55 protein-coding genes and 1 riboswitch (1 of these 56 cut by a window edge) are annotated in these 56,261 nt (G+C 70.9%); of the genes, 24 read left to right on the top strand and 31 right to left on the bottom strand.

What is annotated here, in order from left to right:
• A protein-coding gene (locus JK364_RS12190) for a substrate-binding domain-containing protein (protein WP_230991780.1) crosses the window boundary here: on the bottom strand, positions 1-337 show its 5' end (the start). 755 nt of this gene lie to the left of the window's left edge; 337 of the gene's 1,092 nt are visible here — the first part of the coding sequence; its start codon is at positions 335-337; its stop codon lies beyond the left edge, outside the window.
• A 384-nt stretch (positions 338-721) separates the two neighbouring features.
• Between JK364_RS12190 and JK364_RS12185 the strand changes: the two genes are divergently transcribed.
• Both JK364_RS12185 and JK364_RS12180 read left to right on the top strand, forming a co-directional pair.
• On the top strand, positions 722-1,255 hold the full coding sequence (locus JK364_RS12185) for an ATP-binding protein (protein WP_201850548.1): 534 nt from the start codon (positions 722-724) through the stop codon (positions 1,253-1,255).
• A gap of 40 nt (positions 1,256-1,295) precedes the next feature.
• On the top strand, positions 1,296-2,087 hold the full coding sequence (locus JK364_RS12180; protein WP_201850546.1) for an IclR family transcriptional regulator: 792 nt from the start codon (positions 1,296-1,298) through the stop codon (positions 2,085-2,087).
• A gap of 77 nt (positions 2,088-2,164) precedes the next feature.
• Here JK364_RS12180 and JK364_RS12175 read toward each other — a convergent pair whose 3' ends face one another.
• Both JK364_RS12175 and JK364_RS12170 read right to left on the bottom strand, forming a co-directional pair.
• Positions 2,165-3,160 (bottom strand): transketolase family protein, encoded by a 996-nt coding sequence (locus JK364_RS12175; RefSeq protein ID WP_201850544.1) that lies wholly within the window; start codon positions 3,158-3,160, stop codon positions 2,165-2,167.
• Positions 3,157-4,017 carry a transketolase gene (locus tag JK364_RS12170; RefSeq protein WP_201850542.1) on the bottom strand — a complete coding sequence of 287 codons (861 nt, stop codon included), beginning with the start codon at positions 4,015-4,017 and terminating at the stop codon, positions 3,157-3,159. Before JK364_RS12170 ends, JK364_RS12175 begins: the two co-directional genes overlap by 4 nt.
• Before the next feature lie 143 nt (positions 4,018-4,160).
• Here JK364_RS12170 and JK364_RS12165 point away from each other — a divergent pair, with 143 nt between their 5' ends.
• Positions 4,161-4,925, top strand: a complete 765-nt coding sequence (locus tag JK364_RS12165; RefSeq protein WP_201850540.1) for an SDR family NAD(P)-dependent oxidoreductase — start codon at positions 4,161-4,163, stop codon at positions 4,923-4,925.
• Positions 4,926-5,053: 128 nt separating this feature from the next.
• Here JK364_RS12165 and JK364_RS12160 read toward each other — a convergent pair whose 3' ends face one another.
• The 3 genes from JK364_RS12160 to JK364_RS12150 all read right to left on the bottom strand — a co-directional run bounded on the left by JK364_RS12160 (position 5,054) and on the right by JK364_RS12150 (position 7,922).
• Positions 5,054-6,073 carry a zinc-dependent alcohol dehydrogenase family protein gene (locus tag JK364_RS12160; protein WP_201850538.1) on the bottom strand — a complete coding sequence of 340 codons (1,020 nt, stop codon included), beginning with the start codon at positions 6,071-6,073 and terminating at the stop codon, positions 5,054-5,056.
• Positions 6,074-6,144: 71 nt separating this feature from the next.
• A complete protein-coding gene (locus tag JK364_RS12155) occupies positions 6,145-7,209 on the bottom strand; it encodes a zinc-dependent alcohol dehydrogenase (RefSeq protein WP_230991778.1) in 1,065 nt (354 codons plus the stop codon).
• Entirely contained in the window at positions 7,206-7,922 is a 717-nt protein-coding gene (locus tag JK364_RS12150; protein WP_201850536.1) for an SDR family NAD(P)-dependent oxidoreductase, read from the bottom strand. The genes JK364_RS12155 and JK364_RS12150 overlap by 4 nt, the downstream gene beginning before the upstream one ends.
• Positions 7,923-8,025: 103 nt before the next feature.
• On the opposite strand from JK364_RS12150, the gene JK364_RS12145 reads away from it, so the two are divergent.
• From JK364_RS12145 to JK364_RS12120, 6 genes are all read left to right on the top strand, one after another.
• Complete coding sequence (locus tag JK364_RS12145; protein ID WP_307841238.1) at positions 8,026-8,814, top strand: GntR family transcriptional regulator; 789 nt, start codon at positions 8,026-8,028, stop codon at positions 8,812-8,814.
• A 180-nt stretch (positions 8,815-8,994) separates the two neighbouring features.
• Complete coding sequence (xylB, locus tag JK364_RS12140; RefSeq protein ID WP_201850532.1) at positions 8,995-10,494, top strand: xylulokinase; 1,500 nt, start codon at positions 8,995-8,997, stop codon at positions 10,492-10,494.
• Between the two features lie 70 nt (positions 10,495-10,564).
• Positions 10,565-11,536 (top strand): SMP-30/gluconolactonase/LRE family protein, encoded by a 972-nt coding sequence (locus JK364_RS12135; RefSeq protein WP_201850529.1) that lies wholly within the window; start codon positions 10,565-10,567, stop codon positions 11,534-11,536.
• Complete coding sequence (locus tag JK364_RS12130) at positions 11,533-12,588, top strand: alcohol dehydrogenase catalytic domain-containing protein (RefSeq protein WP_201850527.1); 1,056 nt, start codon at positions 11,533-11,535, stop codon at positions 12,586-12,588. The genes JK364_RS12135 and JK364_RS12130 overlap by 4 nt, the downstream gene beginning before the upstream one ends.
• Before the next feature lie 2 nt (positions 12,589-12,590).
• Positions 12,591-13,655, top strand: a complete 1,065-nt coding sequence (locus tag JK364_RS12125; protein ID WP_201850525.1) for an aldose epimerase family protein — start codon at positions 12,591-12,593, stop codon at positions 13,653-13,655.
• Positions 13,652-14,437: an SDR family NAD(P)-dependent oxidoreductase gene (locus JK364_RS12120; RefSeq protein ID WP_201850524.1), complete on the top strand. Its 786-nt coding sequence runs from the start codon at positions 13,652-13,654 to the stop codon at positions 14,435-14,437. Before JK364_RS12125 ends, JK364_RS12120 begins: the two co-directional genes overlap by 4 nt.
• A 72-nt stretch (positions 14,438-14,509) precedes the next feature.
• Here the strand turns inward: JK364_RS12120 and JK364_RS12115 are convergent, their stop codons facing one another.
• The 7 genes from JK364_RS12115 to JK364_RS12085 form a co-directional block, all read right to left on the bottom strand.
• Positions 14,510-15,520, bottom strand: a complete 1,011-nt coding sequence (locus JK364_RS12115; protein WP_201850522.1) for a sugar ABC transporter substrate-binding protein — start codon at positions 15,518-15,520, stop codon at positions 14,510-14,512.
• Positions 15,521-15,556: 36 nt separating this feature from the next.
• Entirely contained in the window at positions 15,557-16,594 is a 1,038-nt protein-coding gene (locus tag JK364_RS12110; RefSeq protein ID WP_201850520.1) for an ABC transporter permease, read from the bottom strand.
• Positions 16,591-18,141: a sugar ABC transporter ATP-binding protein gene (locus tag JK364_RS12105; RefSeq protein WP_230991849.1), complete on the bottom strand. Its 1,551-nt coding sequence runs from the start codon at positions 18,139-18,141 to the stop codon at positions 16,591-16,593. Before JK364_RS12105 ends, JK364_RS12110 begins: the two co-directional genes overlap by 4 nt.
• A gap of 156 nt (positions 18,142-18,297) precedes the next feature.
• Positions 18,298-19,311 carry an LLM class oxidoreductase gene (locus JK364_RS12100; RefSeq protein ID WP_201850515.1) on the bottom strand — a complete coding sequence of 338 codons (1,014 nt, stop codon included), beginning with the start codon at positions 19,309-19,311 and terminating at the stop codon, positions 18,298-18,300.
• A 110-nt stretch (positions 19,312-19,421) separates the two neighbouring features.
• Positions 19,422-20,246, bottom strand: coding sequence for an aldo/keto reductase (locus JK364_RS12095; RefSeq protein WP_201850511.1), 825 nt, complete (start codon positions 20,244-20,246; stop codon positions 19,422-19,424).
• Between the two features lie 49 nt (positions 20,247-20,295).
• Positions 20,296-20,721, bottom strand: coding sequence for a GlcG/HbpS family heme-binding protein (locus JK364_RS12090; RefSeq protein ID WP_201850509.1), 426 nt, complete (start codon positions 20,719-20,721; stop codon positions 20,296-20,298).
• 161 nt (positions 20,722-20,882) lie between these two features.
• Complete coding sequence (locus JK364_RS12085; RefSeq protein ID WP_201850507.1) at positions 20,883-22,088, bottom strand: MFS transporter; 1,206 nt, start codon at positions 22,086-22,088, stop codon at positions 20,883-20,885.
• Positions 22,089-22,267: 179 nt separating this feature from the next.
• Between JK364_RS12085 and JK364_RS12080 the strand changes: the two genes are divergently transcribed.
• Complete coding sequence (locus JK364_RS12080) at positions 22,268-22,771, top strand: MarR family winged helix-turn-helix transcriptional regulator (RefSeq protein ID WP_201850748.1); 504 nt, start codon at positions 22,268-22,270, stop codon at positions 22,769-22,771.
• Positions 22,772-22,773: 2 nt separating this feature from the next.
• Here JK364_RS12080 and JK364_RS12075 read toward each other — a convergent pair whose 3' ends face one another.
• On the bottom strand, positions 22,774-23,712 hold the full coding sequence (locus tag JK364_RS12075; RefSeq protein ID WP_201850505.1) for a LysR substrate-binding domain-containing protein: 939 nt from the start codon (positions 23,710-23,712) through the stop codon (positions 22,774-22,776).
• A 143-nt stretch (positions 23,713-23,855) separates the two neighbouring features.
• Here JK364_RS12075 and JK364_RS12070 point away from each other — a divergent pair, with 143 nt between their 5' ends.
• A complete protein-coding gene (locus tag JK364_RS12070) occupies positions 23,856-24,866 on the top strand; it encodes an aldo/keto reductase (RefSeq protein ID WP_201850503.1) in 1,011 nt (336 codons plus the stop codon).
• A gap of 40 nt (positions 24,867-24,906) precedes the next feature.
• Complete coding sequence (locus tag JK364_RS12065; RefSeq protein WP_201850501.1) at positions 24,907-25,335, top strand: SRPBCC family protein; 429 nt, start codon at positions 24,907-24,909, stop codon at positions 25,333-25,335.
• A gap of 52 nt (positions 25,336-25,387) precedes the next feature.
• Here the strand turns inward: JK364_RS12065 and JK364_RS12060 are convergent, their stop codons facing one another.
• Complete coding sequence (locus JK364_RS12060) at positions 25,388-26,389, bottom strand: LacI family DNA-binding transcriptional regulator (RefSeq protein WP_201850499.1); 1,002 nt, start codon at positions 26,387-26,389, stop codon at positions 25,388-25,390.
• 312 nt (positions 26,390-26,701) lie between these two features.
• Positions 26,702-27,832 carry an RNA-guided endonuclease InsQ/TnpB family protein gene (locus tag JK364_RS12055; protein WP_201850746.1) on the bottom strand — a complete coding sequence of 377 codons (1,131 nt, stop codon included), beginning with the start codon at positions 27,830-27,832 and terminating at the stop codon, positions 26,702-26,704.
• Positions 27,833-27,882: 50 nt separating this feature from the next.
• Between JK364_RS12055 and tnpA the strand changes: the two genes are divergently transcribed.
• The 5 genes from tnpA to JK364_RS12030 all read left to right on the top strand — a co-directional run bounded on the left by tnpA (position 27,883) and on the right by JK364_RS12030 (position 33,933).
• The gene (gene tnpA, locus JK364_RS12050; RefSeq protein ID WP_201850498.1) at positions 27,883-28,311 is read left to right on the top strand and encodes an IS200/IS605 family transposase; all 429 of its coding nucleotides are present in this window, start codon (positions 27,883-27,885) and stop codon (positions 28,309-28,311) included.
• Positions 28,312-28,410: 99 nt separating this feature from the next.
• Entirely contained in the window at positions 28,411-29,070 is a 660-nt protein-coding gene (locus JK364_RS12045) for an MFS transporter (protein WP_201850497.1), read from the top strand.
• A gap of 471 nt (positions 29,071-29,541) precedes the next feature.
• Complete coding sequence (locus JK364_RS12040) at positions 29,542-31,578, top strand: flavin monoamine oxidase family protein (protein ID WP_201850496.1); 2,037 nt, start codon at positions 29,542-29,544, stop codon at positions 31,576-31,578.
• Positions 31,575-33,422 (top strand): thiamine pyrophosphate-binding protein, encoded by a 1,848-nt coding sequence (locus JK364_RS12035; RefSeq protein ID WP_201850491.1) that lies wholly within the window; start codon positions 31,575-31,577, stop codon positions 33,420-33,422. Before JK364_RS12040 ends, JK364_RS12035 begins: the two co-directional genes overlap by 4 nt.
• Before the next feature lie 4 nt (positions 33,423-33,426).
• Positions 33,427-33,933 carry an inclusion body family protein gene (locus JK364_RS12030; RefSeq protein ID WP_201850489.1) on the top strand — a complete coding sequence of 169 codons (507 nt, stop codon included), beginning with the start codon at positions 33,427-33,429 and terminating at the stop codon, positions 33,931-33,933.
• 85 nt (positions 33,934-34,018) lie between these two features.
• Here JK364_RS12030 and JK364_RS12025 read toward each other — a convergent pair whose 3' ends face one another.
• The 3 genes from JK364_RS12025 to JK364_RS12015 form a co-directional block, all read right to left on the bottom strand.
• Positions 34,019-34,810 carry a heparin lyase I family protein gene (locus JK364_RS12025; RefSeq protein ID WP_201850488.1) on the bottom strand — a complete coding sequence of 264 codons (792 nt, stop codon included), beginning with the start codon at positions 34,808-34,810 and terminating at the stop codon, positions 34,019-34,021.
• A 121-nt stretch (positions 34,811-34,931) separates the two neighbouring features.
• A complete protein-coding gene (locus JK364_RS12020; protein ID WP_201850487.1) occupies positions 34,932-35,783 on the bottom strand; it encodes a PaaX family transcriptional regulator in 852 nt (283 codons plus the stop codon).
• Between the two features lie 80 nt (positions 35,784-35,863).
• On the bottom strand, positions 35,864-36,283 hold the full coding sequence (locus JK364_RS12015; RefSeq protein WP_201850486.1) for a RidA family protein: 420 nt from the start codon (positions 36,281-36,283) through the stop codon (positions 35,864-35,866).
• 124 nt (positions 36,284-36,407) lie between these two features.
• Here JK364_RS12015 and JK364_RS12010 point away from each other — a divergent pair, with 124 nt between their 5' ends.
• Genes JK364_RS12010 through JK364_RS11995 form a run of 4 tightly spaced genes read left to right on the top strand, consistent with a single transcriptional unit; the run spans position 36,408 to position 41,917 of the window.
• Positions 36,408-36,893, top strand: a complete 486-nt coding sequence (locus tag JK364_RS12010) for a cupin domain-containing protein (protein WP_138912206.1) — start codon at positions 36,408-36,410, stop codon at positions 36,891-36,893.
• A complete protein-coding gene (locus tag JK364_RS12005) occupies positions 36,890-37,792 on the top strand; it encodes an acyl-CoA thioesterase (protein WP_201850485.1) in 903 nt (300 codons plus the stop codon). The genes JK364_RS12010 and JK364_RS12005 overlap by 4 nt, the downstream gene beginning before the upstream one ends.
• 40 nt (positions 37,793-37,832) lie before the next feature.
• Positions 37,833-39,524: an AMP-binding protein gene (locus JK364_RS12000; RefSeq protein WP_201850484.1), complete on the top strand. Its 1,692-nt coding sequence runs from the start codon at positions 37,833-37,835 to the stop codon at positions 39,522-39,524.
• A gap of 11 nt (positions 39,525-39,535) precedes the next feature.
• Positions 39,536-41,917 carry a bifunctional salicylyl-CoA 5-hydroxylase/oxidoreductase gene (locus tag JK364_RS11995; protein WP_201850483.1) on the top strand — a complete coding sequence of 794 codons (2,382 nt, stop codon included), beginning with the start codon at positions 39,536-39,538 and terminating at the stop codon, positions 41,915-41,917.
• A 28-nt stretch (positions 41,918-41,945) separates the two neighbouring features.
• Here the strand turns inward: JK364_RS11995 and JK364_RS11990 are convergent, their stop codons facing one another.
• The 9 genes from JK364_RS11990 to JK364_RS11950 form a co-directional block, all read right to left on the bottom strand.
• On the bottom strand, positions 41,946-43,121 hold the full coding sequence (locus JK364_RS11990) for an epoxide hydrolase family protein (RefSeq protein ID WP_201850482.1): 1,176 nt from the start codon (positions 43,119-43,121) through the stop codon (positions 41,946-41,948).
• Positions 43,122-43,334: 213 nt separating this feature from the next.
• Complete coding sequence (locus JK364_RS11985; protein ID WP_201850480.1) at positions 43,335-43,919, bottom strand: CGNR zinc finger domain-containing protein; 585 nt, start codon at positions 43,917-43,919, stop codon at positions 43,335-43,337.
• The gene (locus JK364_RS11980) at positions 43,903-44,295 is read right to left on the bottom strand and encodes a nuclear transport factor 2 family protein (protein WP_201850479.1); all 393 of its coding nucleotides are present in this window, start codon (positions 44,293-44,295) and stop codon (positions 43,903-43,905) included. The genes JK364_RS11985 and JK364_RS11980 overlap by 17 nt, the downstream gene beginning before the upstream one ends.
• Before the next feature lie 2 nt (positions 44,296-44,297).
• A complete protein-coding gene (locus JK364_RS11975; protein WP_201850478.1) occupies positions 44,298-44,783 on the bottom strand; it encodes a hypothetical protein in 486 nt (161 codons plus the stop codon).
• Between the two features lie 99 nt (positions 44,784-44,882).
• Positions 44,883-45,713 (bottom strand): ABC transporter ATP-binding protein, encoded by an 831-nt coding sequence (locus JK364_RS11970; protein ID WP_201850477.1) that lies wholly within the window; start codon positions 45,711-45,713, stop codon positions 44,883-44,885.
• Positions 45,710-46,723: a FecCD family ABC transporter permease gene (locus JK364_RS11965; RefSeq protein WP_201850744.1), complete on the bottom strand. Its 1,014-nt coding sequence runs from the start codon at positions 46,721-46,723 to the stop codon at positions 45,710-45,712. The genes JK364_RS11970 and JK364_RS11965 overlap by 4 nt, the downstream gene beginning before the upstream one ends.
• A 71-nt stretch (positions 46,724-46,794) precedes the next feature.
• Complete coding sequence (locus tag JK364_RS11960) at positions 46,795-47,835, bottom strand: ABC transporter substrate-binding protein (protein ID WP_372461940.1); 1,041 nt, start codon at positions 47,833-47,835, stop codon at positions 46,795-46,797.
• 60 nt (positions 47,836-47,895) lie between these two features.
• A riboswitch (cobalamin riboswitch) is annotated at positions 47,896-48,109 on the bottom strand.
• Between the two features lie 27 nt (positions 48,110-48,136).
• Entirely contained in the window at positions 48,137-49,060 is a 924-nt protein-coding gene (locus JK364_RS11955) for an RNA polymerase sigma-70 factor (RefSeq protein ID WP_201850476.1), read from the bottom strand.
• Between the two features lie 38 nt (positions 49,061-49,098).
• Entirely contained in the window at positions 49,099-49,572 is a 474-nt protein-coding gene (locus tag JK364_RS11950; protein WP_201850475.1) for a carboxymuconolactone decarboxylase family protein, read from the bottom strand.
• Positions 49,573-49,742: 170 nt separating this feature from the next.
• On the opposite strand from JK364_RS11950, the gene JK364_RS11945 reads away from it, so the two are divergent.
• From JK364_RS11945 to JK364_RS11935, 3 genes are all read left to right on the top strand, one after another.
• Entirely contained in the window at positions 49,743-50,303 is a 561-nt protein-coding gene (locus tag JK364_RS11945) for a DUF2165 domain-containing protein (protein ID WP_372461942.1), read from the top strand.
• 192 nt (positions 50,304-50,495) lie between these two features.
• On the top strand, positions 50,496-51,440 hold the full coding sequence (locus tag JK364_RS11940; RefSeq protein WP_201850473.1) for a DUF1996 domain-containing protein: 945 nt from the start codon (positions 50,496-50,498) through the stop codon (positions 51,438-51,440).
• Between the two features lie 113 nt (positions 51,441-51,553).
• On the top strand, positions 51,554-52,174 hold the full coding sequence (locus JK364_RS11935; protein WP_201850472.1) for a DUF305 domain-containing protein: 621 nt from the start codon (positions 51,554-51,556) through the stop codon (positions 52,172-52,174).
• A gap of 45 nt (positions 52,175-52,219) precedes the next feature.
• Here JK364_RS11935 and JK364_RS11930 read toward each other — a convergent pair whose 3' ends face one another.
• From JK364_RS11930 to JK364_RS11920, 3 genes are all read right to left on the bottom strand, one after another.
• The gene (locus JK364_RS11930) at positions 52,220-54,088 is read right to left on the bottom strand and encodes a serine/threonine-protein kinase (protein WP_201850471.1); all 1,869 of its coding nucleotides are present in this window, start codon (positions 54,086-54,088) and stop codon (positions 52,220-52,222) included.
• A 378-nt stretch (positions 54,089-54,466) separates the two neighbouring features.
• On the bottom strand, positions 54,467-55,249 hold the full coding sequence (locus tag JK364_RS11925) for a polysaccharide lyase family 7 protein (protein ID WP_230991777.1): 783 nt from the start codon (positions 55,247-55,249) through the stop codon (positions 54,467-54,469).
• A gap of 124 nt (positions 55,250-55,373) precedes the next feature.
• On the bottom strand, positions 55,374-56,168 hold the full coding sequence (locus JK364_RS11920) for an FHA domain-containing protein (RefSeq protein WP_201850470.1): 795 nt from the start codon (positions 56,166-56,168) through the stop codon (positions 55,374-55,376).
• Positions 56,169-56,261: the final 93 nt, after the last annotated feature.

Raw genomic sequence — 56,261 nt, 5'->3', positions numbered from 1 at the left:
GGATGATCGCGCCGGAGTCGGCCGGGGTGATCAGAATGCCCTTGGCGCCCGCCGCCACCAGGTTCTCGATGGCCTTGACCTGTGAGTCGTTGTCGGCCTGGCCCTTGCCGGCGAAGGTCCTCAGGTCCACGCCGAGTTGGCGGGCCTTCTTCTGGGCGCCTTCGCGCATCTTCACATAGAAGGGATTGTCGTTGGTCTTGGTGACGAGGCCGACGATGGTCTTGTCGTCACCGTGACCGCTGATGCCGCTCCCGCATGAGGTGAGCAGCAAGGTGAGACCGATTCCCGCGGACAAGGCCGCGAGCGCTCTGGGGCGCGGCATGACGCGATCTGCCATGAGATTGCCTTTTCTCGACGTGCGGGGGGTGGCTGGGGGCGAGTGCGCCGCCCGCCGGGTGCCGGTTCGCGGCAGCGGGGACTGTCGGTGCCGACGCGTTCATCGGTCGGCTCGGCCCTGATCGGGCTGGGGGATGGCCGGTGGGGCGTGCTCAGCGGCTCGATCCACAACGTCGCAGAGGTTTCGAGCACTGTCAATGCATCTCGAAGAAATTTCCACGACACACGCTCGACATGAACCGCGTCCGGAAGTCGGCGTGGAAATTTCTTCGAATGATCTTGACTATGGCAGAAATCACTACGAGGCTGGGAGGTGGCCCCCTTCCCGACGGAGTCGGCCACAACCCCCTTCCGGACCGCACAGCGCCCGGAAAGGAGTACGGAAATGACAGTGAACCCAGCGGGCGCGGTCGCCACCGTGCCCCCCTCACCGCCCAACGGCCCGCCGCCGCGCCGGCGGACGGGCCCGCCCGATGTCCACACCACCCCCCGGGGGCTGGCCCTGCGGCTGCCCTCCGACCCGGCCGCCGTGAGCCGGGCCCGCCATACCGCGGCGGGCGCGCTGCGCTGCTGGGGGGTGCCCGACACCGCCGCCGACGACATCGTTCTCATGGTGGACGAGCTGGTGACCAACGCGATCGAGCACGCCGACGGGCCCGTGTGGCTGCGGCTGCGACTACGCCGCGGATGCTGCGTGATCTGCCAGGTCGGGGACGGTTGCCACGAGGCGCCCCGGCCGCGCCCCAGCGACCCCGACGCCGAGAACGGCCGCGGGCTGCTCCTCGTCGCCGCGCTCGCCGACGCCTTCGGCACCCGCGTCACCACCACCGGAAAGGTCATCTGGTTCCGTCGCCGGGTGCGGGACGGCCGGATCCCGGCACCCCGCACCGCCCATCCGGCGACCGGCACCCATTACTGACCAGAAGACCGCCTGTCCGCTGAGTGATATCTTTACGCGCGTGGCGCATGAAGGTGGTCTTGCTCTCGTCCGTAAGTCCGTTGAGGTCCTCGACCTGCTCGCGGCGAAGGGAGAGGCGACGGCCGCACAGCTCGCGGAGGAGCTGGGCGAGCCCCGCAGCTCCGTCTACCGGCTGCTGGCGAGCCTCCAGGGCCTGGACATGGTGGAGGGCGGCAGCCGCCGCGGCACCTTCCGTCTGGGATTCCATCTGCTCACCCTCGGCACCGCCGTGGTGGAGCGTTTCGACGAGCGACGGTTCGCGCAGCCGGTGATGGAGCGCCTCCACGACGAGACCGGCGAGACGGTGTACCTGTGCGTCCAGCGCGGCCGCGAGGCGGTGTGCATCGAGCGGCTGGACGGCCGGCGGGTCCAGTCCCTCGCCCTGAAGCTCGGCGGTGCGCTGCCGCTGCACGCCGGTGCGGCCTCCCGCGCCCTGCTGGCCTTCCAGGACCGCTCGGCCTGGTCGGACTACCTCGAACAGGGGCCCATGGAGCGGTTCACCCCCTCCACCCCGGTCACGGCGGACACGCTGATCCCGGTGCTGGAGGAGACCCTCGACAGCGGAGTCTCGGTCAGCGACCAGGACGTCACGGTCGGCGTGGCCGCGCTCGGCGTCCCGATCCTGGACTACCGGGGGCAGGTGCGTGCCGCCCTGTCCATCAGCGGCGTCCGGGAGGCGATCCTCGGCACGGACCCGGCCGGTCTGCGTGAGCGGTTGGTCGAGGCCGGCCAGGAGATTTCGCGGGCGCTGGGCTGGAAGGCCGTCACCGGCGCCGTCGCCGACTTCGGCTGACCCGGCGGAACCGGCCGCCCGCCCCGGCCGCTCCGCCGAGGCGGGCGGATCACCGGGGGCGATCGGCCCGTTCCGGGTCAACGGCCCTGTGTGCGCAGCAGATCGCGGGCCTCGGCCTCGACTCCGGCGGCGTCCAGCCGGTAGTGCCGGTACAGATGGGTGGGCGGGCCGATGAGGCTGTACTGGTCCCGGATCCCATGGCGGTGCAGCCGGACCGGTACGCCATGCTCGCTGATCAGCTCGGCCACCGCGCCGCCGAGGCCGCCGAGCACATTGTGCTCCTCCACCGTCATCAGCAGCCGTGAGCGCCGCGCCGCCTTCAGCACCGCGTCCTCGTCGAGCGGTTTGACGGTGTGCATGTCGAGCACCCCGACGTCGTACCCGTCCGCGGTGAGCGCCGCCGCGACCCCCAGGGCGGGGTGGACCATGGAGCCGGTGGCGATGAGGGTGAGGTCGCTTCCGGTGCGGTGCTCGACCGCCTTCCCGATCTCGAGCGTGGTACCGGCCGGGTAGACGTCCGGGTCCCGGCCACGGCCGATACGGAAGTAGATCGGGCCCGGGTGGTCCACCGAGGCGCGCAGCGCCGCGGCCAGGGCCGCGGTGTCGGCCGGTGCGATCACGGTGAGCCCGGCGATGCTCCGGGTGATGGCGAGGTCCTCGGTCGCGTGGTGGGAGGTCCCGTAGAAGCCCAGGGTGATCCCCGCGTGGTGGCCGATCAGCCGGACGGGCTGGCGGGTGTACGCCACGTCGGTGCGGATCTGCTCGCAGGCCAGCAGCGCCATGAAGGACGCGAAGGTGGCGACGTAGGGCCGCAGGCCGGTGGTGGCCAGACCGGCCGCCGTGGACACCATGTGCTGCTCGGAGATCCCGAACTGGAGGTACTTGTCCGGGTGCCGGTCCTGGAAGCGCACCAGTCCGTTGGAGTACTTCAGGTCGGCGGTGCCGACGACCACGGGATGGCCCTCGTCGGCCAGGTCGGCGAGGGTGTCGCCGAGGGCCTGGAGGCCCGGGGCCTGTTCCAGCAGGCTCAGCAGATGCCAGGATTCCGGCTGCAGACCGGGCGCGACGCTCACCGTGCCCCCCGCAGTTCCGCCAGGGCGTTGGCCTCGTCCCGCTCGGCCAGCCAGCCGAGATGCCATCCGAACTCGGACTCCATGTAGGAAATCCCCTTCCCCTTGACGGTGTTGGCGACGACCACGGCCGGACGGTCGCGGCCGGTGTCCTCCGCCAGCGAGCGCAGCAGGGGCAGCAGGGCCGAGACGTCGTGTCCGTCGACCTCGTGCGTCTGCCATCCGAACGCCCGCCACTTGTCCAGCAGTGGCTCGATCCCGGTCACGCCGTCGATGCGGCCGTCGAGTGAGTGGTCGTTGCGGTCGACGATGGCGACCAGCCGCCCCAGGCCGTGGTGGGCGGCGCCCAGGGCCGCCTCCCAGATCTGTCCCTCGTGCAGCTCCCCGTCGCCGAGCAGGACGAACGTGGTGTACGGGCGCCCCTGGAGGCGGCCGCCCAGCGCCATGCCGGTCCCGGTCGAAAGGGCGTGGCCCAGCGACCCGGAGCTGAAGTCGATCCCCGGAATGCGGGTCATGTCCGGGTGGTCGCCGAAGGCGTTCCCCAGACGGGTGTATTCGTCGAGTTCGGCCGCGTCGAAGAAGTCCCAGTCGGCCAGCAGCGGATACAGCGTGGCCGCCGCGTGGCCCTTGCCGAAGAGGAAGCGATCGCGGTCGGGCCAGTCCGGTTCGCCACGCCTGAGCCGCATCACCCCGTAGTAGAGGGTGGCCAGGATCTCGGCGCAGGAGAAGCCGGACGCGTAGTGGCCGGTCTTGGCGATCGAGATCAGCCGCACGGTCTCCAGGCGGGCGAACTGGGCCCGTTCCTCGATGTGCTCGATGAGTTCGCGGTCCGCCGGCCCGGCCGGCGTCTGTGCAGTCATTCGGTGTCTCTCCCAGTCGGTGCGTCCCGTTGGCCATCGGAAGTTATCACTCACTGGACACTCAGTCCATGTCATGGGAATGTTTCGCATGCCGCCGTCACCACGTCGAATCCACCACGTCGAATCCCTCACGGAGATCTCCCATGACCGACCCCACCGTTCTCATCACCGGCGCCGCACAGGGGATCGGGGCCGCCACGGCCCGGGTCCTCGCCGAGCGCGGCTGGCGCGTCGTCGTCGCCGACCTCAAGGGCGAGGCCGCCCACGCCGGGGCCGCGGCCCTCGACGCGGCATCCCCCGTGGCCGGGGGGCACTTGGCCGTCGCCGTCGATGTCACCGACGAAGCCAGTGTCACCGCGATGTTCGACGACATCGCGACGCGGGCCGGTGGGCTCGACGCGCTGGTCAACGGCGCGGGGGTGATCTTCCGGCAGGCGGCCCGGGACTTCGACAGCCGGCAGTGGGCCCATCAGCTCGCGGTCCACCTCACCGGCGCGATGCACTGCGCGCGCGGTGCCTACCCCCTGCTGGTCCGCAGCGCTCGGGCCAGTGTGGTCAACATCGGTTCCGTCGGGTCGACCTTCGGGCTCCCCGGACGGCTCGGCTACGCCACCGCCAAGAGCGGAGTGCTGGGCCTCACCCGGACCCTGGCGGCGGAATGGGGGCCGGACGGCATCCGCGTCAACGCCGTGGCGCCCGGATACGTGGCCACCGAAATGGTGCGCAGCGGCCTGGAGTCGGGAGCGCTCGACCGGGAGGCGCTGGTGCGGCGCACACCGATGCGGCGGCTGGCCGAGCCCACCGAGATCGCCACCTCCATCGCCTTCCTCCTCTCCGCCGACGCCTCCTTCGTGCACGGCGCCACCCTCCGGGTCGACGGGGGCATCACGATCGACGGCACCTTCTGACCCCGGAGGCCGCCGAAGAGCGCGCCCTCCGCAGCGGCTGACCTCGCTCGCCGAGGTCAGCCGCGTGCCGTATGCGGTCGGGGGCCGTACGGAGCCAACGGCCGTACGGAGCCACCGGCCGTACGGGGTCAGGGGTGGATGACCGCCTTGACGCAGCCGCGGTCGTCCCGGACGGCGTCGAGGGCGGCGCCGTACGCGTCCAGCCCGAACCGGTGCGTGATCATGCCGTCGGTGCGCACCCGGCCCGTGCGCAGGACCCGCAGCGCGCGATCGAAGCTGAACGCCTGGGTGAAGGATCCGCGGATGGTCAGCTCCCGGCTGAAGATCTCGTGCGGGGAGAGCTCGACGCGCTCCCGCTCCCCGGCCATGCCGTAGAGGAAGACGGTCCCGCCGTCGCGGGTCAGCGGCAGACACCGCTCGATCACGGTGAGGGCGCCGGTCGCGTCGACGACGGTGTCGAAGCCGTCGGGTGCCAGGGCGCGCAGCGCCCCGAGGGAGGCCGAGGAGTCGTCGCGGTCCATGACCACCGTCTCGTCGGCGCCGAAGTCCCGGGCCAGTTTCAGCTTGGCCTCGGTCGGCGCCGCGACGGTCACCCGCCCCGCGCCGCTGCCCGCCAGCAGCTGTGCGAGCAGCAGCCCCGTGGTGCCGGCGCCGAAGACGAGAACATCGCTGCCGGGCTGTGGGGCGAGTACGTCCATGCCGTGCACGGCACATGCGACGGGCTCGGCGAAGGCCACCACGTCCAGGGGGATGTCATCGGCCGGGTGGCAGTGGGACGCGGGCACCACGATCATTTCGGCGAAGCCGCCCGGCCGGGTGACACCGTGGTCCCGCAGCCGGGTGCAGAAGGCCGGTCTGGCGCGGCGGCAGTTGGCGCACCAACCGCAGGAGACCCGGTTGTTGAGGGCGACGCGCTGTCCGACGGCGAGCGTCGCCACCTCCTCCCCCAGCGACTCCACCTCGCCCACCACCTCGTGGCCGGGGGTGAGCGGATAGCGGGGGGAGAACTCGCCGCGGTGGAGATGGGCATCCGTACCGCAGACTCCCGCGGACCGCACGCGCAGACGTACCTCGCCCGGACCCGGCTCCGGATCCGGCAGGTCGGTGTAGCGGAACACCTGGGGTCGGTCGTAGACGATGGCTTTCACGCCGTCTCCTTTGGGTCGGGCCGTTTCGGCACGGTTTCGTTCGGGCCGTTCCGATTGCGCTGACGGGCCGGTCAGCCGACGCTCACCAGCACCTTCATCTGGTCCGGGCCACCGGCGGCCCGGAACGCCTCGGCCGCTCGGTCCAGGGGGAAGGTGGCGGTGACGAACTCGTCGGCCGGTACGACACCGGTCCCGAGAAGCGTCATCGCGGCGCGCATGTCCTCCCCGACGTACATCAGGGAGCCCCGCACGGCGATCTCGCGGTCCTGGACCAGGTCCAGCGGGACATTCGACGGGCCCTGGGGCACCCCGACGACCATGACCGTGCCGCCCTTCTCGACGGAGCGCACGGCCTGGGTGATGGACGCGGACACCGCCACGCAGTCGAACACCACGTCCGCGCCGCCGCCGAGCCGCTCCCTGACCAGCTCCGGCAGGCCGGGGGTACCGGGCGCGAGCGCCACGTCCGCCCCGAGCCGCACCGCCCGGTCCCGCTTCGCCGCCACCGGATCGGTGACGATGACGGTCCGCGCGCCCGCGGCCCGCGCGGCCAGGGCGGTGAGCAGCCCGATCGGCCCGGCGCCGAGGACCAGCACACCACCGCCGGTGAGATCCCCGGCCCGGCGCACCGCGTGCACGGGGGTGGCCAGCGGCTCGACGAGCACGGCCTGCACATCGGTGAGCCGGTCGGGCACCCGGTGCAGCCGGTCGGCGCGCACGGTGAAGCCGTCCGCCATCGCACCGGCCGTCTGGCAGCCGATGACCCGCAGTTCCCCGCAGATGTTGTAGCGGCCGGACCGGCAGTGGCGGCAGGTCCCGCACACCAGATTGGGTTCGAGCAGTACCCGGTCCCCCTCGGCCACGGAGGTGACGCCGGGGCCGGTTTCGGCGACCACGCCGACGGCCTCGTGTCCCGGGTGGTACGGCCGGGAGATGAAGGGGTGTTCCCCGCGGCGGGCGTGCACGTCCGAGCCGCAGATGCCGGTCAGCAGGGTGCGCACCCGCGCCTCGCCGGCCGCGGGCCGTACCCGTGCCACCTCCTCCAGGACGACGTCGCCGTCCGCGGTCACGGTCACCCGCCGGTCCATCGCGTCCCCTTCCGCCGCCCCGTCCGGTGTCCTCGATGTGCTGCTCATCGGAGTGCGAAACCCCCGTCCATCAGCAGTTCCGTGCCCACGCAGTAGGCGGCCTCGTCGCCCAGCAGCCAGCCGATGGCGGCGGCGATCTCCTCGGGTTCCGCGAACCGTCCGGCGACCGTGCCCTCCTTCCAGCGCGGGTGCATATGCCGTTTGAGGTCGTTGAGCGGCGTGGCGACATAGCCGGGCGCGACGCTGTTGATCCGCACCCCGCGCGGGCCCCACTCGACGGCCAGGGAACGGGTCAGCGCGCTCACGGCGGCCTTGGAGGCGTTGTACGCGGACTGCTTCTGCGGGTGGTTGACGATATGTGTGCCGGACATCGAGGAGACCGTGACGATCCGGCCGCCCGCTCCGTCGAGCATCCGCCGGGCGGCCGCGGCGCAGCTGAGGAACGTGCCCCTGAGATTGACGCCGAGCACCCGGTCGAACTCGGCGGCGCTCATCCGCTCCGCGGGCACGTCGTCCTCGACGACCCCGGCGGCCGCGACCAGGCCGTCGATCCGGCCGCCCTCGGTGACGACCGTGCCGATCGCGGCGGCCACGCTGTCCTCGTCGGTGACATCGCAGCGGATGGGCCGTCCGACGGGGGACGCGGTGAGATCGAGGGCGTACACCTCGGCGCCCAGACCGGCCAGATGTGCGCAGGTGGCCCGTCCGATGCCGCCGGCGGCTCCGGTGACCGCTATCCGGGCACCCTGATACCAGGACATGATGTCTCCTTGGGTGGACTCCGGCAGCGATAAGACGGCCTGTACGTACAGGATGTCAAGAGGACGGGCTGATGTCTTCGCCGTCAGGCGCTACGCTTGCGCCGTGGAACCCGGACGGATTGACCGCGACGCCGCACTGCCCTTCTACGCCCAGCTCAAGGAGCTGCTGCTGCCCCAGCTCGGCAGCATGTGGAAGGTGGGTGAGCGGCTGCCCGGCGAGGTGACCCTGTGCGAGCGGTACGGGGTCTCCCGGACCGTCGTACGTCAGGCCCTCGACGAGCTGGAGGGCGAGGGCCGCATCGTGCGGCGCAAGGGACAGGGCACCTTCGTGGCCGCCCGCAAGGTCGACGAGTCGCTCTTCCAGTCGATGACGGGCCTGTACGAGGATGTGGCCGCCCGCGGCGCCGCGCTGGTCAGCGCGGTGCGCCGGCTGGAGTTCGCCCCCGCGACGGCGGACGCCGCCCGTGAGCTGGAGGTCGAGGAGGGCGCACCGCTGATCCATCTGGAGCGGCTGCGCTACGTCAACGACGAGCCGTGGGCGCTGACCAGCACCTGGCTGCCGCACCGGGTGGCGCCCGGACTGCTGGACGAGGATCTGACGCACCAGTCGCTCTACGCCCTGCTGGAGGGCAAGTACGGCGTCGGCCTGGACCACGGCAGGCGGGTGGTGGAGGCGGTGCCCGCCGCCCCGTCGGTGGCCGAGGCGCTCGGTGTGGACGCCCATGACCCGGTGCTGCTCCTGCGGAGCACCGCCTGGGACCAGGAGGGCAGGCCGGTGGAGTACTTCACGGCCTACCACCGCGCGGACCGCAGCCGTTTCCAGGTGCATGTCCGCAGGCGGCGCCGGGCCGGAGCGCCACCGTCGATGCTGGTGCGCGACAGCACCGGCTGAAACACGCCGCCACCTGGGCGGCGGCCCCGATGTGACATCGGGGCCGCCGCCCTTTTCGCGACCCCGCGGCCCCGTCGTACCCCCGGCTCATCGCCCTTGACATCCTGTACGGACAGGATGACAGTGACCTGCGCAACGTTCCAGGCCATGCCCGGACACCAGGAAGCTGGAGAAACATCCGTGATCATCGCCCATGACCTCGGCACCACCGGGAACAAGGCGTCCCTGCACACCGACGACGGCCGGCTGGTGACGGCGGTGACCGTGCGCTACGACACCGACTTCCGGGCCGGCGGCATCGCGGAGCAGGACCCCGAGTCCTGGTGGCGGGCCGTCTGCGAGGCCGGCCGCGAACTGCTCGACCGGAGCGGGACACCCCCGGAGCGGATCGGCGCCATCGGATTCAGCGGCCAGATGATGGGGGCCGTGCTGCTCGACCGGGCGCACCGGCCGGTGCGGCCCGCGATGATCTGGGCCGACCACCGCAGCACCGAGCAGGCCGGGACACTGGCCGCCGGGCTCGACGAGGAGCGCGCCTACCGGCTGCTGGGGCACCGGATCCACCCCACGTACTCGCTGGCCAAGGTGATGTGGGTGCGCGACCACGAACCGCGGACCTTCCGCCGGGTGGCCCATATGTGCCTGGCCAAGGACTACATCGTCCAGCGCCTGACCGGCACGCTCGTCACCGATCCCTCCGACGCCTCCGGCACCAACGCCTTCGACCAGCGGGCGGGCACCTGGTCGCGGGCCGTGCTCGACGCGGCGGCCATCGACCCGGGCCTGCTGCCCGACATCGCCGAGTCCACCTCGGTCGTCGGCCGGGTCCGCGCTCGGGCCGCGGAGGAGGCCGGGGTGCCCGCCGGAGTCCCCGTGGTCATCGGCGGCGGGGACGGCCCCCTCGCCGCGCTCGGCGCCGGGGTGCTGACCCCCGAGGACGGCGCCTACACCTACCTCGGCTCCTCCTCGTGGATCTCGATGTCGGCCACCCGGCCGCTGTACGACCCGGCCCTGCGCACCATGACGTTCAACCACGTCCTGCCCGGACACTACGTCCCGACGGCCACGATGCAGGCGGGCGGCGCCTCGCTGGAGTGGATCGCGCAGGTGCTGCGCCCGGACGGCGGGCCGGAACGCATCGCCCGCACCCTGGCGCGGATCGACGACGCCGACACCACGGGGCTCTACTTCCTGCCCCATCTGCTCGGCGAGCGCTCACCGTACTGGAACGCCGACGCCCGGGGCGCCTTCGTCGGACTCTCCCGGCACCACGGCCCGGCGCATCTGGCGAAGGCCGTCCTGGAGGGAGTCGCCTTCAACCTGGCGACCTGCGTCGGCGCCTTCCGCGAGGCCGGGCATCCGGTCGACCGCGTCGACGCCATCGGCGGTGGCGCGGCGAGCGACATCTGGCTGCGCGTCCTCGCGGACGTCTGGGGCGCCCGGATACGCCGCCGCAGCATCGTCGAGGGGGCCAACAGCCTGGGTGCGGCCGTCACCGCCGCCGTGGGCAGCGGCCTGGTCGACGGCTTCGAGGTGGCCCGCGAACTCTCCGCGGTCCAGGCGGAGTTCACCCCGTCCGCGGACCGGCACCGCGACTACACCACGCGCCACCGGGAGTTCCTGGACGCCTATCGCAGCCTGGAGCCCTGGTTCGCCAATTCTCATCCACTAGACAACTAGTCCGCACCATGAGAATGTGCCGTGGCCACCTTCGTGACCGCCTCGCGGTGCCACGACGAACAGGAGCCTCATGCGCCCATCGGTGACGACCGTCCACGCCACCCCCGTCGCGAGCGGGTTCACCTTTCTCGAGGGCCCCCGGTGGCGCGACGGCGAGCTGTTCGCCTCCGACTTCTACAGCGGGCGCGTCCTCGCCTTCCGTCCGGGCCGCTCGCCGGACACCGGCCATGAGGTGCGCACGGTGTGCGAGGTGCCCGGCCGGCCATCCGGGCTCGGATTCGCGCCCGACGGATCGCTGCTGGTCGTCTCGATGCTGGAGCGCGCCCTGCTGCGGTGGGACGGCAGGGCGCTCACCACCGTGGCGCGCTTCGGCCACCTCATCGAGGGCGTGGCCAACGACATGCTCGTCACCGAGTCCGGCTGGGCCCTCATCGGCAACTTCGGCAATACGGACGCCGAGCCCGGCTCCCTGCGCGAGACCGCCCTGGTGCGGGTCTCCCCCGACGGCCGAGCCGATCTCCAGGGCCACGGGCTCGTCTTCCCCAACGGCATGGTGCTCACCGCCGACCGCCGGCGGCTGCTGGTGGCGGAGACCTTCGCCGGACGTGTCTCCTCGTGGCCGGTGGCCTGGAGCGGCGACGGAGCGCCCACGCTCGGAGCGCGGCGGGGGTGGAAGCAGTTCGGCGGCCCGCCCGGCCACCTCGACATCGAACGCGCCACCCGCGAGCTTCCCGTACTGCCCGACGGTCTGGCCATCGACGCCCACGACCGGGTCTGGGTCGCCTCCTCCATCGGACACGCCGCACGTCTGCTCGCGCCGGACGGCACCCTCCTCGCCCTCGTCGAAACCGGCGGCCTCAGCCCCTACGCGGTCGCCATCGGCGGCGACGGCCAGTCCGTTCTCCACCTCTGCTGCTCACCGCCGCTCGGCACCGTCGACCCCGCCGTCACCACCGAGTCGGTGCTGTACACGGCGGACATCTCGGCACTCCGCCGACCCGCACCCCGCGCCTCCCGCGCCCCAGGAAAGGAGACACCATGACGACCACCACCGCGCCGACCGCCACGGTCCGTGCGCTGCGGTTCGCCGCGAAGGAGAAGGTCGCCGTCGTCGACGCACCGCTCCCCGAGCCCGGACCGGGCGAGCTGACCCTCGATATGAAGGCGGCGGGCCTGTGCGGAAGCGATCTGCACTACTTCCATATGACACACGAGGAGATGCGGCACGCCACTCAGCCGCGCTCGCCCGAGATGACGCCCGGCCATGAGATCGCCGGTGTGGTCAAGGCGGTCGGCCCCGGGGTGAGCCACCCGCGGGTGGGCGACCGGGTCGCGGTGCAGCACTACTCCGGCTGCGGCCAGTGCGAGAGCTGTCGGCGCGGCTGGGATGTGCACTGCGAGCGCGGAGCGCGGGTGTACTCGCTCAACCGGCCCGGTGGCTGTCAGGACGAGCTGGTCGTCACGGCCAAGGACTGCGTGGTGCTGCCGGACGAGGTGAGCTTCCCCGTCGGCGCGTTCCTCGCCTGTGGTGCCACGACCGCCTACCAGGCGCTGCTCCGCTCGGAGGTGAAGCCGGGCGAGACCGTGGTCGTCATCGGCGTGGGCCCGGTCGGTCTCGCCGTGCTCGCCTGGGCGAAGGCGTTCGGCCTGCGCGCCATCGGCACCGACCCGAGCCCCGAGCGCCGTGCCTTCGCCGAGAGCCTCGGCTACTCCGATGTCCACGATTCCGCGGGCTTCGACATCGAGGCCGTGGTGCCCGGTGGCGCGAACGCCGTCATCGACACCTCCGGAAACGTCCACGGCCGCCGTACCGCAGTCGAGGTGGTGCGGACCTGGGGCACGGTGGTGTTCGTCGGGCTCGGCCCCGACTTCACCATCGACCCGGTACCTGATCTGATCATGCGTCAGGTGACCCTGCGCGGGATGTTCGTCTTCAGCGTGCCGCTGATGATGGAGGCCGTGGCGGAGGCCGGCCGGCTCGGTGTGGACCTCGCTCCGATCATCACCAGCGTCTCCTCGATCGAGGAGGGCCCCGACGCCTTCGCGGACTTCGCCGCGGGCAGTGTCGGCAAGTCGGTCATCGGATGGGAGTGAGCATGGCGAGCGCGACCACCTCGGTCCGGCCCGTCGACGGCGGCGCGTGGACACTGGAGAACGACGCGGTCACGGTGGTGGTGAACCCGGCCCGGGGCACCGACATCCTCTCGCTGGCCTGGAAGGCCACCGGCGAGGAGATCCTGTGGCGCGACCCGCGCTGGGTGGACCGGGTGCCGGCCGCCGACCCGGCGGACGCGAGCGATGTGTCGTTCTTCGACAACTACGCGGGCGGCATACAGGAGTTGTTCCCGAACGCGGGGCCACCGACCACCGTGCGCGGCGCTCCGCTGCCGTTCCACGGTGAGGCGGCCCGCCGCCGCTGGGCGGCGGAGGCCGTGGAGACGGCGGACGGGACCGCGCTGCGGTGCGTCACCCGCCTCGCCCGCTACCCGTTCCGCATGACCAAGACCTTCTCGCTCGACGGCTCCGTGCTGCGTTTCCGGAGCGAGGTGGAGAACCTCTCCCCCCGGGCCCTCCCCTCGAACTGGGGCCTGCATCCCGCCTTCAACACCGCGACCGTGGCCCGCGCGGCCACCGTGTACGGCCCGTTCGAGGAGCTCACCGCGCATCCGGAGGACTTCGGCGCCCGGCAGTGGATGACACCCGGCGAGAGGCGCCGGGTGCCCGCCGTGGCCCCGGGTGTGGGAGCCCTCGAACTCGCGCCGGGCGAGGGCCCGACGGCCGACCTCGGCTACGCCACCGTCACGGGCGGCTGGTTCGGGCTGCGCTCACCGGGCTGCGGCCTGGTGGCGACGATGAGCTGGCAGCCCGAGCTGTTCCCCGAGATCTGGGTGTGGCAGGAGTGCCACTCGCCCGATGACTACCCCTGGTGGGGCACCAAGCACATCGTGGCCGTCGAACCGCACACCACCTCGCCGTTCATGCCGCTCGCCGAGCGGCTGGAGCGCCCCGGTGTGCCCGTCATCGCCGGAGGATCCACGCTGAGCGCCGAGTTCACGCTCGGCGTCCACGCGATCGCCGACGACGAGGTGCCGGTCGATGTCGACGAACGGGGCGTACCGGTGCTGATCAGCATCTCGGACGAGGGAGAGGGCGTGGCATGAGCCGATTCACCGATCGCGTCGCGATCGTCACCGGGGCGGGGGCGGGCATCGGCCGGGCCGCGGCCGAGCGCATCGCGGGCGAGGGCGGCTCCGTGGCCGTCTTCGACATCTCGGCCGAGCGCGCCGAGGAGTCCGCGCGCACCGTCGCCGACGGCGGTGGCTCCGCCACGCCCTTCGCGGTGGACGTCTCCGACCCCGACCAGGTGCGGAAGGCCGTGGACGAGGTGGTGGCCACGCTCGGCGTTCCGTTCTCGCTGGTGAACAGCGCGGGCATCCTGCGCATCTCCCCCGCCCTGGAGATGAGCGCGGTCGACTTCGACACGGTGCTCGGCGTCAATCTGCGCGGGGTGTTCCTCATGGCCACCGCGGTCGCGCGGCATATGGTGGCGGCGAAGCGGCCGGGCCGTATCGTCAATGTCTCGTCGATCCACTCGGTGATCTCGCTGCGCGAGGCGGCCGCCTACGCCGCCTCCAAGGGCGGGATCGAGGCGCTCACCTTCACCCTCGCGGGAGAGTGGGCCGAGCACGGCATCACGGTCAACGCGGTGCGCCCGGGGGCCACTTGGTCCGCGCTGACCGCGCCCCTCTACACGGACGACGTCGTGGCCTCGCTGAACCGGCGCATCCCGCTCGGCGCGGTGGCCCGCGCCGAGCAGGTGGCCGCGGCGATCGCCTATCTGGCCTCCGAGGACGCCTCGTACTCGACCGGGGCGACGCTCTCGGTCGACGGCGGCTACACCATCAACGGCGACATGCCGGACGCGGTCTACGAACGCGATTGACCCATCGCAGCGCATACGGCGGGGGCCGGAATCTCACGATTCCGGCCCCCGCCGTATGCGCGCGGCCCCGGCTCAGAACACGGAGTGCGGGTCGAGGAAGTCGTCCACGTTCTCGCAGTCGATGCCCGCGGCCTTGGTGTAGCGCTGCTTCTCGATGTCCTTGGGCGCCACTTCGCCGGTGCCGATCCGCAGCGCGAGGTCGAAGGCGAGGTCGGCGGCCAGCTTCGGCGAGTTCAGGCCCGTGGAGATGTACCGGCCGTCGCACCCGCCCGCCCTGATCTCCTGGAGCGCCTGCTTCTGCCCGTCCGCCGCCGCGGCGACCAGCGTCTTCTTGTTGCCCTTGTCGCGCAGGGTGCTGAGGGCTCCGAGCGTCATCGAGTCGTTGAGGCCCACGATCAGGTCCACGTTCCGGTGTGCGGCGAGGATCGACTCGGTGGCCGGTACCGCGGCGTCCTGGGAGTAGTTCGCGGGAGTTCTGGCCACGATGTGATACCTGACGCCACCGGCGCGCAGACCGTCGAGGAATCCCCGCTGGCGGTCGGGGCCGACGATCTCGTCGTCCGGGCCGCCGTTGAGGACGGCCAGGCTGATCGTCGAGCCACGGTGGAACCGCTTGGCCGCGAGCCGGCCCGAGAGCTTGCCGATCGCGTAGTTGTCGGAGGAGACGGCAGTGACACCGACCCCCTCGATACCGGTGTCCACGAAGACCAGCGGCACCTCCCCCGCCACGTCCTTCAGCTGCACCTTCTGCGTCTTCGGGCTCATCGCGTCGACCACGAGGACGTCGATGCCCTGCGCCACCAGGGTCTGGGCCTGGTTCAGCTGGGTGACGGCGTCCCCGTCGGCGTTCTGCACCTCCAGGTGGAAACCCCGCTTCCCGGCCTGCTTCCTGGCCGCGTCGACCATGGCCGCGAAGTAGGGCGCGTCCAGCTGCCGCTGGGAGAATCCGATCGTGACATCGGTGGGCTTCTTGGCCTCCCTGGGGCCGCCCGAGGACGCCTTGCCGCCGATGGTCGTACAGCCGGCCAGGACCAGCGCCGCCGCGGACAGCGCGGCGAGCGGGCCCCGTCGCATGGTTGTCATGCAGATCTCCGTGTCGTGTCTGGTCATGCGCCGGGCTCAGGAGTGTGCGGTCTTCTGCCGACGGCGCCGGGTGAACTGGACGGTGGTGAGGACCATCGCGAAGATGATCAGGGCCCCGCGGAAGGCGTCCTGCAGAAACGTGGACACGTTGAGCAGCACCAGCAGGTTGGAGATCACGCCGAAGATGAGCGTGCCCAGGAACGCGCCGAGCACCCGGCCGCGGCCGCCCACGAGGCTGGCACCGCCGATGACCACCGCCGCGATCGAGTCGATCTCGTAGTTGTCCCCTCCGGTCGGAGTGGCCGCGCCGATGCGGGCGGCGAGCAGGAAGCCCGCGAAGCCGACCAGCACACCGGCGATCACATACACCGTGATCATGGTGGCCTTCACCGGCACACCCGCGGCGTGGGCGGCCTCCTTGCTGCTGCCGAGCGCGTACACCCGGCGCCCGAACACGGTGCGGCGGGTGAGGAAGGCCATGGCCATCGCGAGCACGATCCATACGATGCCGAGCACGGGGACGCCGCCGATCGCCGTCGTGGCGATGGTGCGGAAGTCCGCGGCGTGGGGGCTGATCGGCTGGCCCTCGGTGTAGGCGTAGACCAGCCCGCGGCCCAGCGCGAGCATGCCGAGGGTCACGATGAAGGCCTCGAGCCCGCGGTAGGCGATGAGATAGCCGTTGAAGACGCCGATGGCGCCGCCCAGCACGATCGCCACCGCCACGGCGAGCAATGTGTTCCCGCCGCCGAAGAGACCGGCGGAGAGCACCCCGGCGAGCCCGGCGACCGCGCCGACGGAGATGTCGATGCCACCGGTGAGCACGATGAGGAACTGCGCGAGGGTCACGATGCCGATCACCGAGACCTGCAGCAGCAGGTTGGACACGTTGTACGAGGAGAAGAAGGCGTCGGAGGTGAGGCCCGCGAAGATCAGCAGGGCGATGAGGATGTAGAGCGGGTACTGCTCCCTCGCCCACTGCCCGGCCCGGCGAAGCGTCAGGCCGTGGGCGGGCGCCGTCCCCTCACCGTCCGCGGCTGGTGCGGCGGCCGTCCTGGTCGCGGTGTCGTGGCTCACTGGACTTCTCCTCCGAGGGCGGTACGGGTCAGGTCGTCGGTGGTGCTGCTCTTCGAGACGAACTCGCCGGCGATGACGCCGTCGCGCAGCACGATCACCCGGTTGCACAGGGCCAGGGCCTCTTCGGCCTCGCTGGTGACGACCACGACCGCCTTGCGCCGCTCGATGAGGCCCCGCACGATCTGATAGATGTTCAGCCGGGCACCGACGTCGATGCCCTTGGTCGGTTCGTCCAGCACGACGACGTCGGGCTCGCTCTCGAGCGCCTTGGCGATGCACACCTTCTGCTGGTTGCCACCGGAGAGCGAGCTGGTCAGCTGGTCGGCGCCACCCTTGATCCCGAAGTCGGAGACCAGCCGCGCCACCCGGCGGCGCTCCCGGCGGGTGTGCATCACTCCGCGGGTGGAGAACGCGCCCAGCGTGCTCAGCGTGAGGTTGGTGGCATTGTCGAAGTCCTTGACGAACCCCTCGCGCCTGCGGTCCTCGCTGAGGTAGGCGATCCCCTGGCGCAGGGCGGCCCGCGGTGAGCGCGGGGTCACCTCATGGCCGCGCACCCGTACGGTGCCGGTGTCGCGGTGCTGGTGGCCCGAGATGGACCGGGCGAGCGAGCTGCGCCCGCTGCCGACCAGTCCGTAGACGCCGACGATCTCGCCTTCCCGCACCGAGAAGGAGATGCCGGACGCCGATCCCGAGGACACGTCCCGCACCTCCAGCAGAGTGGGGGCGTCCGCCGCGGCCACCGGCTCGGGCGGCTCGAGGGCCATGACGGCCTCGCCGATCATGAGCGTCATGATCTCGTCGGGTGTGGTGTCCGCGGTGTCGACCACATCGACGAGGGAGCCGTTGCGCATGACCGCGATGCGGTCGGCGAGCGCGAACACCTCCGGCATGCGGTGCGAGACGAAGACGACCGTGGCACCGGCTTCGCGCTCCTTGCGCACCAGTGCCTCGACGTCCTTGAAGTGCTCCTCGGTGGTGGAGGCGGTGGTCTCGTCCAGCAGCAGCACACGGTGCTCGTTCACCTGGGACCTGCTGAGCGCCACCATCTGACGGGGACCGGGGCCGAGCCGTCCGGCCGGCATGGCGAGGTCCACCTCGCGCATCCCGACCACGCCGAGGGCGGCGCGCGTGCGCTCCGCGCGGTCGCGCCCCCCGACGAGCTGCCACGGCCTGCGGCGGCCCGCCGCGCTGAGGCCGGTCAGCCAGACGTTCTCCTGGACGCTGAAGGTGTCGACGATGACCGGCTCCTGGTGCATGAGGAGCACTCCGGCGTCCAGGGCCGCGGAGGGTGTGGTGATCTCGCCGTCGTATCCGTCCACGATCACCCGCCCACTGGTGGGGCGCTCCTGACCGGCGAGCAGTTTGGTCAGCGTCGACTTGCCTGCGCCGTTCGCACCGCAGATGGCGAGCACCTCGCCCGCGTAGCCGCTCAGGGTGACATCGGAGACGGCGATGACACCGGGGTAGACCTTGCCGACCCCGTCCAGGGTGAAGGTGACCGTCCTCGGCGGCGGTGACGCGGATACCGAGGACGCGACCGCGCCCATGCTGCTCACTTCGACTGCTCCCTTGCGCTAGCCACGTCACTCCTCGTCGAGAAGGCCGATCACTGCTGCCCATGGCCTCGCGGGGCCCAGGCTGGGACCTTTTTTCTCATGAGATGAACGCTGTGTCTACTGCACGGGACAAACGAATGTGGCGAGCTACCCCGCCGCAAGCCCCTCGGCGGCGACGGGCGAGGGAAAGTGCGGCAGTACGTGGTCGGCGAGTTCGGCCAGTACGTCCTCGACGGGGCGGTCGTTCGGCCGCAGGTTGAACGCGACATGGGCGACACCGAGGGCGGACATCTTCTCCAGGTGCTCCACGAGGCCCTCCCGGCCGGTGCGCAGGCCGAGCCGGATGGTGGTGGCGGGGGCCGCGGGGTCGGGCAGCAGGTCGAGCATCATGGGGGTCAGATAGGGCTTGGGGCGGTCGGCCGTCAGCCGCCGCCACTGCTCCGTCTTCAGGCGGAGCGCTCCGAGGTCGCGGGGGTAGTTGAGGCTCGCGTCCACGTGTTCCGCGATCCACTCCGGGCTCTGCTGGGCGTTGCCCGCGACCGCGATCGGGATGGTCCCGTCGGTGGGCTTGGGCAGGACGTCGAGTTGCCGGTCGGGGGTGAGGCCGAGCTGGGGCAGGTCCAGCCCCTGGCCGGTGGGCGGGGTGGCCCAGGCGGTGCGCAGCACCTCGACGCCGGTGCGGAAGGTCTCGGCGCGGGTGGTGAACTCGACGCCGAAGAGCGGGTATTCGACCGGACGGTCACCACTGGCCAGGCCGAGGATGAAGCGCCCGCCGGACAGGACGTCCACGGTCGCCGCCGCCTTGGCGACCAGAAGTGGCCTGCGCAGTGGCAGAACGACGGCCGCGGTGCCGAGGACGGCGCGTTCGGTGATCGCCGCGAGATGTCCCAGATGGGTGAAGGTCTCGAACACCGACCCGGCGTCGCCGAAGTTCACCGGGTCGTACAGCGGGACGTCACGGACCCACAGGGCGGCGAATCCGGACCGGTCGGCGAGGCGGGCGAGTTGGGCGTGTGCGTCGAGGGACGGCACGCCGAACGGGCGGCCCGCCTTCCGGTCGGCGGCCAGCCGGGACTGCCCCCAGTCGTTGTCCAGGGGGAGTTCCAGGCCGAGGGTGAGGTGGCCGCCGGGGTGGGTCAGGCGGCTGAGGGCAGTGGACATGACGCGAAGACGGCTTCCAGGAGAGGGGAAACGGGGGCCAAAGCGAGCCGCGCCGCTGCGGCCGACTGATCAGCACGGCCGCGGCGGCGCGGTCGAGTGGGGGGGCGGGGTCAGTTGAGGGTGTCGGGGTCCGGCCCGGTGCGCTCCCCACGGTCCAGGGCGTTGATCGCCTCGATGTCCTCAGAGGTGAGGGTGAAGCCGAAGACGTCGATGTTCTCCCGGATACGGGCGGGGGTAACGGACTTGGGGATCACGACGTTCCCCAGCTGAAGGTGCCAGCGCAGCACCACCTGGGCGGGCGTCTTGCCGTGCCGCCGCGCTATCGCGGCGAGGGCGGGGTCCTGGAGCAGGGCGCCCTGGGCCAGCGGGCTCCACGCCTCGGTGGCGATGTTGTGCTGGGTGTGGAAGGCCCGCAGCTCTCCCTGCTGGAGGTAGGGGTGCAGCTCGACCTGGTTGATGACCGGGACCACACCGCTGTGGTCCAGCAGCCGCCCCAGATGGGCGGGCTGGAAGTTGGACACGCCGATGGCGCGGGTGCGGCCGTCGGCCAGCAGCTTCTCCAGGGCGCGCCAGGTGTCCAGGTAGCGGTCGCGGGCCGGGGTGGGCCAGTGGATCAGGTAGAGGTCCACATAGTCGGTGCCCAGCTTGGCCAGGCTGGCGTCGAAGGCCGTGAGGGTGGAGTCGTACCCCTGGTCGGCGTTCCACAGCTTGGTGGTGAGGAACAGCTCCTCGCGGGAGACGCCGGACTCGGCCAGGGCACGGCCGACTCCGGCCTCGTTGCCGTAGATGGCCGCGGTGTCGATGGAGCGGTAGCCGGCCTCGATGGCGGAGAGCACCGCGCCGGTGGTCTGCTCGTCCTCCACCTGGAACACACCGAAGCCCAGCTGCGGGATCTCGAGGCCGGTGTGGAGGGTGACGTTGGGTACGGAGGTCATGGTGTCCTTCGTCGGTTCGTGTGTTTTCCGTGGTTGTGGTTCGGGGGTGTCAGCCGAGAGTCGCGACCGCGGTGGTGGCGATCTCGTGGTCCTGCTCGGGAGCGCCGCCACCCACGCCGATCGCGCCGATCAGCCGGCCGTCGCGGTGCACCGGGACCCCACCGGCGAGGAACAGCAGCGGGCGGTCGAGGGCGGTGGGCAGGGTGTGGAAGGCGCCTCCGGGCTGGACCGCGTCGACCAGGTCCGCGGTGGGGGCGTCCAGCTGGAGCGCGGTGAACGCCTTACGGGTGCTGGTCTCCCCCGCTATCAGTACGGCCCGGTCGTCGCGCCGGAAGGCCAGCAGATGGCCACCGGCGTCCACGACGCTGATCGCGGCCGTCACCCCGGCCGCCTCGGCGGCGGCGCGGGCGGACTGGAGGAGGGCCTCGGCGTTCTGGGTGGTCAGCGGGGCGACGGCGGTCTCGGGGGTGCTCATGGCGGGATTGGCTCCTTGATGGTGACGGTGTTGTTCGGTGTGCGGTGGCGTCAATGCCGGGTGCCGGGTACCGGGTGGCGGGTGGCGGGTGCCGGGTGCCGGGTGGCGGGTGGCGGGTGCCGGGTGCCGGGTGGCGGCAGTGCCAGGTGTGTGGGGTGGCGTCAGTGCCGGCCGGTCAATGCGCGGGCCGGCTCGGTGGTGGCACCGTCGTGGCCGCGGCGGGCGTCGCGGCGCTCCAGGGCGGCCGAGAGGACGGCGAGGACCAGGGCGGATCCGGCGAGGATGGCGCCGACCCAGTTGGGCGCGGTGTAGCCGAGTCCGGCCGAGATCACCAGGCCGCCGAGCCAGGCCGAGAGCGCGTTGCCCAGGTTGAAGGCGCCGATGTTGACGGCGGAGGCGAGGGTGGGGGCACCCGCCGCGTAGTCCAGCACCCGCTTCTGCAGCGGGGGCACGGTGGCGAAGCCCAGGGCGCCGACCAGAGCGATGGACACGGCGGCCGCGATCTTGTTGTGGGCGGTGAAGGTGAACGCGGCGAGGACCAGCGCGAGGGCGCCCAGCGACACGTACAGCATCGGCATCAGCGCCCGGTCGGCGAACCGGCCACCGAGGAGGTTGCCGCCGACCATGCCGAGGCCGAAGAGGACCAGCAGCCAGGTGACGGAGGAGTCCGCGAAGCCCGCGACCTCGGTCATCATCGGCGCGATGTAGGTGATGGCGGCGAAGACACCGCCGAAGCCGAGCACGGTCATCGCCATGGCCAGCAGCACCTGTGCGTTGCGGAAGGCTGCCAGCTCATGGATCAGGTGCACACCCTCTGGCTTGGGGATGTCGGGAACGAGCTTGGCGATGCCCGCCAGGCCGATCACGCCGAGCCCCGCGACGATGAAGAAGGTGGTCCGCCACCCCAGCGACTGGCCGATCGAGGTGCCGAGCGGCACGCCGACGACGTTGGCGACGGTCAGGCCGGTGAACATCATCGAGATGGCTCCGGCCTTCTTCTCGGGCGCGACCAGGTCGGCCGCGACGACCGATCCGATGCCGAAGAACGCGCCGTGCGCGAAGGAGGCGACGATCCGTCCCACGGCCATCACGCCGAAGCTGGGGGCGAGCGCGGAGAGCAGATTGCCCACTACGAACAGCCCCATCAGCAGCATCAGCATGTGCTTGCGGGAGATCTTCGTACCGAGCGCGGTCATCAGCGGCGCGCCGACCATGACGCCGAGCGCGTAGCCGGTCACCAGGAATCCGGCGGTGGGGATGGACACATCGAAGTCCCCGGCGACCTCGGGCAGCAGCCCCATGATCACGAACTCGGTGGTTCCGATCCCAAAGGCCCCGATGGCGAGGGCCAGCAGTGCGATGGGCATGAAAGTTCACTCCAAGTGATTGCTACCGCCCTTTACGAGCAACCACAATACTTGCAGACGCAGTAATTGCAAGCGCGCTATATTGCTGGTGCTGTGTATCACGTCACCGTCACCGCCGCGGGCCCCCGACCGGGCCCCGCCCCACCCCGCATCAGGAGGCACCCATGACCACACCGCCCATGACCACACCGGACCCCGTCGCCACTCCCCTCGCCCAGAGCTGGTGCGCCCTGTCACTGCTGCACAGCAGGATCGAGACGCATCTCGAGGGGGCCCTCCACACCCGCCATGAGCTCAGCGCCCGCGAGTACGCGGTGCTGGACGTCCTGAGCCGACAGCACGACGGGGACAACGGCCATCTGCAGATGAAACAGGTGGCCGACGCGGTCGCCCTCAGCCAGAGCGCCACCACCCGCCTGGTCGCCCGGCTCGAGGACCGCGAACTCCTCTCCCGCTACCTGTGTCCCACCGACCGGCGCGGGATCTACACCAATGTCACCGAGGCCGGGCTGCTCCTGCTCGGCCAGGCCCGGCCGACGTACGAAGGCGCCCTGCGCGAGGCGCTCGACCTGGCGGCGCGGGACCCGAGGCTCACCACCCTGGTCACGGCCGTGGCCTCGTTGGAGGCGTCGCCCCTCGACGCCTCGGCACTCCGCATTCCGGGGTGTGAGCTCCCCGGCTGACCTCACACCCCGGAGGCGAGGCCACCGGCCGGCGGCGCCGCGCCCAGCTCCCGCTCGTCCGACAGCACCGTCTCGCGGAACGAGGCGACGACCGGCCGCAGATCGACGTGGTGCCAGACCGCCCACAGCTGGACGGACGCCTCGTGCCACGGCAGTGTGCGCACGGCCACGGCCTCCGTGGCGCCACGCACCATGCTCTTCTGCACCAGCGCCAGCCCGAGGCCGGAGGCCACCAGGCCGAGCGCCGTCAGGGGATCCGCGGCGTCGAGCCGGATATCGGGCGCGAAGCCCGAGGCCACGCACGAGGCGACGAACGTGTCCCGCCACACCGGGTCGCCCGGCTCCTCGACCGCGATCCACGGCTGCCCGTCCAGATCCTTCGCCGAGATCGTCTCCTGAGCGGCCAGCGGGTGGCCCGCCGGAAGGACCAGCAGCAACGGGTCCTCCAGCAGCGACGCGGCGCGCAGCACGGGGTCGTCGCGGTCCGGCGGCTCCCGCACCAGGGCGATGTCCAGGCTGCGCTGGCGCAGCCCCTCGAACTGCTCGGCCGCGGCCATGCTGTACAGCGCGACATGGATGCCGGGGCTCTCCTCCTGGAGCCGGCGCAGCGCGCCCGGCAGCACACCGGTGTGCATGGCGTCGGCCACGTAGCCGATGCACAGCCCGCCCTCCTCGCCCCTGCCCAGCCGACGGCCCAGGTTCTCCAGCCGGTCGGCGTGGCGCAGCAGCGCCCGTGCCTCGCTGAGGAAGATCGCACCGTCGCGGGTGAGCCGGATGCGCTGCTGGCTGCGCTCGAACAGGGTCAGGCCGAGGTTCTTCTCCAGCTGAGCGATCTGCCGGCTGAGCGGAGACTGGGAGATATGGAGTTGCTCGGCGGCGCGGCCGACGTGTTCGGTCTCGGCCACGGCGCTGAAGTAGCGCAGTTGTCGCAGGTCAAGCATTTAAGACCTCCGAGGACTCAAGTATATCCAAGAGAGTCTTGGACAGTCTGAAGTCCCGATCCTAACGTCGAAGGCGAACGAACGGCGGACCGGCCGAGAGCCATGAGTCCGTCCCTTCCCCCTTCTCTCCGCAAGGACACTTCATGACCATCACGTCTCTGCTCCCGGGCCGCCTCGGACTGGGCACGGCCCCGCTGGGCAGCATGTTCCGCGACGTCTCCGACGAGGAGGCCGCCGCGACCGTCGACGCCGCCTGGGACCACGGCATCCGCTACTACGACACCGCCCCCTTCTACGGTGCGGGCCTGGCGGAGATACGCCTCGGCGACGCGCTCGCCGGGCGTCCCCGCGACAGTTACGTGCTCAGCACCAAGGTGGGTCGGGTCATCCTCGACGAGGTCGAGGACCCCGCCGCCCGTGAACTCGGCGAGAAGGGCGGTCTGTTCGAGCACGGCCGTCCCAACAAGCTTGTGCACGACTGGACGGCCGATGCCACCAAGCGGTCCATCGAGGACAGCCTGCAGCGCCTGCGCACCGACCGGCTCGACATCGTCTGGGTCCATGACGTGGCCCAGGACTTCCACGGAGACGAGTGGCTCGCCGTCTACGAGAGTGCCCGCACCGGCGCCTTCCGCGTCCTGCAGCAGCTGCGCGACGAGGGCGTGATCAAGGCGTGGGGGCTCGGCGTCAACCGCGTCGAACCCATCGAGCTCACCCTCGACCTGGACGAGCCGAAGCCGGACGCCTTCCTGCTCGCCGGGCGCTACACCCTGCTGGACCACGACCGCGCCCTGCAGCGCCTGCTCCCCACGGCGGCCGACCAGGGCGTCAGCCTCGTCGTCGGCGGCCCCTACAGCTCCGGCATCCTCGCGGGCGGCACCCACTTCGAATACCAGGACGCGCCCGCGCACATCATCGAGAAGGTGGCGCGCATCAAGGAGCTCGCCGAGCGGCACGGCGTCAGCGTCAAGGCCGCCGCCCTGCAGTTCTCCCTGGCCCACCCGGCGGCCGCCGCCGTGATCCCGGGCGCCACCCGCCCCAGCCGTATCGCCGAGGATGTCGCGGCCCTCGACGAGACCATCCCCGCGGCGTTCTGGGCCGAACTCCGCGAGGCCGGGCTGGTCTCCCCCCTCGCGCCCCTGCCCACCGCCTGACGATCCCCCTCCCCTCCCCCCACCCCGACAGGAGCAACCCATGGCCTCCACCACCGCCACCCTCGACCTACCCGTACCACCGGACCGGGTGTGGCAGCTCATCGGCGGCTTCGACGCGCTGCCCGACTGGCTGCCGTACATCTCCGAGAGCGTCGCCGCCGAGGGCGGCCGCGTCCGCCGGCTGCGCAACGAGGAAGGCGGCGTGATCGTCGAGCGGCTCGTGGCCTTCGACGACGCGGCGCGCTCGTACAGCTACGCCATCCTGGAGGCGCCGTTCCCGGTGACCGACTACCTCTCCACGCTGCGCGTGCGCGAGGTCCCCGGCCGGTCCGACGCATCGCGCGTCGAATGGTCCGGGTCGTTCACCCCCACCGGCGTCAGCGACGACGAAGCCGTCGCGCTCTTCCACGGCATCTACGCCGACGGGCTCGCCGCCCTGCGCAACACCCTGGCGGGCTCGGCCGCCTGACGGACCGCCACACCGGGCACACGACGAGCCGCCCGGCGGCCCCGAAACGCCGTCAGGAAGCGGGCGTATGGGCGGTGGACCGCCGGATCACCAGCTCGGCCGGGAACTCGCGGCGCCGGGCGGGCAGCGTGCGGTCCTCGATCCGCTCGATCAGCATCCGCACCGCCATCCGCGCCATGTCCGTGATCGGCTGCCGCACCGTGGTCAGGCCGTACGCCTCCCACGCGGCCATGGCGATGTCGTCGTACCCCACCACCCAGACGTCCTCGGGGATCCGCACGCCCAGCGAGATCGCGCCGTCCACGGCACCGAGGGCGGTGAGGTCGTTGGCGCAGAAGACGGCGGACGGGGGCCGCGGGCCGTCGAGCAGTTCGCGCATCGCCGCGCGCGCCGTGTCGTGGGAGAAGTCCCCCGGCCGCACCAGCTCGGGCGCCAGTGGGTGCCCGAGCTCGTCGAGCGTCTCGCGGAAGCCGCGCTCCCGGTGGAGCGCGGTGCTGGCCGACTGCGGTCCGCGCAGAAAGCCGATGCGCTCGTGTCCGGCCCGGACCAGGTACCGGGCGGCGAGCCGCCCCCCGGCCACGTTGTCGGCGGTGACCTGGTCGCAGCCGATGTGGTCAAGACCCCGGTGGAGCAGCACCACGGGCTCGTTGTGCTGCAGCGCCTCTTCGAGCGGCTTGGACATCTCCGTCACCGTGGTGAACAGGAGGCCGTCCACCGCGCCCTCGCGGATGGCCTCGAGCGCGCCGGCCTCGCTCGGGCCGGTGGCGTTCCACAGCGTCATCCGCTGCCCGGCGCGGCCGAGTTCATCGCCGACCGCTTCCAGCAGCTGCGGATAGAAGGGGTTGGTGATGTCCGCGACGACCACGCCGATCGTGCCGGCGCGCCGGGTGCGCATGGCCCTGGCGGCCGCGTTGGGGTGGTAACCGGCCTGCTTCATGGCGGTCAGTACGCGTTCCCTGGTCTCCGGGGAGACCCTGGCGCTGCCCTGCAGCACCCGGGAGACGGTCGCCTGCGACACTCCGGCCAGCCGGGCCACGTCCTGGCTGGTGACCACAGCTCCTCCGTAGCGCCGGATCCGCGGGGCCGCGTCCGGTCCCGGCGGTGCTTATGGGTGTTTACGTAGTCATCCTAGCGGCGCGCCCAGCGCCGCCCCGCCGGGGCCGTCGGCAAAAGATCCCCCAGGTGCATGTTTACGTATTCACAACGAGGGCGTACGGTCCCATGAATACGTAACCATGCGTCCGAGAGGGCGCCGAGAGATTGGCTCCGTCATGGTCCTGACCGTCAACTTGACCCGGTCCTGAAGGACCGGGTTTGGAGGTCGTGCCCAGCTGGCTGCAGGGTGGACTCCTCCGTCCAGACACCCCTATGGGGTGGCAGGGACGCGTGACTCACGCCCCGCATTCCACACACTCTCGCCACGGGTGGCGATGTTGCGGGAAGCGTTCCGGTCAGCGTGGGCAACGACCCCGCACCCCCGGCAGATGAAAAGCCCCTGGTCGACACGGTTTCGCTTGTCGACGTGGCCACACTCGGCACACGTCTGCGACGTGTACGCGGGACCGACGAAGACCAGGGGCACCCCGGCCCGCTTGGCCTTGTAGACGATGAAGTCTCCGAGCTGGGCGAATGCCCAGGAGTGGAGTGCGACCCGTTGGGGCTTGCGGAGCCGTACCCGGTTGCGGATGCCCTTGAGTTCTTCGAGGGACAGGCCGCGTCCGGTGCGTTCAGCCTCGGTCACGATCGTCTTGGAGATGATGTGGTTCTGGTTGGCGGCGTGCCGCGCCTCTTTGCGGGCGCGGGCCTTGAGTCGCCGCTTGGCGCTCTTGGTGCGCTTCTTCTGGAGCTTGGCACGCAGGGCGAGCTGTCGCTTGCGGTACCGGTTGAGCCCCCGCCCGGCGGCGAGGTAGCCGGTGGAGGCGGTGGCGATGTTCTCGATCCCGAGGTCCACGCCGATGAAGCCGTCCGGTTCGTACTGCTCGGCCTCGGGCACGTCGCAGGTGGCGACGAGGTAGAACACGCCGTCGCGCTCGATCAGGTCGGATTCGCCCTGCCGGTGCGCCTGGAGCATCTTGAGCGCGTCCGGGGAGCACACGAACGGCACGTTCTTGACCCGGCCGTCCACGGTCCAGATGGACACCGTCCGCTGGTCGTACCGCCAGCTCAAACACCTGTCATCATACGGCTGCGCGGCCTGGGGCCGAAACGTGATCGGCTTGGACTCGGCCTTGCGACGACGCTTCGAGCCTTCCTTGCCGAGATTTCCGGCACGGATGTTGGCCTTGAGTGTGGTGTACGAGTCGCGCACCTTCTTGATGACGTGTTGCGCGGCCTGCGCTCCCAGCCCACGGGCTTTGAGTTCGGCGTAGGTGTGGTTGCGCAGCTCGTATTCACGCGGCACGCCGTGCTCGAACGCCACCTCCGACACCCAGTTCGCGGCGTCATTGACCGTGCGCAGGGTGCGCTCAAGTACGGATGCCTGCACGGCGTCCGGCATGAGCTTGACCTGCGTCACGATCTTCACAGGCGTGATCGTAGCATTGATCTATGTCACCACGCTGGGAGCCAAATCCCGATGTCCGCATGGGACGTAGCGTCGTCTGCACCCTCCACGCACACTTGGTCTTCACCCCCAAGTACCGGCGCGGACCATTCACCGACGAGATCCTTCGGCGCTGCGAAGAGGTCATGCGCGACGTGTGCACCGACTTCGGCGCGGAGCTGCGGGAGTTCAACGGCGAACGCGATCACGTGCACCTGCTCGTGCACTACCCGCCCAAGGTCGCCATCTCCCGACTCGTAGGCTCCCTCAAGGGTGTCTCCGCCCGGCGCCTGCGGCAGGAGTTCCCAGCCCATATCCGTAAGTACCTGTGGGGTGAGCACTTTTGGTCGCCGTCCTACTTCGCCGCCTCATGCGGGGGCGCCCCGCTCGCCGTCATCAAGGATTACATCGAGAGCCAAAAACGTCCCAGCTGAGGTCAGCGCAGACGCGTGCGCCCGCGCGGGTCAGAGCAGCGTCAAGAAGCGCTTCCTCCCGGGCGTGAACGCCCAGGGTCCCGGCGACCCCTGGTCGACGTGGTGCGCAAGCACCCCAAGGAGGTGCTGATCGCCATCGGTGCCCGGTTCGCGGAGGGCGGCAACTACTACATCTTCACCGTCTTCATCCTCACCTACCTCTCCGAACAGCTCGATCTGTCACGGCAGGTGGGACTGACGGGGGTGATGATCGCCGCCGCGGTGGACATCGCGGTGATCCCGCTGTGGGGTGCGCTCTCGGACCGGGTGGGCCGCCGGCCGGTGTTCATCGGGGGCGCGCTCTTCATGGCGGCCTTCGCGGGACCGTTCTTCCTGATGGTCGACACCCGGTCGCCGGTGCTGATCTGTCTGGCCCTGGTCCTGATGATGGCCCTGGGACATGGCGCGGTGTTCGGCCCGCTGGCCGCGTTCTACGCCGAACTGTTCCCCGCCCGGGTCCGGTACAGCGGAGTGTCGGTCGGCTACCAGGCAGGCAGTGTGGTGCTCGGCGGCTTCACCCCGATGCTGGCCACGTCGGTGGTCCTGTGGAGCGGCGGGGCGTCCTGGAGCCTGATGGCCCTGGTGGCGGCGGGTGCCCTCATCGCCGCGGCCACGATGGCGGTCGCTCCCGAGACCTTCCGCCGAAGCCTGGACGCGGAGGCCGGTGCGGCCGCTCGGGACGGCGCGGTGAGCCGGGAAGCGGTGACGACTCCGACGTAAGTCCCATACAGCAGTTGAGCGGGTTTCCGGCGCGCCGGAAACCCGCTCAACTCATTTCCCGTACGCCACGTCCTTGACGGCCTGAAACCAATTCGGATGGGCGGTCGGACCCATCGGAATGGGTTTCTGAAAGGCACCCGAGCGGCCATAGGTATCGCTGCGGCGCGCCTTTCTTCATTATCGGGCAGCAGTTCGACGTCCGTCCATATCTCGAACATGGCCGACCCGGCCCCGTTGCGCCCATCGTCGCGAGGGCCACCGAGTTCGCCGAGGCCCTGACGCCACCGCGCCTCCCTTCCCCTTCGACCCCTGGTGAAGCACCCGTCCCAGCCGGATCTCGGGCTCCGTCCAGGGAAAATCCAGCAAGTCGAAATTCCGTCAGTCACCAGGTCCGCCCTTTTAGGACTTTACCCATACATTACCTTTTGAAAGAAACGAGAAATCGTTTCTTCAAATCTACGATCGCAAGCTATGACCGACGCTCCACGCGAAAACTCCGCCACCCGTGCGCGCTGGCAGACCTGTCTCAAGCTGGCCCGCGAACTCCTCCTCATCGGACCGGACAACACCGACCTCAAACTCGGCTATCTCCACACCCTCATCGACACGGGCAGCCTCGGCGTCACCCGCCACCCCCGCAAGAAGATCCTCATCATCGGCGCCGGGATCACCGGCCTGGTGGCCGGCCGCCTGCTCAAGGACGCGGGCCACGACGTCACCATCCTCGATGCCAACACCGGCCGTGTCGGCGGGCGCGTCAAGACCTTCCGCACCACCAAACACCACCAGCCGTTCGACGACGCCGCCCAGTACGCCGAGGCCGGCGCCATGCGGCTGCCCGACTTCCACCCGCTCGTCCTCGCCCTCGTCGACAAACTCGGGCTCGGCCGCCGCCTGTTCTACAACGTGGACGTGGACCCCGCCACCGGCAGCGGGCCCGATGTCCCCGTCCCCCCGGTGACGTACACCTCCTTCACCGGCCGCACCTGGACCTACGGCGACGACAGCCCCGACTTCCGCGCGCCCGACAAGCGCGGCAACACCTGGATCCGCACCAACCGCGTCCAAGTGCGGCGCGCCGACTACAGCGCCGTCCCGGAGAAGATCAACGAGGGTTTCCACCTCACCGACGACGAGGTCCGCGCCCCCGCCGTGCGGATGGTCGACGACGCGCTGGAGAGCGTGCGGGACTACTACTCCGACGTGGTGGACGGGAAGCGGGTCAACAAGCCGCTCGAGGAGTGGATCGAGGGCTGGGCCCGGGTGATCCGTGACTTCGACGGCTATTCGATGGGTGGCTTCCTGCGCGACTACGCCGGGCTCAGCGACGAGGCCATCGAGGCGGTCGGAACGCTGGAGAACATGTCCTCGCGGCTCCATCTCTCCTTCTTCCACAGCTTCCTGAGCCACACCGACATCAGCCCCGGTGTGCGGTACTGGGAGATACCCGGCGGCAGCTGGCGGCTTCCGGACGCCCTCCACCGGGGTCTGCGCGACGAGGTGCGGTTCGGTCACCGCATGATCCGCCTGGAGTACTTCGACCCCAGCCGCGACACCACGCCCGAGGGCACCGGCGCCGTCGGACCCGACGGATGGGGCGTGGCCGTGCAGACCGTGGCCGAGGACAACCCGGCGGGTCCGACGCGCCTGTGGACCGCGGATCTGGCCATCGTCGCCATCCCGTTCTCCACCCTGCGGTTCGTGGAGATCGTCCCCTCGATGTCGTACAAGAAGCGCCGCGCCATCATCGAGACCCACTACGACTCGGCCACCAAGGTGCTGCTGGAGTTCAGCCACCGGTGGTGGGAGTTCACCGAGGACGACTGGCGAGAGGAGCTCGACAGCATCACACCGGGCCTCTACGAGTACTACCAGCGCGGCGGCGGGACCGGCCCCGATCCCGTTCCCGCGCTCGCCGAGGCGGGCCGCGACCTGCTCGGCGCCGCGGTCAAGGACAGCGGGGTCACCGAGGAGTTACGCCAGGTCAACAGCGTCATGCCACTGCGCGGCCCGGCCGTGCGCCCCGCCACCCACTGCTTCGGTGGCGGCTCCGCCACCGACAACCCCAACCGGTTCATCTACTACCCCTCGCACCCGGTCGAGGGCAGCACCGGCGGTGTGGTGCTCGCCTCGTACTCCTGGTCCGACGACGCCGCGCGCTGGGACTCCATGCGCGAGGTGGAGCGCTATGTCTACGCCCTGCGCAACCTCCAGGCCCTGCACGGCCGCCGCATCGAGGTGTTCTTCACCGGTCTGGGCGCCACCAAGAGCTGGGCCCGCGACCCGTACGCCTTCGGCGAGGCCGCCACGTACACCCCACACCAGATGACCAGCTTCCATCTGGACGCCTCCCGCCCCGAGGGCCCGGTGCACTTCGCCGGGGAGCACACCTCCCTCAAACACGCCTGGATCGAGGGCGCCCTGGAGAGCGCCATCCGCGCCGCCACCGCCGTCCACCAGGCACCGCCGCTCACCACCCCGGGCCCGGACCAGGAGGGCGGCTCATGACCGCCATCACCCCCGAGTGCACGGTCGCCCGCTATCTGGCCCGCCGCCTGGCCGAGCTGGGCATCACCCATCTGTTCGGGGTGCCCGGCAACCACCTCGGCCCGTTCCTCACCACTCTTCGGGCCGAGGGCGACGTCGAGTGGGTCGGCACCCCCACCGAGGGCGGCGCGGGCCAGGCCGCCGACTCCTACGCCCGTCTCCATGGCATCGGCGCGGCCGCGGTCACCTACAGCGTCGGCGCGTTCAACCTGCTCAACGCCTGTGGCGGGGCGTATGTGGAGCACGTCCCGCTCATCGCCATCAACGCCTGCCCGCCGTACGAGCAGTGGCAGAACTACCGCGCCCTCGGCCTGCTCACCTCCCATATGAGCCCGCGCCGGGAGAGCAACCTGGACGCCTACCGGCAGGTCACGGTGGAGGCGCAGGTCATCTCCAATCCGGGCCTCGCCCCGGGCCAGATCGACGCCGCGCTCACCGCCTGTCTGTCCGAGCGCAGGCCCGTCTATCTGGAGGTGATGGAGGATCTGTGGGACGAGCCGTGTGCCGTCGCCGAGCAGCCGCTGCTGCGCCGCGAGCGGCCGTTCAGCGCGCGCAACCAGGCCATGCTGGCGGGCGCCGTCGCCGCGATCCTCACGCTGGTCGAGGAGCACCCCGGCCCGGACGGCAGGCCCCGGCCGATCGTATGGGCGGGCGAGGAGGTCGAGCGGTTCCGCCTCGACCGGCAGCTCTCCGACCTGACGCAGGCCACCGGGGTGCCGTTCTGCACCACCGTCGGCGCCAAGGCCGTCCTCGACGAGCGGCTGCCGCAGTTCCACGGTGTCTACAACGGCAAGGCCAGCCACCCGGATGTGCACTCGGTCTTCAAGGACTGGGCCACCTGCCGGATCGGCCTCGGCACCTGGTCCACCTCGAAGAACCTCGGCGGTGAACTGTCTGTCGGCACGGACTGGGTGGTGGCGGCCCGGGGCGGTGTCAGCGTCGGCACCCAGTACTTCCCCGACGTCCAGCTCGCCCGGCTGATACCGGCCCTCCAGGACGCGCTGGTGGCGCGCTTCGGCTCCGGTGGCCTGACCGCCGACTACTACGCCGAGGCCCACGCCCACCACGGCGCAGCCGAGGACCGTCCCGCCTCCCTCGAGGACCACCGCGCCACGACGCTCCGCGCCGGCGGCTCGTCGTCCGGGTCCGGCGAACGGCTCACGTACGACGGGGTGTTCGACCGGATCAACCACTTCCTGGCCAAGGAGACCCGGGAGAGCTGGACGGTGGTCTCCGACGCCGCGTTCTCCCTCATCGGCTCGATGAACCTGACCCTGCCGGCGGGCGGCTTCCTGTCCCAGGTCAGCTGGCTGTCCATCGGCTGGTCCGTGGGCGCGGCCACCGGCGCGGCGCTCGCCCCCGAGCGCGGCCACGCCCGCCCGATGGTGTTCGTCGGCGACGGCGCCTTCCAGGAGACCTGCCAGGAGATCTCCACCCACACCAGGCTCGGGCTGCGGTCGGTGGTGTTCGTGATGGACAACGGGCACTTCTACGGCATCGAGCAGATGCTGGTGCACCCGTCCTACTACGCGGACCGGGACTCCCACGGCGCCGATGACACCGATGGCGCGGACTTCTACAACGTCCTCCACCCGTGGCACTACGAGCGGCTGGCGGATGTCTTCTCGGACAAGAAGACCCCGGCGCACGGGGTCAGCGTGGCGTACGCCGCCGAGCTGGACGAGCTGCTGGCCCGCCTCACCGACCCGACCGACCCGGTCAATTCCGGACCACTGCTGATCCGGGTCCGCCTGCACCGGCACGACTACCCGCGGGCCATGGCGTACAAGGTAAAAGGAGAGTAGGAAAATGTCGGAGATCATCAATGTATTGATCGCGTTCGACGCGTACTCGATCGCCAAGCGGTATCCCGACGCGTCAAAGGACTACAACGAGCCGACGTATGTCGACCAGAGCCTGATCTATATGACGACGCGCCAGGACCGCGTCGTCGGCACCTCGGGTGCCGAGCTGAACTTCCGCGCCAACCCCAGGGACATCATCCGGTGGCGCGAGACGACGCTGTCGCTCAACAGCGAGTACTGCGCCTTGCTGTACCGGTACGTGAGCGCCGACCCGCTCATCAGCACACCGCGGGTCGTGATCGGCGACGGCACCTATCCGATCCCGAAGGACGGGGCCACCGACCGGCCGGACTTCGACACACAGGACTACGAGGATCACTTCTGGGAGGCGGACGTCAAGAAGATCGGCGAGGTCACCTACCACTTCTACTTCCAGATCCTGGACAGCGATCAGCAGCTGGTCGGGTACTTCCAGTGGGACCCGTTCATCACCATCGAGAAGCGATCCTGACGGTCCTCCCCGCGGTCGGGTAGCGGCACGTCCCGTAGGCGGCGCGGGTGTCCGCACCGCCTACGGGACTCCGGCCCGACCGTAGTCACCAGTTGGCGGGCTCGGCCAGGCTGTAGGAGTTGGCGATGCGCGCCTGGTCATGGAAGACGGAGAGCTCCGACGGGCCCGCGGGCAGGTTCTCGCGCCAGCCCGTGCAGTAGATCCCGGACGACCAGCGGACCGTGTTCGACGTCTTGGGCAGCACGGTGACACCGGTCCTGCTGTACTTCTTCACGCCGTTGACCCAGATCTCGAAGGCGCCGTCGGTCGCGTGGAACTTCAGGCGGGTGACGATCCGGATCCAGGTGCCACGCAGATCGGTCACCTTGGCGACGTTCGCGCTGATGCCCCCGGACCCGCCGATGCGCAGCTCGTCGTTCTGGATGAACATCAGCTCCCAGGGGCCCTCGGGATCCTCGGGCGACCACTGCTGGAAGGTGACGTTCTGGTTGTGGAACTGCCAGTTGGGGGCGAGGTAGACGGCCTGGCCGTAGTAGCGGTCCTGGCCGACGGCCTGGGTGGAGGCCTGTATGGTCTCGGAGTGGTAGCCGCCGCCCTCGTTGATGTACGTCTGCTTGGCCTCGATGGCGTTGCCGCCCTTGTAGGCGGGGGTGGTGACATTACGGATGACGCCTTGCTTCTGGGGCTTCTGCGGGTAGTTGGACCACCCCTCGACGGTGCCCTCGTTCTGGAAGTAGACCCCGGCGGGCAATGCCCGGACACCCGCGTCGCTCCGGGCTCCGGCCGTCGCGGTGCCACCGCTGAGGGCGAGGCCGCCGACCAGTGCGCCGGCGACGCAGAGCAGGTGGATCCGTTTGCAGACCCGTTTCGCTAACATCCGATCAATCCTCTCGGAGAGCCTTGCTCAGGTCTGAACTTTTCGCAGAAGCTACCGCCTAGAGGATGACGCGTCCACATCAAGAGGAAGATAGGTCCGATGACAGCGCCAGATTCAACGTCTAGCGCGCATGGACGACCCCCGCGGCGTGGGTCGCCGCGGGGGCACTCAGCAGGGTGTGGAGCCGGTCGAACAGTTCGCCCGCGGCCACGCCGTTCCACTCCGGCGGAAGCAGCTCCAGGGGGAGCCCCGGGTCGCGGTAGGGCATGCGCCGCCACTGGGTCAGCATCGGTACGTAGGTCCGGAACGCCTCCAGTGGCCGTGGCTCGCGGCGCGTCACGGCGTCCAGCACGGGGCCGTACCGGTGCCGGAAGTCCGCGTACATGGCGGTGAGTTCGTCCAGATCCCACCAGGAGCGGACCTTCTGCCGCGGGTCCCCGAAGGCCACGTGGTCGCCGGTGAAGATGTCGACGTACGCGGACAGCTCCCGGCGTTCCAGGGTGCGCCGCGCCTCGTCCGCCAGGTGTCCGGGGGCGATCCAGACGCCTGACGCGGCGGTGCCGAAGCCCAGTCGGGTCAGGGCCGTCCGCAGGGCGTGCCGCTTCTCGCGCTCGGACTCGGGCACGGAGAACACCACGAGGACCCAGCCGTCCTCGCGGGACGCCCTGGCCTGCCGGAAGATGCGTACGTCCCCCTCGGCGAGCGTCTGCAGGGTCGAGCCGGCGAGTGAGTATCCGGCGACGCCCTCGCGGCGCTCGCCGCGCAGCACCTCGCGGCGTTTCATCCGGGAGACCGAGGACCGCACAGCCCGGCTCTCCACGCCGAGGTCCGCCATGAGGCCGATCAGCGAGGCGACCGAGAGCCAGTTGTGCTCGCCCCGGGCGTAGAGGCCGTAGAGCGTGAGGATGAGCGGGGCGTGGCGGGACTCCCGTTCGCCCGCCACGGTGGTGGCCGGTGTCGTCTGCGCGGTCATTCCCGGCACCCTAACGTCTGGCGCGGCGATGGTGATCACCCGCTCTCGCCGGGGCGTCGCGGAGGGAGGCGGTCTCCCTCCTACGCGCGCGGCGGCACGAGTCGTTCCTCCGGTATCACGGCCACACCCAGGATCTCGATCATGGCTTCGGGCTGCCACAGCGCCGTGCAGCCGATGCCCGCCATGGCCGGGTAGACGGACCCGGCGAGCTCGCGCCAGACCTTGCCGATCTCCTTGCCGTGCGCCTGGTAGTCGGGGATGTCGGTGAGGTAGATGGTCACGCTCACCAGGTCCTCGGGCCGCCCGCCGGCCTCGCGCAGCGTGGTGAGCAGATTGCCGAACGCCTGCCGGAACTGCTCGACGATACCCCCCGGAACGATCCTCATGTCCGCGTCGAGGGCGGTCTGTCCTCCCAGGTGGAGGGTGTTTCCGGCGAGTGTTCCGTGTGAGTAGCCGCTGGGTGCCGGCAGGGTGCTCGGGTTCACGGGGACGGGGGTCATGGGGCCTCCGGCTCGGTTGTGTTCCGTCCTGTCCCACGGCCGGGCAGGTGTATTGACTTTAGATGACGACCGTGAGAAACACGAGACATCGGATCCTGGTCCCCGACTGAACGGAGCCGACCCCATGGAGCCCGATCTGAGCAAGTACCGCCTCGAGGGCGACAATTCGATGTACCGGCTGCCCAGCGGCATCGTCGCCCCCGTGGTGACGCGCGGCGGCCTCGAGAGCGCCAACACCGCCGACTCGGGCGGTGCCGTCCGCGTCTCGGGCGTGAGCATCCAGCACACCCCGGCCACCCGTCTGTGGTTCGGCAAGGTCAGCAATGAACCGGGCTATCGCTCGGTGACCCATCACCACGGCGAGGCCGAGACCGGCGGCTATGTCCTGTCCGGCCGGGCCCGCATCTACTTCGGCGAGGAGCTCCGGGACTACGTCGACATGGAGGAGGGCGACTGGGTGTTCGTGCCACCGTTCATGCCGCACGTGGAGTGCAACCTCTCCCGCACCAAGCCGCTGACCTGGATGACCACCCGGACACCGGAGAACATCGTGGTCAACCTGCCCGATATCGCCGACACCGAGCTGCGCGACTGGCTGGACCGCCGATGACCCCGACGCCCCCCACCTCGGCCGTCTTCACCGCCGCCGTCACCCTCAAGCCCACCCAGCCCGAACACTTCGACCTCGCCTTCACCGCCACCACCCAGCCCTGCCCCTGGCCCAAGGCGTACGGCGGCGATCTGGTGGCCCAGGCAGCGGCGGCGGCCATGCGGTCGGTGACCGACGGCAAGTCGCCGCACTCGATGCACAGCTACTTCCTGCGCCCCGCCGACATCGGCGCCGAGGTGCGCTACGAGGTGGAGGTGGTGCGCGACGGCCGCGGCTACAGCACCCGGCAGGTGCGCGGCTATCAGAACGGCAAGCCGCTCTACGTCTGCCTGGCCGGATTCGCGGCGGGCGAGGCCGGTGCGGACTTCCACGCCGGCTTCGGCGAGGACGTGCCCGCCCCGGAGGACCTGCCCAGTTCGGCGGAGTACCTCGCCGAGCGCGACGGCGGCTCCATGACCGAGGAGTCCAAGGCGTACTGGTCCGGCGGCCGCGGCTTCGACATGCGGCACGTCCCCGGCCCGGTCTATCTCACCGTCGAGGGAGAGCGCCTTCCGCACCAGGCGGTCTGGCTGAAGCCCTTCGACCCGCTGCGCCCGGTCGACGGGCTGACCGACGCCCAGCGGGACCTCGCCGCCCTGGCGTATGTGTGCGACTACACGATCCTCGAACCCGTGCTGCGGGTGCTCGACCTGCCCTGGGCCAGACCCGGACTGGTCACCGCGAGCCTCGACCACGCGATGTGGTTCCACCGCCCGGGGCCGGTGGACGGCTGGCTGCTCTACGTCCAGGAGGCCGTCGCCGCCGACGCGGGCCGGGGCCTGGGCACGGGGCGCTTCTACACGCGCGATCACCGCCACCTGGCCACCGTGGTCCAGGAGGGCCTGATCCGCCCCACCTGATCCGCCGCTCTCCCCGGCGGGCTCCCGGAAGGACTCTTCCGTGACTCTTCCGCTCCCCCTCTCGCCCTCGGCCCACCTCGACACCTTCACCCGCGACCAGTTGCCCCCCGCACATCTGTGGCCGACCCTCGAGTTCACCACGCCGGAGCTGCGCTACCCGGACCGGCTCAACGCGGCCACCGAGCTCATCGACACCCCCGCCGCGCTGTTCGGCCCCGGCCGCCCCGCCCTGCGCACCCCGTCCGGTGAGGTGTGGACGTACGGCGAACTGCTGATCCGCGCCAATCAGGTGGCCCAGGTGCTCACCGAGGACCTGGGCCTGGTGCCGGGGCGGCGCGTCCTGCTGCGCTCGCCCAACAACCCCTGGACCGTGGCGGCCTGGCTCGGTGTCCTCAAGGCCGGTGGCGTGGTGGTGACCACGATGGCCGCCCTGCGCACCCGGGAGCTCGTCCCCGTGGCCGAGCGCACCCTGCCGTCGATCGCCCTGGTGGACCACCGGTTCGCCGCTGACGTCCGCACGGCCCGGGACACCGCGCTGCCCGGACTGGCAGTGGTGGAGTACGGCGGCGGCGGCCCGGACGATCTGGTGGCCAGGGCCGCGGACAAGTCCGGTGAGTTCACCAACGTGGACACCGCCGCCGACGACGTGGCGCTGCTCGGCCCCACCTCCGGATCCACCGGCGCGCCCAAGATCACCATGCATTTCCACCGGGACATCCTGTCCATCGACAACACCTTCGGCCGCCACACCCTGGGCCTGGTCCCGGACGATCTGGCGGCCTGCACCGCGCCTCTGGCCTTCACCTTCGGCCTCGGCATGCTGGTCGTCTTCCCGCTGCGGGCCGGAGCCTGCGCCCTGCTGACGGAGTCCGCCACTCCCCCGCACCTCGCGGAGCTGGTGGCGCGGCACGGCGTCACCGCCCTGGCCACCGCGCCCACCGCCTACCGGGCGATCCTGCGCGAGGGCGCCGAGCGGCGGCTGGCCGGGCTGCGCGTCGGCGTGTCCGCGGGCGAGCACATACCCCGCGCCACCTGGCAGGAGCTGCGTGAGCACATAGGCCTGAGGATCATCGACGGCATCGGCGCCACCGAGCTGCTGCACATCTTCATCTCCGCGGCCGGAGACGACATCCGGCCCGGCGCCACGGGCAAGGCGGTCCCCGGCTACCGCGCCACCGTACTCGGCCCCGACGGCACGGAACTCGGCCCCGGGGAGCCGGGCAGACTCGGGGTCATCGGCCCGGTCGGCTGCCGCTATCTGGGCGGCGAGCGCCAGCGGGACTACGTCCTGGCCGGCTGGAACATCACCGGTGACATCTTCCACCGGGACGACGACGGCTACTTCCACTACCACGCCCGCAGCGACAGCATGATCGTGTCCTCCGGGTACAACATCGGCGGCCCGGAGGTGGAGGCCGCCATCGACACCCACCCGGACGTCGTGGAATCCGCCGTGGTGGCCCGCCCCGACGCCGAGCGCGGCTCGATCGTGTGCGCCTTCGTGGTGCTGCGGGACGGTGTGCCCGGCGACGCGGCCAAGGCGAAGGAGATCCAGGACCACGTCAAGCAGGTCCTGGCGCCCTACAAGTACCCGCGCGAGGTGCGGTTCCAGAGCGCCCTGCCGCGCAACACCAGCGGCAAACTGCAGCGCTTCAAGCTGCTGCGCACGGCCGCCGAGGACGAGCCGGCCACCCCGGACGAGCCGGCCGCCGAGGCCGTCGCCGAGAGTTGAGAGGAACCCCCTTGAAGATCGCGATCATCGGCGGCGGTCCCGGCGGACTGTACTTCGCGGCCCTGATGAAACAGCTCGACCCCGCCCACGACATCACCGTCTGGGAGCGCACCGCCCCCGACGACACGTTCGGCTTCGGCGTCGTCTTCTCCGACGAGACGCTCGGCGGCATCGAGAACGCCGACACCACCATCGCCCAGGACATGGCCCGGCGCTTCGCCCGCTGGACCGACATCGACATCCACTACCGGGGCGAGAGCCACACCGTCGGCGGCCAGGGCTTCGCGGCCATGAGCCGCAAGGAACTGCTCCGCCTGCTCCAGGAGCGCTGCCGCGACCTCGGCGTCACCCTGCGCTTCTCCACCCTCGCCCCGGACACCGGGCGGCTGTGTGCCTCGTACGACCTGGTGGTGGGGGCCGATGGCGTCAACTCCTCCGTACGGGCCGCCCATGCGGAGGTCTTCCGCCCCTCCCTGGACCGTCGGCACAGCAAGTACATGTGGCTCGGCACGGACCGGGTCTTCGAGGCGTTCCAGTTCTTCGTCAGGCAGACGGAATGGGGCGTCGTGCAGGTGCACGGCTACCCCTACTCCGCCACCGGCTCCACCTTCATCGTCGAGATGCACGAGGACGTCTGGCGGCGGGCGGGCTTCGACGCCACCGAGGGGGCCGGCTTCGCACCGGGCGCCTCCGACGAGCACGCCGTCGCGCGCGTCCGCGAGCTCTTCGCCGACGAACTCGACGGCCACCAGGTGTTCGCCAACAACTCCAAGTGGCTGAACTTCACGACCGTACGGAACGAGCGCTGGCACCACGGCAACCTCGTGCTCATCGGGGACGCCGCCCACACCGCGCACTTCTCCATCGGCTCGGGCACCAAGCTGGCCATGGAGGACGCGCTCGCGCTCGCCGCCTGTCTGCACGAACACCCCGATGCCGAGGGCGCGTTGACCGCCTACGAGACCGAGCGGCGCCCGGTCGTGGAGTCCACCCAGCGGGCGGCGCAGGGCTCGCTGGAGTGGTTCGAGAACATCGGGATGTACGTCCATCAGGAGCCGACCCAGTTCTGCTTCAATCTGCTGACCCGCTCCCGCCGCATCACCTATGACAACCTGCGCACCCGGGACCCGGAGTTCGCCGACCGGGTCGACATGGCCTTCGCCGCCGCGCAGGGCCTCGACGGCGTGGCACCGGCGATGTTCCAGCCGTACCGGCTGGGCGCGTTGGAGCTGAGGAACCGGGTGATCGTGTCGCCGATGGACATGTACTCCGCCGTGGACGGCGTGCCCGGCGACTTCCACCTCGTCCACCTCGGCTCCAAGGCCATGGGCGGCGCCGGACTGGTGATGACCGAGATGGTGTGCGTCTCGCCCGAGGGCCGCATCACCCCCGGCTGCACCGGTCTGTGGAACGGCGAGCAGGGCGATTCCTGGCGGCGGATCGTCTCCTTCGTCCATGAGCGGAGCACCGCCCGTATCGGCCTCCAGCTCGGCCACTCGGGCCGCAAGGGCTCGACCCGGCTGATGTGGGAGGGCATGGACGACCCGCTGGCGGAGGGCAACTGGGAGGTCGTCGGCCCGTCCCCGCTGCCGTACGGTCCCGGCTCGGCCGTGCCGCGCGAGCTCACCCGCGCCGACCTGGACCGGATCGCCGCGGACTTCGTGGCCGCCGCCCGCCGGGGTGCCGACGCCGGGTTCGATCTGCTCGAACTGCACTGTGCGCACGGCTACTTGCTGTCCTCCTTCCTCTCACCGATCGCCAACCGCCGTACCGACGCGTACGGCGGCCCGCTGGAGAACCGGCTGCGTTTCCCGCTGGAGGTCTTCGACGCCGTGCGGGAGGCATGGCCCGCGGAGCGGCCGGTGATCGTGCGCATCTCCGCCACCGACTGGGTGCCGGACGGCAACACCGAGCATGACGCCGTGGAGATCGCCCGCGCGTTCATCGCCCACGGCGCGGACGCCATCGACGTCTCCTCCGGCCAGGTCACCAAGGACGAGCGCCCGGCCTTCGGCCGCTCCTACCAGACCCCGTTCGCCGACCGCATCCGCCACGAGGTGGCCGCCGCCACCGGGGCCGCGGTCATCGCGGTGGGCGCGATCGCCTCGTACGACGACGTCAACTCCCTGCTGCTGGCGGGCCGCGCCGATCTGTGCGCCGTGGGCCGCACCCATCTGTACGACCCGCACTGGACCCTGCACGCGGCGGCCGAGCAGGAGTACCGGGGCACCGGCGCCGCATGGCCGGTGCAGTTCGGCGCGGGCGGCCGCAAGCCCCCGGCCGCGCGCACCGACGCCGTACGGCCCCGGCTGTCACTGCTCCGGCCCGACCCCGCCGACCAGGCCGTTCATCTGCGCTGGACCCCGGCGCGGGCTCCGGCCCCCGTGTCCTGAGGGGGTGGAAGCGGTGCCGGAACGGGTGTCAGCCTGTCGCCGCCGCCCGGTAGGGACGGAAGAAGGCCCGCAGCTCCTCGGCGTAGAGCTCGGGCTCCTCGAACGGCGCGAAGTGTCCGCCGCGCGCGGGCTCGGTCACCCGCACGAGGTTCGTGGTGCGCTCCAGCCACGCCCGCGGCGGGCGGACGATGTCGCCGCGGAAGAGCGAGAAGCCGGACGGCACCTCGACCCGGCGGGCGTGCTGCGCGGGCGGGATGGCGGCGTTGGCGTGGTACATGCGCATCGCGGAGCCGATCGTGCCCGTCAGCCAGTAGAGCGTGACGTTGGTGAGGATCTCGTCCTTGGTGTAGCTGCGCTCGATATCGCCGTCGCAGTCGCTCCACGCCCGGAGCTTCTCCACGATCCACGCGGCCAGCCCGGCCGGTGAGTCGGTGAGCCCGAAGGCGGCGGTCTGCGGCTTGGTGCGGTGCATAGCGGCGTACGCGCCCTCGGCCGCGCCCCAGCCCGTGACGGTCTCGAACCAGGCGCGCTCCTCGGGCGTGAGATCCGCCGGGTCGCCGGTGAAGACGGGCAGGCCGCCGTCCATGCGGTGCACGGCCACCACCCGGCCGGGGTGGTCGAGCCCGAGGTAGCGGCTCACATGGCTGCCGACGTCCCCGCCCGCCGCGCCGAACCGCTCATAGCCGAGGACGTCCATCAGCTCGGCCCACAGCCCGGCGACGGCGATGGAGTCGAGCGGCGGGCCGGTGGGCCGGTCGGAGTACCCGTAGCCCGGCATGTCGGGCACGACCACGTCGAACGCGTCGGCGGGGTCGGCGCCGTGCGCACCCGGGTCGGTGAGGTGCGGGATGACCTTCGTATAGCGCCAGAACGAGTCCGGCCAGCCGTGGCTGAGCACCAGCGGCAGGGCGGGTCCGGCCGGGGCGGTGGCCCGGATGTGGGCGAAGTGGATCCCGAGGCCGCCGAGCCGGACACGGAAGCGCGGCAGCCGGGCGAGCGCCGCCTCCTGCGCCGCCCAGTCGAAACCGTCCGCCCAGTAGGCGACGAGCTCTCGGAGGTAGGCGAGGTCGGTCCCGAGCGCCCACCCGGCGTCCTCGGGCGCGTCCGGCCAGCGGGTCGCGCGCAGCCGCGCGCGGAGGTCCTCGAGCGCGGCCGGGTCGGTCCGCGGGGTGAACGGCTCGGGTCGGGGCGGGGCATCCGGCATGCCACGTACCCTACAAGCCGCCGGTGTCAGTCGTCGGGGATGCCGGGGCCGCCGAGGGCGGGCACGGTGGGCTCGGATCGGGCAGGGGAGCGGGCGCCGAGGCGGAACCGTTCGAGCCTGTCGAGGATGGTCCGGCCGACCGGGAGGTGTCCCCAGTCGCTGATGCCCTGATAGGTGGTGGGCTCCCAGGACGCCCGTGCGCCTGCTCGCGATTCAGGTCGATCGGCGGCGGCGATACGCCTGCGTCTTCGCGCGGTTGCCGCACAGCTGGGGTGAGCACCATTTGGCCTTGCCCGGGCGGGAGTTGTCGTAGAAGACCCACTGGCAGTCGGGGGCCGGACACACCCTGAGCCGATGCCAGGTCCCATTCACCGTGGCGGTCAGCGCGGACATGACGATGTGCGCGAGGGCGGTGTCCACGGGGTCGGCCGCGATGGTCAGGTGGGCGCCGTGGCCGGCGGTCAGTGTGACGTGGAAGGAGTAGCCGACCGCGGCCTCGCCGCCCTGGCCGTCGCCCTCCGCGTCCTGGCGCAGCGCGGCCCGCAGCGCCGTGCGCAGCTCGCGGGCTCTGGTCAGGTGGCCCTGATGGGCCTTGGTGTCGGGAGCCTCGCCCACGAGCAGGTCATGTTCCCGCAGCCAGCGTTCCAGATCGACGGGCGTGGCGAGCGCGTCGTGTCCCGTGAGGCGCCGCCCGTGCGCGACGAATCCCCGGCGATCCTCGGTGTTGGCGAAGTGATGGAGCAGGGCGATGCCCACCGGGAGGCCCTCGACCTCCTCGGCCCTAGTCGGTGGCAGCATGACCGATGTCTCCGTGCACGCGCCGGTAGGCATCCTTCACCCGGATCCGATCGCCGTCGAACTCGAACATGTCGCAGCCGTGCACCTCGTGGACCTGGCCATCGGCGTCGGTACCGGTGTAGGACCACTGGGAAGCGCCCCGGTTCCCGGCGATGAAGGCCACCCCGCCGGGCCGCGATTCGAGCCCCGCGTCGTAGGCGAGCATCAGCTCGAACCCCTTGCGCACTTCGGCCCGTCCACGGAAGGTCATGCCCGGCTCCGGGCCGACGGACGCGCGGAACACGCAGTCGTCCGTCATGAACTCCATCAGCAGGTCGAGATCCTTCCGCCGCCATGCCTCGCCGAAGCCTGCCAGCCGTTCCGGTGTCATCGCCATGACTAGACCCTTCCCGCGAAGCGTGCGGTGAGATAGGCATCCGTGTCCGGGCCGTCGGGGTTAGCGAGCACATGGCGCAGCCATGCCCGGCGTTCGAAGTCGGTGACGGCCAGCTCCCAGACGCAGCCGATGGCCTCACCGGGGTGCGGCGTCAGCGCGTCCGGCTGCTCCAGGGGCGCCGAGAACAGCCGCTGATGGATCTCGTTCTCCCCGTGCCACCAGTCCACCAGCGCGAAACAGCGGTCGGCCGCGTCATGCGCGACGGCGAACCCGATGCCATGGCGGCTGCCCGTCCGAGCGGGGCTGGGCAGCACCGAGGCCGCGGTCTCCACGGTCGCGGCCACCAGCGCGGGACGCGGCACATCGGTCCACGCGCTGATGCCGTACACCTTCACGGCCCATCCACCGACCGTCTCCAGGCCCAGGAAGCCGATGGCCCGAGGGCGATGCGGCCGCCGGAGCACGACCGATCCCTGTTGCGCACTCATGGCCCGCCCTCCTCCGCGACGACACGTGTTAAATGATTAGCAGGTGTCGTCACTCTCGCGCAACACGGGCTTGGATCTCACGGCTTCTATGACCGGGTCCTACGGCTTCGCCGTCCTGCGCAGGAAGCGGATGACCGGGTGGCCCGGATCGTGGGTGACATCGGCCTGGACGTCGTAGACCCGCTTGATCAAGGACGGCGTCAGCACATCGCCGGGAGCGCCTTCGGCCACGACGCGTCCCTCGCGGAGGACGAGCAGGCGGTCGCAGTACATCGCGGCGAGGTTGAGGTCGTGGAGGGCGATCACGGCGGCGATCGGCAGGCTGACGACGAGGTCGAGCAGATCGAGCTGGTGCTGGATGTCGAGGTGGTTGGTCGGCTCGTCGAGCAGGAGCTCGCGCGGTTCCTGGGCGAGGGCCCGGGCGATCTGGGTGCGCTGGCGCTCGCCACCGGAGAGGGTGTGCCACGACTGACCGGCCCGGTCGGTCAGTCCGCTGCGCTCCAGGGCCGCGTCGACGGCCCGGGTGTCCACGGCGGAGGCCGACGCCCAGGCGCGCCGGTGCGGGATACGGCCGAGGGCCACCACCTCGCGGACGGTCAGCTCGGTCTGGGTGTGGGCGTGCTGTTCGACGGTGGCGATGCGGCGCGCCGTGGCGCGGCGGCCGACCTGTGGCAGGGGGCGGCCGTCCAGGGTGACCACTCCGGCGGAGGGGGCGAGGATCCCGGCGAGCAGCCGCAACAAGGTTGATTTCCCGGAGCCGTTGGGGCCGAGCAGGCCCACCGTCTCGCCGGGGCGCAGGGTGAGGGTGATGCCGTCGACGATCAGCCGGCCGTCGGTGCGGCGACTGACGCGGTCGGCGCGGAGCCCGGAGGCCGCTTCCGGGGTGGCGGCGGACTCCAGCCCAGGGGTTTCCGCGGTGGAGTCGGTCATGTCTTCCTCCGGCCGCGGTAGAGCACCGCGACGAAGGCCGGTACGCCGATGAGGGACGTCACCACGCCCACCGGGACCTCCTGGGGGTCGATGACGGTGCGGGCGGCGGTGTCCACCCACACCAGGAAGATGGCCCCGGCCAGTGCGGTGACCGGCAGCAGACGGGCGTGGCCGGGGCCGGTGAGGGCGCGGGTGGCATGCGGGAGGACCAGGCCGACGAAGCCGATGGCCCCGGCGGAGCTGACCAGGGTCGCGGTGAGCAGCGCGGTCGCGCACAGCAGGACGAGACGGGTACGGGCCACCCGGACACCGAGCGCCGCCGCGGCCTCCTCCCCGAAGGCGAACGCGTCCAGGGTGCGGGCGTAGCCGAGGCAGACCACGAGGACGGCGGCCAGGACGGCGGTACACAGCAGCACATCGCCCCACCCGGCGCCGGTGAGCGAGCCGAGGAGCCAGAACAGCACGGCCCGGGTGGTGTCGGCGTCCGCGGAGGTGAGGACGATGAACGAGGTCAGCGCGGAGAACAGCTGCATGGCGGCCACTCCGGACAGCACCACGCGGTCGGTGCTGCCACCGAGAGTGTGGCTGAGCACCAGCACCAGGCCGAACGACAGCAGCGCACCGGTGAACGCGCCCGCCGACAGGGACACGGCCCCGCCGCCCACGCCGAGCACGACCACGGTGACGGCGCCGGTGGAGGCACCCGAGGACACCCCGAGCACGAAGGGATCGGCCAGTGGATTGCGCAGCAGGGACTGCATCACGGCCCCGCAGAGGGCGAGGCCCGCCCCGCACACGGCGGCGAGCAGTGTGCGCGGCATGCGCAGGTTCCACACGATGCCGTCCCGAAGCGGCGGCAAGGTGCTCTCCCCCAGGCCGAGATGGGCGGTGACCGCCGCCCATACGTCGGCCGTGGAGATGTCGGCCGGGCCGATGGTCACCGCGAACGCGACCGACGCGAGCAGCGCGGCCAGCCCTCCCACGATCAGCAGCAGGAGGCGGGTGCTCACGCGGCGGGTGCCCAGGTCACGGTCGCTCACGCGGCGGGTGCTCACATGGCGCGTATTCACTTGGCGCGTACTCACTTGGCGAGCCCGAAGTCGCGCAGCCCGGCGGCGACCTGTTCCACCCCTTCGACCGTGCGGATGGACGGGTTCATGGCCTGCCCGCTCAGCAGGATGTACCGCTTCTCCTTCACCGCGGTGAGATTGCGGGTGGCGGCGTTGGTCTCGAGGAAACGCACCTTCGCCTCGGCGGTCTCCGCGGTCTGCTGCTTGCGCGTGAGATCGCCGAGGACGATGACGTCCGGGTCGCGGTCGGCCACGGTCTCCCAGTTGATCTGCGGCCACTCGTCGTGGGTGTCGGAGAAGGCGTTCTCCGCCCCGACGGCCCGGGTGATGGCGCCCGGCGCGCCACAGCAGCCGGCGAGGTAGGGCGACTGGGAGTTGGCGAACCAGTACATGAGGGAGACACCGGAGGCGTCCAGTCCGTCCGTGGCCTTGCGAACGCGCTCCTTCAGCCGCGCGACGAGCCTCTCGCCGCGCTCGTCGATACCGAACGCGTGGGCCAGGTCGCGTATCTCGCCGTACACCACATCGAGGGTGAGGGGCTTGCCGCGGGAGCCGTCGCCGCCGCTGTCGGTGTCCCTGCCCGCCGCGCAGTCGGACGGCGAGACATACGTGGGCACGCCCAGCTTCTCGAACTGTTCGCGGGTGGCCACGCCGCCCTTGCCGAGAGTGGAGACGAACGAGGCGGTGACGAAGTCGGGTTCGGTGTCCAGGGACTTCTCGAAGGACGGCGCGTTGTCGGCCAGACGCTCCACCGTGGCATTGGCCTTCTCCAGGCCCTTCATCACCGGGTCGGTCCAGGTGGCGGTGGCCACCATGCGGTCGGCGAGGCCGAGCGAGAGCAGGATCTCCGTGGTGCCCTGGTTGAGCGAGAGGGCCCGTTTCGGGGCGGACTTCAAGGTGGTCTTGTGGCCGCAGTTGTCGATCGTGCGCGGATAGCCCGAACCGGCGGGCTTTCCGGCGGCCGCGTCGTCATGGCCGGAGCCACCGCACGCGGTGAGCAGCAGGGCGGGGGCGAGCAGGAACGCCGCGGTACGGCGGGCGGAGCGGAGCACGGGCAGCCTCGGTGGTCGGGGCTCGTACGCGGAGCCTGGCCTACGGACGTCCCCCGCGCACCGGGCGCGGAGGTGCCAGCAGGTCTTCGGACTCGGGCTCGTCCGGACGGGGCTCCTTCCCGGTGCTCGTTCGCGACGGCCCCACGGCCGCCACGGACTCCTCCCAGTGGTGTCACATGCCCCGCCCGTCCCCCTCACCGCTGCGCGTCAGCTCCGGATTCACACCGGATTCCCTGGCCTCGGATGTGGCACGACTGGCTCCCCGAGACTACCAAGAGCGTCGAACGCTCGCGTCCCACGGTCAGTTCGGCCGCCGACGGGCCCGCTTCACCTCGCGGTCCACGGCCCAGGCGTCGCCGACCGGCCCGAGGTGGCCCAGCTTGTCGGGGTTGACCACCGTGCGAATGGTCTGGATCTGCCCGTCGAGCACATCGAGGACCAGGGTGTGGAGCACCTTGCCGTCCCGGTCGCGGAGGATCGCACCGGGCTGGCCGTTGACCTCGTGCGGCCGCAACGACGCATCGATCCGCAGCAGCCAGGGGAAGACCCCGCCCAGCAGCCGCGCCACGTTCTCCGCGCCCATGACGGCCCTGGCCAGCTGCGGGGCCTTGCCGCCGCCGTCCCCCACCAGTTGCACATCGGCGGCCAGCAGCTTCCGCAGCCCGCCCACATCGCCGTCCTTCAGCGCGTCGAAGAACCGCGTGGCCAGTTCCTGCCGCTCCCGCCGGTCCGCGGCGAACCGCGGCCGCCCGGCTTCCATATGGCGCCGCGCCCGCACCAGCAGCTGCCGGCACGCCGCCTCCGACCGCCCCACCGCCGTGGCGATCTCGTCGAATCCGAAGGCGAACACCTCCCGCAGCACGAACACCGCCCGCTCCAGCGGACTGAGCCGCTCCAGGAGCAGCAGCGCCGCCATCGACACCGAGTCGGCCAGCTCCACCGCGCGGGCCGGATCCTGATACGGATCGCTGAGCAGCGGCTCGGGAAACCACGGGCCCACGTATTCCTCCCGTCGCACCCGCGCGGAGCGCAGCACATCGATCGAGATGCGGGTCACCGTGGCCGACAGATACGCCTTGGTGGACGCGGGCCGGGTGGCCGAGCGGTCGAAGCGCAGCCACGTTTCCTGCACCGCGTCCTCGGCCTCGCTCACACTGCCCAGGATCCGGTAGGCGATCGAGAACAGCAGCGGCCGCAGCTCCTCGAACTCCTCGACCTCGCTCACGCGGATTCCTCTCCCCCTGGACCCGTTGCCGATACCGGTCAGTGGAACTGCCCGACCTGGTAGTCGCCCGCCGGCTGCCGGGTGATGGCATTCAGCCGGTTCACCATGTTCATGAACGAGACCAGGATCACCAGGGCGGTGAGCTGCTCCTCGTCGTAGTGCTCGGCGGCGTTCGCCCACACGTCGTCGCCGACGCCGCCGGCCGCGTCCGCCACCCGGGTCCCCGCCTCCGCCAGCTCCAGCGCGGCACGCTCGGCGTCGGTGAAGACCGTGGCCTCCCGCCATGCCGCCACCAGGTTCAGCCGCACCGCGGTCTCACCGGCCGCGGCGGCCTCCTTGGTGTGCATGTCGAGGCAGACGGCGCAGCCGTTGATCTGGCTCACACGCAGCGCCACCAGCTCCTGTGTGGCGGGCGGCAGCGGCGATTCCTTGACCGCCTTGCCCGCCGCCATGATGGGCTTGAGGATCTTGCCCGCGGTCGGGTCGGCGAAGTAGTTCAGTCGCGCGTCCATGGTGTGCTCCTCGGTGGTTGTCAGTGGCTACACCCCTGAGACGAGGTGGCCCGACCTCCTGTGACATGGACGCATGTGATCTGCGTCTCCCCGCCAACGGGCCCACCGGGCCAAACAGTTGTACGCTACGGCTCGGTCCGATCAACGGAATACAACGGGGAGACAGAGTCATCGTGAGCGAGCCGGCCGGCAGAATACGTTCCCTTCGCACCTACTCCGCCGTCTCGGCGGTGCTCACCGGGACGATCGCCCTGTACATCGCGCTTGTCGCCTTCGGCAACATCACCGACTTCGACACCAATCAGCAATTCGTCCGCCATGTCCTGGCGATGGACACCACGTTCAAGGACGACGACCTGATGTGGCGGGCCATCAAGTCCACCGCTCTCCAGGACACCGCCTACGTCGCCATCATCGTCTGGGAGAGCATCGCCGCCCTCGTCCTCATCGCCGCGACGGCCATGTGGGGCGCGGGACTGCGCGGGGGCAGCGTCCGCCGTGCCCGGCAGGCCAGCACCGTGGGGCTGTTGATGCTGATGCTGCTGTTCGGCGCCGGGTTCATCGCCATCGGTGGCGAGTGGTTCGCCATGTGGCAGTCCAAGACGTGGAACGGACTGGAGGCCGCCACCCGCGTCTTCCTGATCTCCGGGATCGTGCTGCTGCTCATCCACCTGCTCGCGGCCGAGCGGACCGGGCCCGACGCCACGCACGACCGGAACGCCACGGACTGACCGGCACTCCACCGGCTCGAAAGCGGCAGCGGACTCGTCGTTGCCGCGGACTCTTGACAGTGACCTGAGTCACCTTTAACGTCCGCAGCAACGCTCTGTGAGAGCGCTCTCTCGACGGCCCCGCGTGACCACACCGCTGGGCTGCCTCTCCCGCTCTTCCGCTCTTCCCGTGTGCGCACGGAAAGGAGAGTCATGTCGCCTACACCCCCGCGCTTCCCGCCGTTACGGCGCGTCCTCGGCCGCCGGCGAGGTCCGGGTGTCGTCCTCGCCGCCGTCGCCCTCATCCTGTCCATGCTGTCCACCGGCTCGGCCAGTGCGCGGGCCGATCTCCGCGCCGCCGACAAGGCCGCGTCGAGTCCGCGGAGCGCCGAAGCACCGGTGCGCGTCGCGGAGTTCGTCGCCGAGTGCCCGTTCACCCATCGGCTGCCGGACGACCCGATCGTGTTCCCGGGGCTCCCCGGCGCGTCCCATATGCACAGCTTCTTCGGCAACGACTCGACCAACGCACACACCGATCTGGCCGCCCTGAAGCGGGGCCGGACCAGTTGCAGCCCGACCACCGACCTGTCGTCGTACTGGACCCCCACCCTCTATGCCGACGGCAAGGAGATCGAGCCCACCGGCACCACCTTCTACTACCTCGGTGAAGGCGTGCACGACGATGTGATCGCGACCATCAAGCCGCTCCCCCAGGGACTGCGGATCGTGGCGGGCAACGCCAAGGCCACCGGGGTCGGCGACCCCACGTCCATCGCACGCTGGTCGTGCCTGCACCACGGAGAGGTCAACCCCTCCAAGGACTTCGTGAACTGCCCGTCCGACTCGATGCTGGAGTCCTACCTCGACTTCCCCCAGTGCTGGAACGGGAAGGACCTGGACTCCCCCGACCACAAGAGCCACATGGCATACCCGGTCGGTGGCCAGTGCCCGGCGACCCACCCGGTGGCCGTGCCGAAGCTGCGCCAGGTACTCCGCTACCCGGTCAACGGCGACCCCGCGCGACTCAAGCTGGCGTCGGGCGCCGGGTACACCATGCACGGTGACTTCTTCAACGCCTGGCCCGAGGACGAGATGGCCCGGCGGGTGCGTGACTGCATCAATGTGATCGTCAAGTGCGACGCCGACGGCCGTCCCTGACCGATGAGGAGAACGCACAGCCCGGCAGGGCGGCCCCGCCCTGCCGGTGGGCGGAGCCCCGTGACGGGGGGCTCCGCCCACGCCCATGCCCGCGAGTGACGAGGGGAGTCGACATGACAGCGGCCACGGCCGCGCGGCGCGCGGCGTCCGTAGCGGTGGGGGTGGTGCTGGTGGTGCTGCTCGCCGCGGGATGCGGCGGGGGCAGCGGGAAGCCGTCGGGCGAGGCACGGTCGACGTCGGCGGCGCGGCACCCCGCCACGCGGGCGCCGAGCGGGCAAGCGACGTCGGGGACGTTCAACTCCAGCGACATCGGCTGGATCCAGCTGATGATCGCGATGGACGACCAGGCGGTCCGCCTGCTGGACCTGGTCCCGGGCCACTCCTCCGAGGCGGGGGTGGAGAAGTGGGCGAAACCGGTGGCCACCGCCTGTCGCGGCGAACTCGTCCGGCTGCGAAAGCTGCTCGTCCGGGCGGGCGTACCCGACACCAATCCCCACGAGGGGCACGACATGCCCGGCATGGTGACGGAGGACGAACTGCGCACCATCGAGCGGGCGAAGGGCACCGCCTTCGACGCGCTCCTCCTCGCGGCGATGCGCGAACATCTCGACCAGGCGGCGAAGATCGCCCACTCGGAGCGCTCGGCCGGCGCCGACCCGGCCACCAGGAAACTGGCCGCGAGCGTGGAGCGGACATCGCACACCTGGCGCGCCCGCCTCCCCAGGGCGGCGTGAGGCCGCCGGTCGATATGAGGCCGCCGTCGGCGCCGTCGTGACGGTTCAGGCAGGTGGCAACGTTGCGGCGGCCGACCCGGCGAGGTCGGTGGCCAGTTCACAGGGCTTTCCCTTGCGGCCCGCCCCCTTGAGGACGAGGGCCACCCGCTCGGTGCCCTCCACCCGGTCCAGGCCGGTGTACTCACGGTGGACCACCTCGACGCGGCAGCTCCCCGGGCCCTCGTCCTCCGGCAGCACGATGGCCTGGTGATCGCTGAGCTTGGTGGACCGGGCGCCCTTGTCGCGCGGCAGATCGCCCTGGTCGAAGCGCAAGTCCACCTCGAACGCGCGAGTGGTGGACTTCCACTGGCACTCCCAGCGGCCGAATCCGACGTCCGGGTCCCGGGCGTCGATCCCCGGCACCTTCTCCAGCGCCTTGACGTCGAGCAACGTACACGCGTCCAGGTGTGCCAGCGAGCTGGACGGAAAGTCCGGGGAACGCCGTGGGATCTCACCGCGGTTGAGCACCTTGACCGCGACTCCCGCGGCGCGATCGGCGGTGTCGCACAGCGGCTCCTTGATCTCGTCGGGCTGTCGCGCCGCCGCGGTGACCCGGAGGCTGTTGTCGCGGGCGCCGGTCACCGCCACGGCCCGCTCGCACTCGTCGTCCTCGGCGGTGCGCTCCACGACGGTGACCCTGCCCTCGGTCTTCCTCGCCACGCCCTCCGGCAGCGAATCGGCGTCGAGCTCCACCCTGATGTCCACGACCTCCTCGCTCCGCTCCTTCAGGAGGATGTCGCACCGGTTGAAGTTGCCGTAGTCACGGTCGAGTTTGGCCTCGTCGTACCGGTGGAACACGGTGGCGTTCAGCAGGGCGCAGGGGTCGGCCGTACGGGGGTCGCCGATGAAGCCCGTGGCGGCCGTTTTGTCCGGTGCCGGGTTGGCCTTGTCCCCGTCCTCGTCCCCCAGGCTCATCACGATGAACGGAACGGCGATGGCCAGTGCCGTGACGGCGGCGGCGCCGGCCATGAGTAAAGGGCGCCGTTGGACCAGCGTCGCCGTGCGGCGCGGCGGCCCTGCCACCGGGGCCTCACCGCGCGTCAGGACGTCCGTGTAGGGCGTGGTCGACGGGGCCATCGGGAGGGTCGGGAACTGGTCCGGGGGCCCCGCGATGTCCGCGAGGGCGGTGAGCGCCTCGGCTGCGGTGGGCCGGGCCCCGGGGTCGCGCTGGAGCATCGCGGAGAGGATGGATCCGAGCGGCCCGACCTGGGGGCTGATGGCCTCCATCCGGACCGCCCGCCCGGCGCCGCGCATCGGCGGAGTCCCGGTCACCAGCCAGTGCATCGTGGCACCGAGCGAGAACACATCGGACGCACGCTCGGGCGCGCCCCGGAACGCCTCGGGGGCGGCGAAGAAGGGGGTGAGGCTGACCGGCCCGTTGGGCGTGATCGTCTCACTGCCGTCCACCCGGTACGCGGCCCCGAAGTCGGTCAGCTTGGCCACCCTGTCGGGGGTGATCACGATATTGCCGGGCTTGACGTCGCAGTGCACGATGCCCTTGTCGTGCAGGGCCGCCAGCGCGGCCGCGATCTGTGCGCCGATGTGTGCCGCGAGCTCGGGGGCCAGCTTCACCGGGACGTCCAGGCTGCCGCCGGTCACATGCTCCATCACCAGCCAGAACGTGGCGTTCCTGCCCTTGCCCGCGCGGACGGCGTCGTAGAGGGTGACCACGTTCGGGTGGCTGAACTTCGCCAGAGCGCGGGCTTCGGCCAGCAACTCGTCGAAGTCGGCCTGACCGTTGCCCTCGAGCAAGGCCCGCTTGAGGACGACGGACCGGCCCAGCTCCGTGTCGACGGCGAACCAGACCGCGCCTCTCCCTCCCTCGACGGGCCCCTTGGTGAGCCGGTACTTGCCGACCTTCTCCCCCCGCCGCACGACGACACTCCCCTCCTGCGAGACCGGAACCGCTGCTGTCTGCCGTTAGCGCACGCGGATCGAACTTACTGCGTACGCGGAAAGACACGTACCGATCGCGGCGTTCGTGAGGGCGGTGCGGGGCTCGGTGTGCGCCGGAGGCGCGTGGGACCTGGCCGGTTGAGAGGGGAATTCACCCACCACTCCAGAAATCTTCACCTTTGTGGAGGTTGCGGTGTTGCGGAAGCACATGCGACGGGGGCAGGCGCCACGGTCACATGCCATCGGTGCGCGTCGCGTCGGTGAGTCGGCGCGTCGGTGAGTCGGCGCGTCGGTGAGTCGGCGCGTCGGTGCCGGGCCTCCCCGCGACGGGTGGGACCCGGCACCGCGTCCCCCTGGTCAGGAGTGGGTGACCTCGATGCCGGATATGTGGACCTCACCGTAGTTGTCATCCTCGCAGGGGTCCGAGTTGTCGCAGTTGGCCTGCGTGTACGCCCCCGCCTTGAAGTAGTTGGTGTCGCCGTCGGAGGAGATCGTGGTCTCACGCTCCCCGTTGTAATAGGCGGTGATCTTCCCGTTCCGCGCCACGAACTTGGCCTCGAACTCGGTGCCCAGCTCATAGTCGTCGGTGACGAGGTGGTGGTGGGCGTCGTCGCCGTCGGTGATGTAGAGCTTGCTGCCTTCGAGGCGGAAGACCGTGACATCGTCGTCCCCGCCGTGGATCTGGGCGCCGACCAGGTGCGGCTTCTCCTTGGGGAGCGCGGTGAACGCCTCCTTGACCACGAGGGTGTGGGTGCCCTCGGTGGTCGACCACGCGGCCTCCTCCTCCCCGTCGTCGGTCATCTCCCGCAGCTCGGCGCGCGGGTAGCTGGAGCCGCCCGTCGTCACGCCGTTGACGGCGGACCGGAACTGGACCGCGTCGCATCCCCCGGTGACCTGGAACCAGGGCTTGGCCGAGAAGGTGGCGAGATCGGGCTGGGTGATGTCGGTCGGGTCCTCGTCCTCACCGGTGGGCAGGGTCAGCTTCCAGTTGGTCAGATCGAGGACGTCGGCGGGGTACTCGCACTGGGCGGCCGGGGTGTGGTCGCGGGCGGGGATGTCGGCCCGCGCCGGGAGCGCGAGGGCGGCCGTCGTGGCGGCCACGGTGCTGCCCGCGAGGACGACGATGCGCATGCACCTCATGAGGGTGCTCCTTCCTGTTCGTTCGGCGACAGGCATGATTCGCCGCCGTTTCCGGGACGGGTCCCGGAAACGGGTCCCGGAAACGGGTCCCGGAAACGAGGCGGGCAGCGCGGAGTGGCTCGGGCTACGCCTCCGGCGCGGGATCGGGCCAGAGGGCGTCGTCCTCGATGAGGTCCAGATCGGGGGGTACGAGCGTGGTGGACTCCACCAGCCCCTTGAGCAGGTTGTGCAGCAGCCCGTTGTCGGCGGGGCGGCCCTGCGACTTGTCGTGCATCACCGGGTATCTGAAGCCGGTGCTGTGCAGCCGGCGGCGTACGGCCTCGACGCGGTACTCGATCTTGCGCTCGTTCCAGCCCGCGCCCGTGCGGAGGTAGCCGAGCTGCTTGGCCGCCGTGGCGTACGTCAGCGGGCGCGGATCCTCCTCGTACAGCAGATACCGCTGGCCGAGGACGACCAGCAGCAGCCGTTCGTCGTCGTCGAGCGGCCAGATCTCCGGCCGGAGCGTCTCGGCGCGCCGCCGCGACACCGGGCCCTGGTCGTCGTGGCCCGCCACATAGAGCTCGACCAGGTGCTCACGGTAGCCGGAGCCCTTGACGAAGAGCGGGGTGTAGCCGGTGTCGAGCGGGATCGGCTCGGTGCTGAGGTGCATCATCGTGCCGCGTGGCAGCCGGACGAGCTGCCGCCCGGTGTTCCGCAGCCACCACTGCCCCTGGCGGTACGTCAGCTCGCCGTGGCGCCGGCTCACCCGGAGGTCGTCCACACCGACGCCCAGATCCACATCCGGCTTCTCGCCCCGCCCGAAGCGGACCGTCAGCCCCGGCCGGGGCGGGGCGCTGAGGTCGCCGGTCACCGTGCGGGCGTGCAGCATGCCGGGCGTGCTGGGCGCGACTCCGCGCGCGAGGCTGGCGGAGAGGGGCATCGGCGGTCTCCTCGGTTCGGGCGGCTCTCGACACGCGCGCGGGCACGCACCCACACCCACCAGGGTCCGCGCCCTCCTCCGGGACCCGTCCCG

Origin of the sequence: Streptomyces endocoffeicus (assembly GCF_016741935.1) — a bacterium.
Classification (GTDB): Bacteria; Actinomycetota; Actinomycetes; order Streptomycetales; family Streptomycetaceae; genus Streptomyces; species Streptomyces endocoffeicus.
The sequence above is the reverse complement of the archived record's forward strand: the minus strand, read 5'-3'. Positions and strand labels throughout refer to the sequence as shown.

Bases quoted from the DNA above. Each gene is read 5' to 3' on its own strand.
- JK364_RS12185 (WP_201850548.1), top strand. From the start codon at position 722: ATGACAGTGAACCCAGCGGGCGCGGTCGCCACCGTGCCCCCCTCACCG.
- JK364_RS12170 (WP_201850542.1), bottom strand. From the start codon at position 4,017: ATGACTGCACAGACGCCGGCCGGGCCGGCGGACCGCGAACTCATCGAG.
- JK364_RS12165 (WP_201850540.1), top strand. From the start codon at position 4,161: ATGACCGACCCCACCGTTCTCATCACCGGCGCCGCACAGGGGATCGGG.
- JK364_RS12155 (WP_230991778.1), bottom strand. From the start codon at position 7,209: ATGAGCAGCACATCGAGGACACCGGACGGGGCGGCGGAAGGGGACGCG.
- JK364_RS12150 (WP_201850536.1), bottom strand. From the start codon at position 7,922: ATGTCCTGGTATCAGGGTGCCCGGATAGCGGTCACCGGAGCCGCCGGC.
- JK364_RS12135 (WP_201850529.1), top strand. From the start codon at position 10,565: ATGCGCCCATCGGTGACGACCGTCCACGCCACCCCCGTCGCGAGCGGG.
- JK364_RS12130 (WP_201850527.1), top strand. From the start codon at position 11,533: ATGACGACCACCACCGCGCCGACCGCCACGGTCCGTGCGCTGCGGTTC.
- JK364_RS12125 (WP_201850525.1), top strand. From the start codon at position 12,591: ATGGCGAGCGCGACCACCTCGGTCCGGCCCGTCGACGGCGGCGCGTGG.
- JK364_RS12120 (WP_201850524.1), top strand. From the start codon at position 13,652: ATGAGCCGATTCACCGATCGCGTCGCGATCGTCACCGGGGCGGGGGCG.
- JK364_RS12115 (WP_201850522.1), bottom strand. From the start codon at position 15,520: ATGACAACCATGCGACGGGGCCCGCTCGCCGCGCTGTCCGCGGCGGCG.
- JK364_RS12105 (WP_230991849.1), bottom strand. From the start codon at position 18,141: ATGGGCGCGGTCGCGTCCTCGGTATCCGCGTCACCGCCGCCGAGGACG.
- JK364_RS12100 (WP_201850515.1), bottom strand. From the start codon at position 19,311: ATGTCCACTGCCCTCAGCCGCCTGACCCACCCCGGCGGCCACCTCACC.
- JK364_RS12095 (WP_201850511.1), bottom strand. From the start codon at position 20,246: ATGACCTCCGTACCCAACGTCACCCTCCACACCGGCCTCGAGATCCCG.
- JK364_RS12090 (WP_201850509.1), bottom strand. From the start codon at position 20,721: ATGAGCACCCCCGAGACCGCCGTCGCCCCGCTGACCACCCAGAACGCC.
- JK364_RS12085 (WP_201850507.1), bottom strand. From the start codon at position 22,088: ATGCCCATCGCACTGCTGGCCCTCGCCATCGGGGCCTTTGGGATCGGA.
- JK364_RS12080 (WP_201850748.1), top strand. From the start codon at position 22,268: ATGACCACACCGGACCCCGTCGCCACTCCCCTCGCCCAGAGCTGGTGC.
- JK364_RS12075 (WP_201850505.1), bottom strand. From the start codon at position 23,712: ATGCTTGACCTGCGACAACTGCGCTACTTCAGCGCCGTGGCCGAGACC.
- JK364_RS12070 (WP_201850503.1), top strand. From the start codon at position 23,856: ATGACCATCACGTCTCTGCTCCCGGGCCGCCTCGGACTGGGCACGGCC.
- JK364_RS12065 (WP_201850501.1), top strand. From the start codon at position 24,907: ATGGCCTCCACCACCGCCACCCTCGACCTACCCGTACCACCGGACCGG.
- JK364_RS12055 (WP_201850746.1), bottom strand. From the start codon at position 27,832: ATGCCGGACGCCGTGCAGGCATCCGTACTTGAGCGCACCCTGCGCACG.
- tnpA (WP_201850498.1), top strand. From the start codon at position 27,883: ATGTCACCACGCTGGGAGCCAAATCCCGATGTCCGCATGGGACGTAGC.
- JK364_RS12040 (WP_201850496.1), top strand. From the start codon at position 29,542: ATGACCGACGCTCCACGCGAAAACTCCGCCACCCGTGCGCGCTGGCAG.
- JK364_RS12035 (WP_201850491.1), top strand. From the start codon at position 31,575: ATGACCGCCATCACCCCCGAGTGCACGGTCGCCCGCTATCTGGCCCGC.
- JK364_RS12030 (WP_201850489.1), top strand. From the start codon at position 33,427: ATGTCGGAGATCATCAATGTATTGATCGCGTTCGACGCGTACTCGATC.
- JK364_RS12025 (WP_201850488.1), bottom strand. From the start codon at position 34,810: ATGTTAGCGAAACGGGTCTGCAAACGGATCCACCTGCTCTGCGTCGCC.
- JK364_RS12020 (WP_201850487.1), bottom strand. From the start codon at position 35,783: ATGACCGCGCAGACGACACCGGCCACCACCGTGGCGGGCGAACGGGAG.
- JK364_RS12015 (WP_201850486.1), bottom strand. From the start codon at position 36,283: ATGACCCCCGTCCCCGTGAACCCGAGCACCCTGCCGGCACCCAGCGGC.
- JK364_RS12010 (WP_138912206.1), top strand. From the start codon at position 36,408: ATGGAGCCCGATCTGAGCAAGTACCGCCTCGAGGGCGACAATTCGATG.
- JK364_RS12005 (WP_201850485.1), top strand. From the start codon at position 36,890: ATGACCCCGACGCCCCCCACCTCGGCCGTCTTCACCGCCGCCGTCACC.
- JK364_RS11990 (WP_201850482.1), bottom strand. From the start codon at position 43,121: ATGCCGGATGCCCCGCCCCGACCCGAGCCGTTCACCCCGCGGACCGAC.
- JK364_RS11985 (WP_201850480.1), bottom strand. From the start codon at position 43,919: ATGCTGCCACCGACTAGGGCCGAGGAGGTCGAGGGCCTCCCGGTGGGC.
- JK364_RS11980 (WP_201850479.1), bottom strand. From the start codon at position 44,295: ATGGCGATGACACCGGAACGGCTGGCAGGCTTCGGCGAGGCATGGCGG.
- JK364_RS11975 (WP_201850478.1), bottom strand. From the start codon at position 44,783: ATGAGTGCGCAACAGGGATCGGTCGTGCTCCGGCGGCCGCATCGCCCT.
- JK364_RS11970 (WP_201850477.1), bottom strand. From the start codon at position 45,713: ATGACCGACTCCACCGCGGAAACCCCTGGGCTGGAGTCCGCCGCCACC.
- JK364_RS11950 (WP_201850475.1), bottom strand. From the start codon at position 49,572: ATGGACGCGCGACTGAACTACTTCGCCGACCCGACCGCGGGCAAGATC.
- JK364_RS11940 (WP_201850473.1), top strand. From the start codon at position 50,496: ATGTCGCCTACACCCCCGCGCTTCCCGCCGTTACGGCGCGTCCTCGGC.
- JK364_RS11935 (WP_201850472.1), top strand. From the start codon at position 51,554: ATGACAGCGGCCACGGCCGCGCGGCGCGCGGCGTCCGTAGCGGTGGGG.
- JK364_RS11925 (WP_230991777.1), bottom strand. From the start codon at position 55,249: ATGAGGTGCATGCGCATCGTCGTCCTCGCGGGCAGCACCGTGGCCGCC.
- JK364_RS11920 (WP_201850470.1), bottom strand. From the start codon at position 56,168: ATGCCCCTCTCCGCCAGCCTCGCGCGCGGAGTCGCGCCCAGCACGCCC.